The organism is Iamia sp. SCSIO 61187 (genome assembly GCF_019443745.1).
Classification (GTDB): Bacteria; Actinomycetota; Acidimicrobiia; order Acidimicrobiales; family Iamiaceae; genus Iamia.
In genome coordinates, this window is sequence record NZ_CP050948.1 from 681,663 (window position 1) to 736,530 (window position 54,868).

The following is a 54,868-nucleotide window of genomic DNA, read 5'->3' on the forward strand; positions in this document are numbered from 1 at the left end:
GCCCGGCACCGGCGACTTCCTGACCGACGCCCGGCGGTTCGAGGAGCTGCTCCGCCAACCCGACGTCGGCCTCGCCCTCGACCCCGAGTGGCGGATGGCGCCGGGCCAGGTCCCGGGCCAGGTGGTCGGCGGGGTCGACGCCGCCGAGGTCAACGAGGTCTCGGCCTGGCTGGCTGCCATCGTGGCCGAGGAGCGCCTGCCCCAGAAGCTGTTCGTGATCCACCGCTTCACCGACCAGATGGTGCGCGACGCCGACCAGGTCGAGGATCGACCCGGGCTGGCCACCGTGTTCCACGTCGACGGGTTCGGGGGACGGTCGGTGAAGCTCCGGAAGCTCGACCAGCTCCGCGGGCCGTACTGGACCGGGTTCAAGCTGTTCCTCGACGAGGACACCGACCTCTTCCAGCCGGCCGAGGTCCTGGCCCTCCCCGACCCGCCCGACCTCGTGACCTACCAGTAGCGAGCCCGGCCGCTCCGTTCGGACAGGACGGGCGGTGGCTGGCAGGATCGGCGGCGTGGACCTCTCCCTGCCGCCCGAGCTGGAGTCGCTGGCCGCCGAGGCCCGAGAGCTGGGGGAGGAGTGGGCGGCACGGAGCGAGATCGCCGAGGAGTCGTGGATCGTCGGCCACGACAGCGAGGTGGCCAAGGCCCTGGCCGAGCGGGGCTGGCTGGGCATGACCTGGCCCGTCGAGCACGGCGGGGGCGGTCGATCGGTGCTGGAGCGCTTCGTCGTCTACGAGGCCCTGATCAGCGCCGGCGCCCCCATCGCGGCGTCGTGGTTCGCCGACCGCCAGATCGGGCCGACGCTGCTGGAGTTCGGGACGCCGGACCAGCAGGCGCGGTTCCTGCCCGGGATGCTCTCGGGGGACGCCATGTGGGGCATCGGCATGAGCGAGCCCGACGCCGGGTCCGACGTGGCGTCGATCCGGACCCGGGCCGTCCGCGACGGCGACGAGTTCGTCGTCGACGGCCAGAAGGTGTGGACCAGCGGCGCCGCCCACGCCGACTTCGTGTACCTCGTCGCCCGCACCGACCCCGACGCCCCGCCCCACAAGGGCCTGTCGGAGCTGATCGTCGACCTGCGCTCGCCGGGCGTCACCGTCGAGCCGATCCTCGACATGACCGGCAGCCGCCACTTCTGCGAGGTGTACTTCGACGGCGTCCGGGTCCCGGCCGCCAACCTGGTGGGCCAGCTCAACGGCAGCTTCAAGCAGATCATGCGGCAGATGGAGCACGAGCGGGGCGGCATCGACCGGCTGGTGTCGAACCGCCGGCTGTACGAGGACGTGCTGCCCCTCGCCGACCTCACCGACCTGCGGGTGCGCGAGGAGGTGGCCCACCTCGAGACCGGGTACCGCCTCGGCCGGCTGCTCGTCCTGCGCGAGGTCCTGGGCCAGGCGCCCAAGGGCTTCTCGGCCGCCACCAAGACGTTCTGCACCGAGCACGAGGTGCGCGTCGCCGCCTTCGTCGCCAAGGTCCTCGGTCCCGCCGCCACCCTGGCCACGCCCGGGCTCCGCTTCCGGGCGTCGCGCAACATCGCCTACGGCCCGGCCTACACGATCATGGGCGGCACCGCCGAGATCCTCCGCAACATCCTGGCCGAGCGCGTCCTCGGCCTCCCCCGCTGACCCCACGCCCCACGAACCTTGTCCGGAAGTCCCCCTCCGTGGCCGGGTTCCGGACAACGTTCGATGATCGCCCCTCCTGAGGAGCCCGCTGTGCCCATCTCCCTCGACCGTGCCGACGGCGTGGCCACCATCACGGTGGCCAACCCCGGCCTCCGCAACGCCCTCGACGTCTCGCTCGCCGGTGACCTGATCGCCGCCTGCGAGGAGGTCGACGCCGACCCGTCGATCGGGGCCGCCGTGGTGCAGGGCGCCGACGGCACCTTCTGCTCGGGCGCCGACCGCAGCCTGCTCGACGCCAAGGTCGACCAGGCGGGCGAGCCCCAGTACCCGTCGATGGGCCTGATCTACGAGTCGTTCCACCGGGTCGGGAAGCTGGCCGTCCCCGTCGTCGGGGCCATCCGGGGCGCCGTGGTGGGGGCGGGCACCAACCTCATGCTGGCCACCGACCTGCGGGTCGTCGCCGACGACGCCAAGGTGCTGGCCGGGTTCCTCCGCATCGGCCTCCACCCCGGAGGCGGCTTCTTCACCCTGGCCGGCCGGGCCGGGGGGCGGGAGACCGCCGCCGCCCTCGGCCTGTTCGGCGAGATGCTGGTCGGCCAGGCCGTCGTCGACGCCGGGCTGGCGTGGGAGGCGGTGCCCGACGCCGACGTGGAGGACCGGGCCCACGCCCTGGCCGCCGTCGCCGCCGCCGACCCGGAGCTGGCCCGGGTGGCCGTCGAGACCTACCGGCGCGAGCTGGGCCCGCCGGCCATCCCCTGGGACGTCGCCATCGGCTACGAGCGCCCCAGCCAGATGTGGAGCCTGACCCGCCGGGCGGCCAAGGCTGACGGCTGATCCGCCCGACCTGCGACACCCCCCACCACGCCACGCCCGGCCAGGAAGACCCTGGCCTCCTGGCGCAGGGACGGGGTCGGCGCAGGAACGGGCGAGGTGACGGCGAAGGGCTCCGGGTGACCTCGGCCCCGGCGCGCTCCGACGACCTGCCCGACCTGCCCCTCGGGACGGACAGCGTCACCTGGCGGGTGTCGTGCGAGCCCGCCTTCCTCCTGCCGTCCGGTCCCCGGGCCCTGCTCCTCCAGGTCGCCCACCCCGCCGTGTCCGCCGGCGTGGCCGACCACTCCGACTACGAGAGCCGGCCCTGGAAGCGCCTCATCGGCACCATCGACGTGATGAACAAGCTCTCCTTCGGGACGCCCGAGGGCTCGGCCCGTCAGGCGCAGCAGCTGCGCGGGCGTCACGCCGAGATCACCGGCACCCGGCCCGACGGGCAGCCCTACCGGGCCCTCGACGCCGACAACATGCTGTGGGTCTGGGCGACCCTCCTCGACACGCTGGTCGTCAGCTACGAGCGCTACGTCCGCCGCCTGGCCGACGACGAGCGGGACCAGCTCTACCGCGAGTGGCAGGCCATCGGACGGGCCTGCGGGGTGCCGTTGGGCCGCATGCCGGCGACGTGGGACGCCTTCACCGCCTACGTCGCCGAGGTGGTCGCCACCGACCTGGGCCCCACCGAGACGGCCGTCGCCGTGGCCGACCAGATCGTCCGCCCGCCGATCCCCCGGCCGCTCGGGCCCACGGTCGGCCGCGGCCTGGCCGCCGTGACCAGCCCGGTGCTCCCACCTGGCCTCCGGGCCGGCCTCGGGCTGGGGGAGCCGTCGCCGGCCGCCGACCGCCTGGCCGCCCTCGCCCGCCGGGTCGCGTCGGCCACCCCGGGCCGGGTCCGTCGCGCCCCCCTCGCGGTCGCCCTCACCGTGTGGTCGCGGCCCTTGCGTCTGCCCTGGCCCGCCTTCGCTCACCGGTGAGGGGCGCCGTGACGGCGGGGGCGCCGAACCGCTGACGCCGCGCTCACGGCCGCCGATGGACCGGCCTCCACCGTCACCCGGCTGAGCACGCCGGCGGTGCGCCCGCACGGCGACGCCCGGCCCACGAACGCTGGGCCCGAACCCGGTGACGGCACGACACCCGCGCATCATCGCGACGAGCGTGTCCGATGCCGTCGGGCGGCTCGAGGCGTCGCCATGGCGGCGACTCCCGTGCCGCGGTCCGGTGCACTGCGGGCTCGTGGCGAGCGGTGACACTCGCCACGCTGCGTGGCGTCGGTTGCCAGGTTCGACACTTTGCGTGTTGACGAACCCTCACTCAACGTGCATACGATTCATCTCCACAACACGCTACGTGAGCGTGAGAGAGGGAGACGTGAGCACAGCAACGGTCGTGGATGCGGTCCCGACGAGCGAGGACGAGCCCGGCGGGCGACGGCCGACGTGCGTGGTCATCGCCACGCGGAACGGGGCCGCCCAGCTGCGGTCGGTCATCAGCCGGGCCCGGCGTCAGTGCCCGGTGTTCGTGGTGTCGGATGCGAGCACCGACGTGACCGCCGAGGTGGCCCGGTTGGCTGGCGCCGAGGTGCTCGAGCTCGAGGTGAACGTGGGCAAGCCCGCCGCGATCCGGGCTGCGCTGGCGCACTTCGAGATCTGCCGTCGCTTCGAGACCGTCATCGTGATCGACGACGACACCACCCTGGCGCCCGACTTCGCCGCCCGGTGCCTCGCTCGCATGCGCGGTGGCGTCGCCATCGTGGTGGGCAAGACGCTCTCGGACTGGCGCCGGACGGTCCGGTGGAACCCCTGGGTGGCGTCGCGGGCCTTCGGCTACTGGCGCTACCAGCTGTTCGTGCGACGCGGCCAGTCCGCCTTCAACGTCATGAACTGCATCTCGGGGTCGAACTCGATGTACCGCTCCGAGCTGCTGGACGAGCTGACCAGCCAGCCCACCCCCTACATCGTCGATGACACCTACTGGACCCTCGAGACCCACCGCCGGGGCCTCGGCCGCATTGTCTACGCCCCCGACGCCGTGGCTGCGGTGCAAGATCCCATGGACATGGGCGGCTGGTACCGCCAGAACCTCCGCTGGCTCTGGGGCACCATGCAGGGCATCCACGGCCACAAGGTCGGGCGCCGGCGGTCGTGGTTCGACCTGGCCTACGTCGGGCTCATCGTCGACTGGGTCCTCTACGTCGTGCTCTGGCCCGCCCTGCTCGTCGCCGGCGTCGCCCTGGGCGGAGCCAGCGCCGGGCAGTCAGCGGCGGTGTACGTCGCCGGCTACGCCGCCTGGTCGATCGTCGGCGCCATCGCCCTGCGCCGCTGGCGCCTCGTGGCCCTGTTCCCAGCTCTCATGGCCATCGACTGGATCTACCGGGTCCTGTTCGTCCACGCCTTCATCAAGACGATCCGCACCCCGCGGGTCGACAGCTGCGTCTGGGAATCCCCAGCCCGCTACCAAGCCGCCTGAGCGGCCGCCCACCAAGGAGAACATCATGTCAAGCGCGCAGTACATCGCTGTCGGCGACGCCGGCCTCGGCTCCTCGGCCCTCGGCGGCGCCGCCGCCGGTGGGGTCGGCGGTGACGTCGGCGTCGGCGGCGTCGGGCTCCTCGCCCTCACCGGCGCCGGTCCCGGTACGCTCGTCCTGGCCCTGACCGGCCTGGCGTCGCTCGTGATCGGAGCGGTGGCCGTCCTGACCGGTCGGAAGCTGCAGACCAGCAACGACCCGGACTCGCCGCTGGTCGACCTCTCGCACCGGACGGCCGACCTCGCCTGAGGGGTCTCTCAGCGGGTGGCGGTCGCCGCAGCCAGCAGGCTGTGGCGGTCGTCGTCTGCGCCCAGCTCCCAGATGGCGACGCCGCCCAGGCCACGGCTCGCGGCGTAGGCCGCCTTGGCCCGCACCGACGTGGGGTCGTCGTAGGTGATGAACACCCCCGTCCGGGCGTCGTAGAGGAAGGGGACCTGGGCGGCCGAGCTCCACGACCGGGTCATCACGGGGATGCGGGTGGAGACGAGGTCGGAGTAGTCCCACATGCCGGGCTCGGACGTCCCCATCACGGTCCCCTTGGCGGGCTGGAAGAGGCCACCGTTGGTCGGGCCGACGCCGCTCCAACCTCGACCGTAGAACGGGATGCCGAAGGTGAGGAGGCGGGCGGGGACCCCCCGCGACAGGTAGAGGTCGACGGCGGCCGCACCGGTGAAGGCCGGCGTGGGGTCGCCGGGCGCAGGTCGAAGGGCGGCGTTGAACCCGGTCCGCTGGTCCCAGTGCCCGTGGAAGTCGTAGGCCATGACGTTGAGGTGGTCGACCACCTTCGCCACCTCGGCGATCTGGTAGTGGTCCAGGCTCCAGGCCGCTGCGGGGGTGGCTGCGCTGAGCAGGTACCGGCGCCCGCTCGCCGCAGCCCGTGCGTCGAGCTCGCTCCGCAGCGCCCGCAGCAGGAGCGTGGCGTTCACCCTGTCCTCGGGTCGTCCGGGCGCGTTGCCGCCTCCCATCGGGTACTCCCAGTCGATGTCGATCCCGTCGAACCCGTACCGCTGGACGAAGTCGGCGCACGAGCGAGCGAACCGTTGGCGCGACGCCGCGGTGAGGGCCGCGTCGGAGAAGCCGCCGGAGAAGGTCGACCCTCCGACCGAGATCAGCGTGCGCAGGTGCGGGTGGGCGGTCTTCAGCAGCTGGAGCTGGCGGAAGTTCCCCTTGAAGGGGGCGTTCGCCGGATCACCCGGGAACGGCTTCTGCACGTCGGCCCACGGGTCCCCGAGGGCACACCCCCCCGACACCACGTTGGCGAACGCGTAGTTCAGGTGGGTGAGCTTGTCGGCCGGGATGTCGGCCACGGGGCGGTCGCGCTCGTAGATGCTCCACGAGGAGTAGTAGCCGACCACCCGCGACCTCGGTGCCGAGGTCTCGATCGGCGCGCTCGGGACGGGCAGCGGGTTGCACGCCACGAGCCACGACGCCGCGAGCACCACGATCAGAGCGTGGCTCCGTCGCGCTCTGCCTGCATGCCTCCACCATCGGATCGCACGTCGCATCCCATCCGATCGGCCGGCGGGCACGTCTCATGAGGAGGTGGGCGGTGCGTCGCGGGCCCGACGGCGCGAGCCGGTGTCGAGGAGGTCGGCCAGGTCGAGGCGCTCGCCGTGGTGAGGGCCATGGCGTCGGGCCGGGCGGCGGCGTCGCCCCTCACGTCACCGCGTCGGCCGTGGTGATGCCCTGGTAGCGGGCGAGGTAGAGCGGCCAGCCGGTGCCCTCGCCCAAGCTGGTGAGGCCCTCCCAGCCGTCGCCGTGGCGGTCGAGGTGGCGGTGCTCGAGGTCGACCCGGGTGCGCTCGCCGTCGAGGGCGGTGAAGGTGACCTCCACCTCGCTGCAGCGAGCCGCGTCGGTCTCCAGCTGCCAGGTGGGCCCGATGTCCCAGCTGAGCACGAGGCGGTGGGGTGGCTCGAAGGCCAGGACCCGCGACCACGTGCAGGTGCTGCCGTCGGTGCCGATGTCGTGGATCGTGCCGCCGACGCGGGGCTCGAGCACGGTGCGCTCGATCGGCACGGCCAGGAGGTTGTGCTCGCGGGGCTTGATGTCGTCGAACCGCTCGGTGAAGGTGGCGAAGGCGTGCTCGACGGGGACGTCGACGGTGATCTCCAGAGCGACGCGGGTGGGGTCGGTGGTCATCGGTGCTCCAAGGGGTGGTTCAGGGTCGGTAGGTCTGCTCGGCGATGCGCTTGAGGCCGGCCAAGGTGCCGCCCCAGAACGCCTCCAGCTCCCGGCGGACCGGCTCGAGCCCGTCGGGCCGGATGCGGTAGAGGCGCTGCCGGCCGTCCTGCTCGACGTCGACCAGGCCGGCGTCGAGCAGGACCTTGAGGTGCTGGGAGACGGCCGGGCGGCTCACCGGCAGGCCGTCGGCGATGCCGGTGACCGACCGCGGGCCGTCGACCACGGCGGCGAGCACCCGTCGGCGGGTGGCGTCGCCGAGCGCGTGCCACGGGTCGATCTCGGGGGCGGGGGCGAGGGCGGCGGCCACAGAAGCGTAAGTTACTACTTACGCATCTTGCGCGCAACCGAGCGGAGGCCGGGCCCGCCGTGAGCGCCCGTTGCGCGGGATCCACTCATGACCCCGACGCCGGGCCGGCGCACGATCGTCCCGTGGGCTTCTTCAACGACATGGTGCGGGCACGGCGGGCGGGCAACCAGGTCGCCGCCATGCAGGGACGGCCGACGACCGTGGTGGGCCGGATCGGCGCCATCCCCGGCGACATGCGGGCCGCGGCGGCGTCGGCCGAGTGGGCGGCCGACCAGCAGGCCAGGTCCACCGCGGTCGACGGTCCCGTCCCGGGCGGGATCCTCGGCGTGGGCACGCTCGTGTCGTACCGGGCGACGGGCCAGCTGGACGGGTTCCAGCCCATCAGCGAGCTCACGCTCGACGTCGAGGCCGAGGGCTGGGGGCCCGAGCGGGTCACGACGACCCTGCGCGTCCCCTACGAGGCGTTGGTGCTCATGACGCCGGGCCGGCGCCTGCGGGTCAGCCTGGACCGGCGCGACCCCACCCGGCTCGCCGTCGACTGGGCGACCCCGAACGCGTGACCTCAGGCGCGTCAGACTCGGATGTTAGGTAAGCCTTGCATCAGGAGTTCGCCGCGCTGTTGGATGACGGGCCATGGATCTCCGAGCCCGGCCCCGCCCGCCCCGTCCCCTCGTCCTCGCCCTGGTGGTGCTGGTCCTGGCCGCCCTCGGGCCAGCCTGCAGCAGCAGCAGCAGCGCCGACGACGGTTCTGGTCCCCCGGAGCAGGGTGACGGCGCCGCCGACGACGCCTTCGCTCCCGTCACCGTCGAGCACCGCTACGGATCAACCGAGATCACCGAGCGGCCCGAGCGGATCGTGTCGCTCGACCTCCAGTGGACCGATGTGCTCGTCGCCCTCGACGCCCCGCCGGTCGGCCACCTCGTCGACGTCACCACTGGCGAGGCCCTGCCCTGGCAGGAGGGGCTCGAGGGTTCCACCGAGCTGGTCGCAGCGTCCAGCGCCGACAGCGACCAGCTGCGGGAGCAGGTCCTCGAGCTCCGGCCCGACCTGATCGTGGTGACCTACCTGGTCGAGGACGAAGGCACCTACGACGACCTGGCCGCCATCGCCCCGACCATCGCCACCCTCAGCGACAGCCAGGTCGACACCTGGCAGGGCATCGCGGCCGTCGCCGGCGACGTGCTGGGGGAGCCCGAGGCGGCCGACGGTCTCGTCGCCCAGGTCGACGGAGCCATCGACCAGGTCACCGCCGACCACCCCGCGCTGGCGGGGAAGGACTTCACCTTCGCCAACTACGTCCCCGGCGACGCGCTGTACGTGCTGTCCGACCCCGACGACGGGGCCAACGTGCTGTTCGGCCAGCTCGGGCTGGTCATCGCCCCCGCCATCCTCGACGCCGAGGACGACTCTCCCGGGCGGGTGAAGCTCAGCCTGGAGAACGTCGACCTGCTCGACGCCGACCTGGTCATGGTGCTGACCAACGGGGCCGACACCGCGTCCATCCCCGGGTTCGCCGACCTCCCCGCCGTGGAGGACGGCGCCTCCCTGGTCATGGACTACGCCGCCGCCGTGGCCCTCAACACGCCCACGCCGCTGTCCATCCCCTACGCCCTCGACCTGCTGGCCCCGGCCCTGGCGGCGGCCGCGACCTGACCGTCGGTCGCACCGCGACCGACCCGCCCCCCTCGGTGGCGCGAACATGCGGCATCCACGGGAGGACGGCATGGACGAGCGCGAGCTCAAGGACGACCTGCACGGCTACCTGGAGGGCGCCCGCGCCGCCCTGCTGTGGAAGCTGGAGGGGCTGGGTGAGTACGACGTCCGCCGCCCGCTGACCCCGACGGGCACGAACCTGCTCGGCCTGGTCAAGCACAACGCCGGCACCCACCTCGGGTACTTCGGCGACGTGTTCGGCCGGCCCCACGACGTGCCGCTCCCGTGGCTCGCCGGCGACGCCGAGCCCGACGCGGACATGTGGGCGGCGGCGGACGAGTCCCGGGAGGACATCCTCGAGCTCCACCGGCGGGCCCGCGAGGTCGCCGACGCCACGATCGGCGAGCTCCCGCTCGACGCCGTCGGCCGGGTGCCGTGGTGGGGCGACGGGGCCGTCACGTTGCACCACATCCTCGTGCACGTCACCGCCGACACCCAGCGCCACGCCGGCCACGCCGACATCGTCCGCGAGCTCATCGACGGCTCGGCCGGTCTGCTCCCGGGCCACGGCAACCTCCCGGCCGGCGACGCGGCCTGGTGGGCCGAGCACCGCGCCCGGGTCGAGGCCGCGGCCCGCCTCGCCACCGGCGGGTGAGCCGCCGGGCCACCGGCGACCGGAGAAGGCCCTGACCGGAGCGTCTCCGCTGGTCAGGGCCTCGATCCGCCAGCGCCCTCGGGGCGACTCGAACGCCCGCACACGGCTCCGGAGGCCGATGCTCTATCCGCTGAGCTACGAGGGCTGGACCGCCAACCCTAGCGAGCGATCCCGGCGCGAGTCGCAGTCGGATCGGACCGTAGGATGCGCCGCCATGACGACGGTGCTGGTGGTCGAGGACGATCCGGTGATCATCGACCTGCTCACCCTCACCCTCGAGCTCGAGGGGTGGACCGTGCTGCGGGCCAAGGACGCGGTGAGCGCCATGGACGTCGCCCGCACCGAGGTCCCCGACCTCGTGGTCAGCGACGTGATGATGCCGGGCCGCAGCGGGCTCGACCTGATCGCCGACCTGGCCGCCGACGAGGCCACCGCCGCCGTCCCGGTCATCCTCCTGTCGGCCCGGGCCCTGGCCGCCGAGGTCGCCGAGGGGCTCAGCGCCGGCGCCGTCGACTACGTCACCAAGCCGTTCGACCCCGACGACCTCGTCGAGCGCATCCAGAAGGTGCTGGACTCGCCCGAGACCCGCGGGTGAGCGCCCTCCCGTGGGGGCTGCTGCCGGACAGCGCCGAGGTCGGACCCGACGGTGACCTCGTCGTCGGCGGATGCCGCGTCGCCGACCTCGCCGCCCGGTTCGGCACGCCGCTGTTCGTCTACGACGAGGAGCACCTCCGCGCCCGCTGCCGCGAGGCGCGGGCCGCCTTCGGCGAGGGTGTCGCCTACGCCACCAAGGCCTTCCTCTGCCGGGCCATGGCCCGCATCGCCCACGAGGAGGGCCTGCACCTCGACGTCGCCACCTCCGGCGAGCTCCACGTCGCCCTGGCGGCCGGCGTCCCCGCCGACCGCCTGGTGTTCCACGGCAACAACAAGTCGGCCCTCGAGCTGTCCGCCGCCCGCGCCGCAGGGGTGGGACGGATCGTCGTCGACTCCTTCGACGAGCTCGACCGGATCGAGGTCCTCCACGAGGCCGACGGCGTCGTGCCCCGGGTCCTGCTGCGGGTGACCCCCGGGGTCGAGGCCCACACCCACGAGTTCATCCGCACCGGCCAGGACGACTCGAAGTTCGGCTTCACCCTCTCGACCGGTGCGGCCCGCCAGGCCCTGGAGCGGGCCCGGGCCAGCGCCGCCGTCGACGTGCGGGGCATCCACTTCCACATCGGCAGCCAGGTGTTCGTGGCCGACTTCTTCCACGACGCCGTCGCGGCCGTCGCCGGGTGGTTCAACGGCCTGGACCTGCCCGAGCTGTCGGTCGGAGGGGGAGCGGGCGTGGCCTACGTCGAGGGCGAGTCGGCCCCGACGATCACCGAGTGGGGCGCGGCCGTGCGCCAGGCCTGCACCGAGGCGGGCATCACCGCCCGGGTCACCGCCGAGCCCGGCCGGGCGATCGTCGCCGCCGCCGCCATCACCGTCTACACCGTCGGCACGATCAAGGACCTGCCGGGCATCCGCACCTACGTGGCCGTCGACGGCGGGATGAGCGACAACCCCCGACCGGTCCTCTACGGCAGCGGCTACGAGACCTTCGCCGTGGGCCGCCCCGAGGCCGACCGCCCCCGGCGGGTCACCGTCGTGGGCAAGCACTGCGAGTCGGGCGACCTGCTGGTCCGCGACGCCCGGGTGCCGGCCGACCTGGGCGTGGGGGACCTCCTGGCCACGCCGGTCACCGGGGCCTACGGCCACTCGATGGGCTCGAACTACAACAAGGTGCTGCGCCCGGCCGTCGTCTTCGTGCGCGACGGCGAGGCCCGCCTGGTGGTCCGCCGGGAGACCCCCGACGACCTCCTCGCCACCGACGTGGGCTGACCAGCGCCGACACGGATGGTGCCTGGCACCATCCGTGTGGCCCGGGCCCCCGGCGGGGGCGGATCTCCTGCAGACTGCGCCTCGGAGCGGGCACGGGGCCCGGCGTCGATGCACGGAGGGTCCGATGGAGAAGGTCATCTGGGTGGCCCGGGGGGCGGCCGACGCCGATCGGGTCGACCTGCGCGACGCCCTGGTGGGCGGGCTGGCGCCCACGCTGCTGGCCGAACCGACCGTGAAGGGCCTGTCGATGGCGATCGACGACCCGGCGTCCGACGTCGCCGCCCCCGTGCCGTGGCCGGAGGGGGAGCCCGTGCTGCTGGCGACCATCTCGACGTGGCTGGCGGCCTACGACCACCGGGCCGCGGTGGAGGACCGGATCACGACGACGGCCGAGGCGCTGGACCTGGTGGTGCATGGCTACGTCGTCACCGAGTCGCTCTACACCGAGTACGGCGAGTCCGAGTGGTGCGGCCCGCGGGACTGGCCCGACGGGGTCCGGTCGCCCGGCGTGCTCACCGTCGGCCTGCTGCAGCGGCCTGCCGGCCACGACCGCCTGGCCTGGCTGCGCCACTGGCACGGGGTGCAGTCACCGGAGTCCGCCGAGCTCCAGCCCCGGTGCCGCTACGTCCGCAACCTGGTGGCGCTCCCCCTGGCCGACGACGCCCCGCCGCTCGACGGCATCGTCGACGAGGCCTGGCCGTCCAACGCCCACGTGGCCGACCCCGACCTCTTCTACAACGGCGGTGGCGACCCGGCCGTCGTCCAGGCGCACGTCGAGCGGATGCTCACCAACGTCACCGCCTTCCTCGACCTGGACACGTTCCGCAGCGCCACCATGGGCGAGTACCTCTTCCGCACCCCGTCCGCCTGAGGGCCGGCACCGTTCTGAGCCAGCCGTCGGCCACCGGTGGCCGCCTGCTGGCTCAGAAGCCCGGCCGGCCCGGCCGCACCGCGGTCGCCGGCCACCCTCACGTGCCGCGGGACCCCGTCGACGCCGGTCCGGGGGCGAGCGCCAGCCCGGCGTCCCAGCCCGGGGCCCGCCCGCGGGCCGGCGGCGCCAGGTCGGTGGTGTCGATCCCGGCGGTGACGAGCAGCCAGGCCACGACCGAGTTGGAGTTCCACATGTCGCCCGCCGCGCGCACGGTGCGGCCCCACGTGAGGACCGGCACCTCCCTGACGTGGTCCAGGACGGCCCGGGCCGTCGCCGGGCGATCGCTCAGCACCACCGCGGGACCCTCGGCCCAGCCGACGTCGGGGATCGTCCCGCCCCGCCAGCAGCGGACCTCGTAGCGGAAGAGCGGGGATCGCCCCAGGACCCGTGCGCCCACGGGGCCGGTGGCCACCACCCCCCGCTCGGCCGGGCGGTGACCACCCCACGCCGGCGCCATCTCGATGACGGACACGGCGCCGTCGACGGTGACCTCGAGGGCGGCGTGGAACAGCGGTCGCGGGGCCCGCCGGGCGAGCCGGGCGTCGACGAGCTCCCACCACCGGCTGGTGTGCCGCACCACGTGGCCCCCGGCGCCGACGGGGATCCACCACAGCACGACCGAGGCGTCGTGGGTGCGGGCCGCGGGCACCGCCCCACCCTGCGCTTCCCGGGGGGCCGCCGCCAGGGCCGTTCGTCCCGACGGCCGCAGGCGCCCCGCCGTCCGCCGTCCGGGCCCCGCACGCCCCCCGCCTGCGGTCAGCACCGTTCTGAGCCAGCCGTCGGCCACCGGTGGCCGACGGCTGGCTCAGAAGCCCCGCCCGGGGCGGAGGGCGGTGGGGAAGGCGCGGCCGATGGGGCACCATGAGCCGGTGATCCCGGTCGTGACCCCCACCGAGATGGGCGCCATCGACGCGGCCGCCCCCGAGCCGGTCGCGGTGCTGGTCGAGCGGGCGGGGGAGGCGACCTTCCGCGCCGCACTGGGCCTCCTCGGGGGCACCTACGGCCGGCGGGTCGTCGTCGTGGCCGGCAAGGGCAACAACGGCGCCGACGGCCGGTCGGCGGCACGCCGCCTCCGGCGGCGGGGGGTGCGGGTGGTCGAGCTCGACGCCACGGACCTGCCCGACGAGCTGCCGGAGGCGGACCTCCTCGTCGACGCCGGCTTCGGCACCGGCTTCCGCGGCGAGTGGACCCCGCCGCCGGTCCCGTCCGGCACCCCCGTCCTCGCCGTCGACATCCCCTCCGGCGTCGACGGGCTCACCGGCGAGGCCCACGGCCGCCCGTGGGCGGCCGCCCTCACCGTCACCTTCGCCGCCCTCAAGCCCGGCCTCCTCCTCGCCGACGGTCCCTCCCTCGCCGGCGAGGTCGTCGTGGCCGACATCGGCCTCGACACGAGCACCGCCCGGGCCCACGTGGTGGAGCCGGCCGACGTCGCCGGCTGGCTGCCGGAGCGGGCCCGCGCCGCCCACAAGTGGCAGGCCGCGGTCTGGATCGTGGCCGGTTCGCCGGGCATGACCGGCGCCGCCCACCTGAGCGCCGCCGGGGCCCAGCGGGCCGGCGCCGGCTACGTCCGGCTGTCGACCCCGGGCCTCGAGCGCGACCCCGGCGCCCCCACCGAGGTCGTCGGCATCGACCTGCCCGAAGCGGGCTGGGCCGACGCGGTCCTCGCCGACGTCGACCGGGTCGCCGCTCTCGGCGTCGGGCCCGGGCTGGGCCGGGGCGATGCCGCGGCGGCGGCCGTCCTGGCCCTCGTCGCCGCCGCCCCCGGCCGGCCGCCCCTCGTCGTCGACGGCGACGGCCTCGCAGCCCTCGCCGAGGCGCCCGGGGACAGGGCGGACGGGCCGCCGCTCGTGCTGACCCCCCACGACGGCGAGCTCTCCCGCCTGGGCGGCGACCCCGGCGCCCCCGACCGCATCGCCGAGGTCCGCGCCCTCGCCGCCCGACGCCGGGCGACGGTGCTGGCCAAGGGCCCGACCACCGTGGTCGCCGCCCCCGACGGACGGGTCCTCCTGGCCACCGCCGGCGACGCCCGCCTCGCCACCGCCGGGACGGGTGACGTCCTGACCGGCGTCCTCACCGCCCTGCTGGCCCAGGGGGTCGCGCCGCTGGAGGCGGCGGCCGCCGCCGCCCACCTCCACGGTCGGGCGGGGGCCCTAGCCTGGCGCCGCGGCCTGGTGGCCAGCGACGTCGCCGCCCACCTGCCCGCCGCCCTGGCGGAGCTCCCGCCCGGAGACGACCACCCCCCGAAGGACTGACGTGCCCCGAAGCATGCCCGTGCGCGACGCCATGACCACCGACGTGCTGACGTTCGCGCCCGACGACACCGTCGAGGCCGCCATGCGCGCCCTCGTCGACCGGGGCATCGACGCCGCCCCCGTGGTCGACGGCGGCCGGGTGGTGGGCCTGCTCAGCACCGGGGACCTCATCGTGGCCGAGGGCCAGGTCCACGTGCCGACGGTGTTCAGCCTGCTGGGCGCCAGCATCGAGCTCCCCGGCGAGCGCAAGCGCTTCGAGGAGGACCTGCGCCGGGCCCTCGGGGGCACCGTCGCCGACGTGATGACCCACGATCCCCACACGGTGGGCCCCGACGAGACCCTCGAGGACGCGGCGACGCTGCTGCACACCCACGACGTGTCCCGCCTGCCCGTGGTCGACGACGACGGACGCCTCCTCGGCATCCTCGCCCGGGGCGACATCATCCGGGCCATGATCGCCCAGGCCTGAGGGTTCCCCCGGTGGACGCCCGGATCCGGCCCAGCCGGGTCGAGGTCGACCTGGAGGCCGTCGCCGCCAACGTCCGTGCGCTGCGGGCCCTCGCCGCCCCCACCCCGCTGTGGGCGGTGGTGAAGGCCGACGGCTACGGCCACGGCGCCGTCCCGGTCGCCCGCGCCGCCCTCGGCGCCGGGGCCGCCGGGCTGGCCGTGGCCCTCGTCGAGGAGGGCCAGGCCCTCCGGGCCGCCGGGATCGACGCCCGGGTCCTGCTGCTGTCCGAGCCGCCCGTGGCCGGCGCCCGGGCCGTGGTCGAGGCCGCGATCGAGCCCACCGTCTACTCGGCCGAGGTGATCGCCGCCCTGGCCGCCGTGGCCGCCGACGCCGACCGGCCGCAGGCCGTGCACCTGAAGGTCGACACCGGCATGCACCGGGTCGGGGCCGCCCCCGAGGACGTCGTGGCCCTCGCCGCCGCCGTGGACCGGGCCCCGGCGCTCCGCCTGGCCTCGGTGTGGACCCACCTCGCCGTGGCCGACGAGCCCGAGCGCGAGCTCACCGCCGTCCAGCTCCGGCGCTTCGACGAGGCCGTCGCCGCGGTCGAGGTGGCGGGGATCGCCGTTCCCGAGCGCCACGCCGCCAACTCGGCCGGTCTCATCGCCCACCCGGCCGCTCGGCTGGACCTGGTCCGGGCGGGCATCGCCATCTACGGCATCGCCCCGTCGCCGGAGGTCGCCGGGATGGTCGAGCTGCGCCCGGCCCTCCGGCTGGTGTCGGCCGTCTCCCACGTCAAGACGGTCGCGGCGGGGGAGGGGGTCAGCTACGGCCTGCGCTGGGCGCCCGAGGAGGACACCGTGGTGGCCACCGTGCCCATCGGCTACGCCGACGGCGTGCGCCGCCGCCTCGGCGGCCTGGGGGCCGAGGTGCTCGTCGGCGGCCGCCGCCGCCGCATCGCCGGCACGGTGACGATGGACCAGATCCTGGTCGACTGCGGCCCGGGCTCCGCCGTCGCCCGCGGGGACGAGGTCGTCCTCATCGGCCGGCAGGGCGACGAGGAGATCACCGCCGAGGACTGGGCCGAGCGCCTGGGCACCATCGGCTACGAGATCACCTGCGGCCTCGGCCCCCGCCTCCCGAGGACCCACACCGGCAACGGCTAGGGCCGCCGGCACCACCGTCGGCGCCCGGTCACGCACCGTGGTCGAGGGGCACGGGATCCTTGACCTGTGGGGGTGGGGGGCTTACCCTCGCCGGAACTTCGGAGGACCTGCCCGCCGGCGGGTCCGGCCTCTTCACGCGCGGGTTGCTCCCGGTGCACGTCGACCCCTAGTGTGGTCCGTTGCCGTGACTGTCTGCTCCGTCCTCCCGCCCTTTCGGCACGGGAGCGTCTGGTGGCACAGCGCGGCCAGCGCCGCGTGATCACCTTCCTTCTCTGAGGAGAGGCCTTGTCTGCTCGTCCCACCATCCGGGATCGTTACTCCTTCGCGAACCTCGACGAGGTCCTCGAGCTCCCCGACCTGATCGCCATCCAGCGAACCTCCTTCGCGTGGTTCCTGGCCCAGGGTCTGGCCAACACCTTCCGGGACATCAGTCCCATCAAGGACTTCACCGAGACGCTCCAGCTCGAGCTGGAGTTCGATCCCGAGGACGAAGACCTGCGCCCCGAGCCGAAGTTCTCGGTCGAGGAGTGCAAGGAGAAGGACATGACCTACGCCGCGCCGATCTTCGTGCGCGCCCGGTTCATGAACCAGAACACCGGTGAGATCAAGGAGCAGACCGTGTTCATGGGGGACTTCCCCATGATGACGGAGAAGGGCACCTTCATCATCAACGGCACCGAGCGCGTCGTGGTGTCGCAGCTCGTCCGCTCGCCCGGCGTGATCTTCCAGCCCGGCGAGCGCTTCCGCCTCCGCAACCTGTCGAAGCACCAGCTCGTCACCGGCACCATCCACCCCTACCGCGGTGAGTGGATCGAGTTCGACGTCGAGCAGAAGCCGGGCAAGGACGTCACCGCCGGCACCCGGGTGGCCCGCAAGCGCCGCCTCAGCCTGTTCGTCCTGCTCCGCGCCCTCGGCTACGACGAGGAGCAGGCGCCCGGGTTCCTCGAGGCCTTCGTCCGGGAGTTCGACTTCCTCGAGGGCCAGTGGGAGAAGGACCGCGACCTCGCTCCGACCCAGGAGGAGGCGCTGATCGAGATCTACAAGCGCGCCCGCCCGGGCGAGCCGCCGTCGCCGGAGTCGGCCAAGGCCTACTTCCGCAACGCCTTCTTCGAGCCCCGCCGCTACGACCTCAGCCGGGTCGGGCGCTACAAGCTGAACCGCAAGCTCGGGGGCGAGCTCGACTGGCTCGAGCAGACCTTCCCCATGCTCGAGCTGGACCGGCCCACCCGCACCGCCGAGGTCACCGACGAGGGCGACGCCGCCCCCGACCAGCCGGTGCTGTCGCGCTGCGAGGTCCTGGCGGCCACCACCTACCTCCTCCACCTGGTCGACGCCGAGCCCGGCTACCGCCTCGACGACCAGGACCACTTCGCCAACCGCCGCATCCGGTCGGTCGGCGAGCTGATCCAGAACCAGGTCCGCATCGGCCTGTCCCGCATGGAGCGGGTCGTCCGGGAGCGCATGACCACCCAGGACGTCGAGGCCATCACGCCGCAGTCCCTGATCAACATCCGGCCCGTGGTGGCGGCGATCAAGGAGTTCTTCGGGACCTCCCAGCTGTCGCAGTTCATGGACCAGGTGAACCCGCTCTCGGGCCTGAACCACCGCCGTCGCCTCTCGGCCCTCGGCCCGGGTGGCCTGAGCCGTGAGCGCGCCGGCTTCGAGGTCCGCGACGTCCACTTCAGCCACTACGGCCGCATGTGCCCCATCGAGACCCCCGAGGGTCCGAACATCGGGCTCATCGGCTACCTCGCCACCTACGCCCGGGTGAACAGCTTCGGCTTCCTCGAGTCGCCGTACCGGAAGGTCATCGACGGCAAGGTCACCGACGAGATCGTCTTCCTCTCCGCCGACGAGGAGGAGGAGTACGTCGTCGCCCAGGCCAACGCCAAGCTCAACGACGACCGCACCTTCGCCGACGACCGGGTCCTGGTCCGCCGCTCCCCGCAGGCGGCGACCCTGGGCGAGCTGAAGCTCCAGCTCGAGCGCGACGTCTTCTTCGGCGCCACCACCGAGATCTCGGCCGTCCCCGGCACCGAGGTCCAGATGATGGACGTCTCGCCCAAGCAGATCGTCTCGGTCGCCACGTCGCTCATCCCGTTCCTCGAGCACGACGACGCCAACCGTGCGCTCATGGGCGCCAACATGCAGCGCCAGGCCGTCCCGCTCCTGCGGGCCGAGGCGCCGTTCATCGGCACCGGCATCGAGGGCAAGGCCGCCCGCGACGCCGCCGACATGCTGATCGCCATCGACGACGGCGTCGTCACCGAGGTCGACGGCACCCACATCACCGTCGAGTACAAGAGCAAGGGCCGCAAGGTCTACAAGCTCCTCAAGTTCGAGCGGTCGAACCAGGACACCTGCATCAACCAGCGGCCCGTCGTCTCCGAGGGCGACAAGGTCGTCCCCGGCGACATCCTGGCCAACGGCCCCAGCACCGACAACGGCGAGCTGGCCCTGGGCAAGAACCTGCTCGTGGCCTTCATGCCGTGGGAGGGCTACAACTTCGAGGACGCCATCATCCTCAGCGAGCGCCTGGTGAAGGACGACGTGCTCACGTCGATCCACATCCACGAGCACGAGATCGACGCCCGTGACACCAAGCTCGGCCCCGAGGAGATCACCCGGGACATCCCCAACCTCTCCGAGGACATCCTCGCCGACCTCGACGAGCGCGGGATCATCCGCGTCGGCGCCGAGGTCGACGGTGGCGACGTCCTGGTCGGCAAGGTCACGCCCAAGGGCGAGACCGAGCTCACCCCCGAGGAGCGCCTCCTGCGGGCGATCTTCGGCGAGAAGGCCCGCGAGGTGCGCGACACCTCGCTGAAGGTGCCCCACGGCGAGTCCGGCAAGGTCATCGACGTCCGGGTGTTCACCCGCGACGGCGGCCACGAGCTGCCCCCCGGCGTCAACGAGCTGGTCCGGGTCTACGTGGCCCAGAAGCGCAAGATCAGCGTGGGCGACAAGCTCGCCGGCCGCCACGGCAACAAGGGCGTCATCTCCCGGATCCTCCCGGTCGAGGACATGCCGTTCCTGGCCGACGGCACCCCCGTCGACATCATCCTCAACCCCCTCGGCGTCCCGTCCCGCATGAACGTGGGCCAGGTCCTCGAGGCCCACCTCGGCTACGCCGCCCGGTGGGGCTGGAACGAGGTCCAGGCCGTCCGGGGCCCCCGCCCCGGCGCCGGCGACGCCCCCATCCGGGGCACCGAGGCCAAGACCCGCCCGACCACCCGCCCGGCCACGCTGATCGCCACCCCGGTGTTCGACGGCGCCCACTGGGACGAGGAGAACCAGGCGGGCAAGCACGCCACGATCCAGCAGGCCCTCGAGAACCTCGTCCCCGAGTCGCCCTACGCCGAGTACGGCGACGGCGGCCGCATGATCGGCTCCGACGGCAAGACGACCCTCTACAACGGGCGCACCGGCGAGGCCTACGACAAGCCCATCACCGTGGGCTACATGTACATCCTGAAGCTGGCCCACCTCGTGGACGACAAGATCCACGCCCGGTCCACCGGCCCCTACTCGATGATCACCCAGCAGCCGCTGGGCGGGAAGGCGCAGTTCGGTGGCCAGCGCTTCGGCGAGATGGAGGTGTGGGCCCTCGAGGCCTACGGCGCCGCCTACTGCCTGCAGGAGCTGCTCACGATCAAGTCCGACGACGTCCTGGGCCGGGTCAAGGTCTACGAGGCGATCGTCAAGGGCGAGAACATCCCCGAGCCCGGCATCCCCGAGAGCTTCAAGGTGCTCATCAAGGAGATGCAGGCCCTGTGCCTCAACGTCGAGGTCCTGGCCAAGTCGGGTGAGGAGATCGAGATGCGCGAGCTCGACGAGGACGTGTTCCGCACGGCCGAGGAGCTCGGCATCGACCTCTCCCGTCCCGAGCGCGGCTCCGACGACGACGACGAGCGCCGCGCCGCCGAGCGGGCCTCCCGTTGAGCGCCCGCCTCCCCCTCATCTCCACCTCTCTCTCATCGCACAAGAACACACCTATGCCTGCCGGACGCGGCGGGGAAAGGACCTCTAGCTGATGCTGGATGTCAACGACTTCGACCAGCTGAAGATCGGTCTCGCCACCGCGGACTCCATCCGCACGTGGTCCAACGGCGAGGTCAAGAAGCCCGAGACCATCAACTACCGCACGCTCAAGCCGGAGAAGGACGGGCTCTTCTGCGAGAAGATCTTCGGTCCGACCAAGGACTGGGAGTGCTACTGCGGCAAGTACAAGCGGGTCCGGTTCAAGGGCATCATCTGCGAGCGCTGCGGCGTCGAGGTCACCCGCTCCAAGGTCCGGCGCGAGCGCATGGGCCACATCGAGCTGGCCGCCCCGACCGTCCACATCTGGTACCTCCGCGGCACCCGGTCGTGGCTGGCCTACCTGCTGATGGGCACCGAGGTCCGTGAGGAGCTCAAGGCCAAGCAGCTGGAGAAGGTCATCTACTTCGCCGCCAACCTCGTGACCTGGGTCGACGAGGAGCGCCGCCACGAGGACCTGCCGAACCTCGAGGCCGAGAAGAACATCGAGAAGGACGAGCTGGCCCAGAAGCGCGACCTCGAGCTGGCCCAGATGCTCGAGGACCACGAGAAGGCCATCGCCGAGCTGGAGAAGGAGGGGGCCAAGGACGCCGACCTCAAGACCCGGACCAAGGCCTTCGAGAAGGACCAGGCGATCGTCCGCGAGCAGTACGACGTGGAGCTCGAGACCCTCGACCGGGCCTTCGACGAGTTCTCCAAGATGTTCGCCCGCCAGATCATCGACGACGAGATGCTGTGGCGCGAGCTGGTCTACCGCTACGGGGACTACTTCGAGGGCGGCATGGGCGCCGATGCCATCAAGCAGCTCATCGACCGCATCGACTTCGACGTCGAGGAGGTCAAGCTCCGCGAGGCGCTCGACCCCGAGGAGGGCCGCAAGCCCCTGTCGGCCCAGCGCAAGCAGAAGGCCGTCAAGCGCCTGAAGATCGTCGCCGCCTTCAACCGCCGCGACGAGCACGGCCGCCGGATCAACAACCCCGGCGCCATGATCCTCGACGTCGTCCCGGTGATCCCGCCGGAGCTGCGGCCCATGGTCCAGCTCGACGGTGGCCGCTTCGCCACCTCGGACCTCAACGACCTGTACCGCCGGGTCATCAACCGGAACAACCGGCTCAAGCGCCTCCTCGACCTCGGTGCCCCCGAGATCATCGTGAACAACGAGAAGCGCATGCTGCAGGAGGCCGTCGACGCCCTGTTCGACAACGGCCGCCGCGGCCGGCCCGTCACCGGCCCGGGCAACCGCCCGCTGAAGTCGCTCTCCGACATGCTCAAGGGCAAGCAGGGCCGGTTCCGCCAGAACCTGCTCGGCAAGCGCGTCGACTACTCCGGCCGTTCGGTCATCGTGGTCGGCCCGACCCTGAAGCTGCACCAGTGCGGCCTGCCCAAGATCATGGCCCTCGAGCTGTTCAAGCCGTTCGTCATGAAGAAGCTGGTCGACGCCGAGCTGGCCCAGAACATCAAGTCGGCCAAGCGCATGGTCGAGCGGCGCCGCCCGCAGGTCTGGGACGTGCTCGAGGAGGCCATCAAGGAGCACCCGGTCATGCTGAACCGGGCCCCCACGCTGCACCGCCTCGGCATCCAGGCCTTCGAGCCCGTGCTGGTCGAGGGCAAGGCCATCCAGATCCACCCCCTGGTGTGCACCGCCTTCAACGCCGACTTCGACGGCGACCAGATGGCCGTCCACCTGCCCCTGTCGTCGGAGGCCCAGGCCGAGGCGCGGGTGCTCATGCTGTCGGCCAACAACGTGCTGTCGCCCGCCCACGGCCGGCCGCTCGTCACCCCGACCCAGGACCTCATCATCGGTGGCTACTACCTCACCGAGAAGGTCGAGGGGGCGCTCGGCGAGGGCCGCGTGTTCCGCCACCTGCACGAGGTCGAGCGGGCCTACGAGGACGGCCACGTCAGCCTCCACGCCCCGATCACCCTCCGGACCGTCACCGAGTCCGAGGACGGCGAGCGCGTCGTCGATGACCTGGAGACCACCCCCGGTCGCCTGATCTTCAACGACGCCCTGCCCCGCCCCGAGCAGGCCCTGCTCGACCCCGAGGGCAACCCGCTGGCCCAGATCGCCTACATCAACCAGCGCGTCGACAAGAAGGTCATGGGCCAGATCGTCGACGACCTCGCCCACGGGTACCCCAAGGCGGTCGTGGCCGAGAGCCTCGATGCCATCAAGAACCTCTGCTACCGGTTCGCCTCCAAGTCCGGGATCACCATCTCGGTCGACGACGTGAAGACCCCCGAGAGCAAGGCCGGCATCCTCGAGGCCCACGAGGTCCGGGCGCAGAAGGTCGAGGACCAGTTCCGCAAGGGCATCATCACCGACGGCGAGCGGCGGCAGAAGGAGGTCGAGATCTGGACCGCGGCCACCGACGAGGTGCGCCGTGACATGGAGGTCGGCCTCCGCGAGGAGCAGTTCAACCCCATCGAGATGATGGTCGGCTCCGGTGCTCGAGGGAACATGATGCAGGTCCGCCAGATCGCGGGCATGCGTGGCCTGGTGGCCAACCCCCGTGGCGACATGATCCCCCGCCCGATCAAGTCGAACTTCCGCGAGGGCCTGGCGATGCTCGAGTACTTCATCGCCACCCCCGGCGCCCGCAAGGGCCTCGTCGACACCGCCCTCCGCACCGCCGACTCGGGCTACCTCACCCGGCGCCTGGTCGACGTGGCCCAGGAGCTCATCATCAACGACGAGGACCCGTTCACCCGGGCCGAGGCCACCGGCACGCCGGTGATGGGCATCTGGCTGGAGGACGTCTACCCCGACACCCCGGCCAAGCGGACCCACCTCGAGACCCGCCTGTTCAGCCGGGTCCTGGCCGCCGACGTCACCCTCTCCGACGGGTCGGTCATCCCGGCCGGCACCACCGTCATGGAGCGGGAGATGGAGCGCATCCGCGACGACGAGGGCGTCACCCGCGTCCGCGTCCTCTCGCCCCTCACCGACGACTCCGTCACCGGCGTCTCGGCCCTCTCCTACGGGATGTCCCTCGCCACCGGCCGGGCCATCGAGGTGGGCGAGGCGGTCGGCGTCATCGCCGCCCAGTCCATCGGCGAGCCCGGCACCCAGCTGACCATGCGGACCTTCCACACCGGCGGCGTCGCCACCGGCGGCGGCGACATCGCCGGCGGTCTGCCCCGCGTCGTGGAGCTGTTCGAGGCCCGCAGCCCGAAGGGCAAGGCCACCCTGGCCCGCACCTCGGGTGTGGTCCGCGTCGGCGACGACGAGGGCAAGGGCCGGGTCATCACCATCGTCGGCGACGACGGCACCGAAGAGGTCCACACCGTCCCGATGCAGGCCCGTCTGGCCGTCGAGGAGGGCCAGGAGGTCAAGGCCGGCGACGACATCGTCCCCGGCCCCCGCGACCCCAAGGAGCTGCTGGAGATCAAGGGCCTGCGCGAGACGCAGCGCTACCTGGTCGAGCAGGTCCAGAAGGTCTACCGGGACCAGGGCGTGTCGATCCACGACAAGCACATCGAGCTGATCGTCCGGCAGATGACCCGCCGCGTCGCCATCTCGGACCCCGGTGACTCGGAGTTCCTGCCCGACGAGCGGGTCGACCGCAAGACCTTCCGGGACACCAACCGCGTCCTGGTCGAGGAGGGCAAGCAGCCGGCCGAGGCCCGTGACGAGATCATGGGCATCACCAAGGCCAGCCTGGCGACCGACTCGTGGCTGTCGGCCGCCTCCTTCCAGGAGACGACCCGGGTGCTCACCGAGGCCGCCATCGAGTCCCGCTCGGACTCGCTGCTCGGCCTGAAGGAGAACATCATCATCGGCAAGCTCATCCCCGCCGGGACGGGCATGCCGCAGTACCGGGACGTGAGCACCCACGCTCCCGAGTACGAGCCGATGGCGTTCTACTCCTCCGACGGTGGCGAGGGCTTCGGCGACGAGGACTTCGACGCCAGCTCGTACCTGGCGAGCATCTCGGGCTCGCTCCGGGGTGAGGCCACCGTGGCCGGCGACGGCCCCGAGCTGACCGCCGTCCCCGACGAGGGCGCCGCCAGCTAGCACTCCCGACGAACCCGGCACGGAAGCGCACCGCAGAGGTGCACCTCCGTGCCGGGTTCGTCGCGCGTGGGGTCCGGACGGGTGCCGGGTTCGTCGCGTCCGGGCTACCGGGCCCGGAGCACGCCCTCGTTGTAGTCGTGGTACTGGCCGAACACGGCCCGGTGCTGGTCGAGGATCCGGCGCTCGACGCCGAACAGGTGGGCCAGCAGGGCGGCCCGCACCCACATCCCGTTGCGGGCCTGCTCGAAGTAGGTGGCCCGGGGGTCGGCGTCGACCTCGAAGGGGATCTCGGTGTTCCGGGGGAACGGGTGGAGGATGGGGGCGTAGGCCCGCATCCGGCGGGCCCGCTCGGCGGTGAGCTGGAAGTCGGACCAGTCCACCTCGGGGCCGTCGGCGGCGTCGTGCTCGTGCTGCACCCGGGTCATGTAGACGAGGTCCGCGTCGGCGAGCACGTCGTCGATGCGGGTGTGCTCGAACACCTCGGCCCCGGCGCGGGTCAGGCGGTCCTTCAGCTCGGTCGACAGGCGGAGCCCGTCGACGTCGGGGGCGACGAAGTGGAGCTGCACGTCGGGGTGGTGGGCGAGGAGGATGGCGAGCGACCGGACCGTCCGGCCCCGGCCGATGTCGCCCACGAAGGCGAAGCGCTTGCCGGGGATGCCCCGGCGGAGCGTCGGGTGGTCCTGGCGCAGCTCCTCGTACCAGGTGCGCTTGGAGGAGTCGGTGGGGGACCGGAAGGTGAAGGCCCGCTCGATCGTGTACATGTCGAGCAGGGCCTGGGTGGGGTGCTCGTCGGCGCCGGACCCGCCGTTGACGATCGGGATGTCCCGGTCGTCGTTCATCATGTAGGCGCAGGCCTCGGCGAAGCGGGGCGTGCGGTCCCGCATCACGATCACGTCGAAGTACGAGCTGAACATGCGGACCGAGTCCAGGGGCGACTCGCCCTTGTACTCCGAGGAGATCTTGGGGTCCCGGATGTCGGCGTAGGAGATCCCCAGCGTCTGGCACGCGGCGACGAACGACAGGAACGTCCGGGTCGACGTCTGGGTGAAGTAGAGCATCGCCTTCTTGTGGCGCAGCAGGTCCTGCAGGAAGCGGGCGCCGTCCTCGTCCGAGGACAGGTCGTGCACGGCGTCGGCGGTGGCGAACAGCTCGCCCATCAGCTCCGCCGACAGCTGCTCGGAGAAGATCAGGTGCTTCAGTCGCCCGTTGGAGACCAGGTCGGGGATCTTCCTCCGGATCGGGCGCTCGATGCGGGATTCGTACGGCGACAGATCCATGCCGGCACTGTAGGAGACGCCGTCCCGCCGCCTGCCGGCCCGCCCCGGCGCCGGGGAGGGGGTTGCGCCCATGGCGTACTGTGGGCGGGGTGACGGCGGTGGGCACTGTCCCAGTCGTCGGGGGAGACCGACGCGAGGCGCGCCGCCTGGCGCGTCGAGCCGCGCTGCTGGGCGCGGCCATGGGCATCGTGGCACGCGAGGGCACCGCCGGGCTCACCATGCAGGCGGTGGCCGACCGGGTCGGCTGCTCGGTGGGCACCGTCTACACCCACTTCTCCTCCAAGGGCGTCCTGGTCGCGGACCTCCAGGACGTGGCCGTCCGCCGGATCGTCCGCTCGTTCGTCGCCGTCCGCAGCCGGAGCCACGACGAGCTGGCGGCCCGGGCCGCCACGTCCCGCGACGTGGCCGCCGCCGACCTGGTCCTCTTCGGGGAGTTCTTCGTCGCCGCCTGGGACGCCTTCCCCGAGGAGTCCCACCTCCTCCTCTCGGTGCTCTCCGAGCGGGAGGCCGTCGCCGTGCCCGAGGTCGAGCAGGCCACCAGCTCGGCCATGACCCTGCTGGGGATGGGCCACGAGGTCGTCGCCGCCGCCGCGGCCGCCGACGTCATCACCGACGGACCGGTCATGGACCGGGTCATCGTGGCCGCGTCGGCGCTGCTCGGCGTCCTGCTCACCGACCACCTCCGCCACCTCGACGGCGACGCCTTCGACCACCGGCGGCTCACCCGCACCGCCTGGAGCGACCTCGTCCGGGGGTGGGGGATGGGCCCGGCGGACCACACCTGGGCCACCGACCACGTCCGTCGCCTGGCCGCGACCGGGCCGATCGCCCCCGACCCGGACTGACGGAGCCCGCCCCGGATCGCCTCCGCCCCTGCTGACCGGAGTTGATGGTCGGAGGGGTGCGCCCGTAGCATGGTCAGCCGGCCCAGGGGCGGATCGTCCCGGGCTCCACTCGCCTGCGCATCCGAGGTCGACGCGTGCTCCCCACCCTGCCGCCGTGCGGCGCTGACAAGGAAGTCTGAACCATGCCCCGCAAGGGTCCCGCGCCCCGCCGTGAGCTCACGCCCGATCCCGTCCACCACTCCGTGCTGGTCACCCAGCTGGTGAACAAGATCATGCAGCGCGGCAAGCGCTCGCTGGCCGAGCGCATCGTGTACGACGCGCTGGGCATCGTCGAGAGCAAGTCCGGCACCGACGACGTGCTCGGTGTCGTCAAGAAGGCCATCGACAACATCCGACCGTCGCTCGAGGTCAAGAGCCGCCGCGTCGGTGGCGCCACCTACCAGGTGCCGATCGAGGTCCGGCCCCGCCGGGCCACCGCCCTCGCCATCCGCTGGCTCGTCGGCTACGCCCGCCAGCGCCGCGAGAAGACCATGTCCGAGCGCCTCGCCAACGAGATCCTCGATGCCTCCAACGGCATCGGCGCGGCCGTGAAGCGCCGCGAGGACATGCACAAGATGGCCGAGTCGAACAAGGCGTTCGCCCACTACCGCTGGTAGGCCCCTGACGACCGGGGGTCACCCCGGCCAGCGTGCGACCGGGCCCGGCTCAGCCGCCGCCCGGTCGTCGCATGTCCGGCCCCGGCCCGCGACAACCCACCGCTCCCTGAACCCGCTCACCCGAGCACCCAGCCCTACGAACTGAGAAGAAGATGGCGAAGACCGCCCCCCTCGATCGCTACCGCAACATCGGGATCATGGCCCACATCGACGCGGGCAAGACGACCACGACCGAGCGGATCCTCTACTACACCGGCAAGAGCTACAAGATCGGTGAGGTCCACGAGGGCGGCGCGGTCATGGACCACATGGCCCAGGAGCAAGAGCGCGGCATCACCATCACCTCGGCCGCCACCACCACCTTCTGGCGCGACCACCGCATCAACATCATCGACACGCCCGGCCACGTCGACTTCACCGTCGAGGTCGAGCGCTCCCTGCGCGTCCTCGACGGGGCCGTCGCCGTGTTCGACGGCGTCGCCGGCGTCGAGCCCCAGACCGAGACCGTCTGGAAGCAGGCCGACAAGTACCGCGTCCCGCGGATGTGCTTCGTCAACAAGCTCGACCGCCTGGGCGCCGACTTCTTCAAGGCGGCCGACTCCATCGTCGACCGCCTCGGCGCCACCACCGCCATCCTCCAGCTCCCGATCGGCAGCGAGGGCAACTTCTCCGGCATCGTCGACCTGGTCGAGATGAAGGCGATCCAGTGGAAGGGCGACGACAAGGACTCGCCCTACGAGGCCGTCGACATCCCGGCCGACCTCCAGGACCAGGCCGACCAGTACCGCGAAGAGCTGATGGACGTCCTGTCGAACTACGACGACGCCCTCATGGAGAAGATCCTCGACGAGGCCGAGATCCCGCCCTCGGAGATCCGCGCCGTCATCCGCAACGCCACGATCAACGACGGCCTCGTCCCCGTGCTGCTCGGCTCGGCGTTCAAGAACAAGGGCGTCCAGCAGCTGCTCGACGCCGTCGTCGACTACCTGCCGTCGCCGCTCGAGACCCCGCCGGTCGAGGGCATGTCGCCCAAGGGCAACGAGGAGGTCGTGCGCAAGCCGTCGGCCGACGAGCCCTTCGCCGCCCTGGCCTTCAAGATCGTGGCCGACCCCCACGGCAAGCTGACCTACTTCCGCGTCTACTCCGGCTCGCTGGAGAAGGGCGGCACCGTCCTCAACACCCGCACCTCCAAGAAGGAGCGGGTGGGCCGGCTGCTGCTCATGCACGCCAACAACCGCGAGGACCTCGACAGCGTCGGCGTGGGCGACATCGTCGCCGGCATCGGCTTCAAGGACACCCGCACCGGCGACACCCTGTGCGACGAGAAGGCCCCGGTCATCCTCGAGAGCCTCGAGTTCCCCGAGCCCGTGATCCACGTCGCCGTCGAGCCCAAGACCAAGGCCGACCAGGACAAGATGGGCAAGGCCCTCTACTCGCTCTCCGAGGAGGACCCGACCTTCCAGGTCCGCTCCGACGAGGAGACCGGCGAGACCGTCATCTCCGGCATGGGCGAGCTGCACCTCGAGGTGCTGGTCGACCGCATGCTGCGGGAGTTCAGCGTCGACGCCACCGTCGGCAAGCCGCAGGTCGCCTACCGCGAGACCATCACCGAGAACACCGGCAAGGTCGTCTACCGGCACGTCAAGCAGACCGGTGGCTCGGGCCAGTTCGCCCACATCGTCATCGAGCTCGAGCCCACCGGCCCCGGTGGCGGCTACCAGTTCGAGGACAAGATCACCGGCGGCCGCATCCCCAAGGAGTTCATCCCCTCGGTCGATGCCGGCATGCAGGCGGCCATGACCACCGGCGTGCTCGCCGGGTTCCCGACCGTCGACGTCCGGGCCCGCCTGGTCGACGGCTCGGCCCACGACGTCGACTCCTCGGAGATGGCGTTCAAGATCGCCGGCACCATGGGGTTCCGCGAGGCGGCCCGCAAGGCCAAGCCCGTCCTGCTCGAGCCGATCATGTCGGTCGAGGTCGTCACCCCCGAGGACTACATGGGCGACGTCATCGGCGACCTGTCCTCCCGTCGAGGGAAGATCGGCGGCATGGAGCAGCGCGGCAACAGCCAGGTGGTCAACGCCACCGTGCCCCTGTCGGAGATGTTCGGTTACGCTACCGACCTGCGTTCGCGGACCCAGGGTCGGGCCACGTACACGATGCAGTTCGACTCGTACCAGCAGACGCCGGCTTCCGTCCAGGAAGAGATCGTCAAGCGCATCCGGGGCGAGTAGCCCCCGCACGTCCCGTACCTGCAAGTCCACTGTCAAGACACCTGAGGAAAGAACGAGAATGGCCAAGGAGAAGTTCGACCGGTCCAAGCCGCACCTGAACATCGGGACGATGGGTCACATCGACCACGGCAAGACCACCCTCACTGCGGCGATCACCAAGACGTTGCACGAGGCCGACCCGACCACGGCCTTCACCCCGTTCGACATGATCGACAAGGCTCCTGAGGAGCGTCAGCGGGGGATCACGATCAACATCTCGCATGTGGAGTACGAGACGGCGAACCGTCACTACGCCCATGTCGACATGCCGGGTCACGCTGACTACATCAAGAACATGATCACCGGTGCGGCTCAGGTCGACGGGGCGATCTTGGTGGTGGCGGCGACCGATGGTCCGATGCCCCAGACCCGGGAGCACGTGCTGTTGGCCCGTCAGGTCGGGGTGCCCTCGATCGTGGTGGCGTTGAACAAGGTCGACATGGTCGATGACGAGGAGCTGTTGGAGCTCGTCGACATGGAGGTCCGTGAGCTGTTGACCGAGTACGAGTTCCCCGGTGATGACACTCCGGTGGTCCGGGTCTCGGCGCTCAAGGCCCTCGAGGGCGATGCTGATGCGGCTGCTCAGGTGATGGAGCTGATGGACGCGGTCGACAGCTTCGTGCCCGAGCCGACCCGTGACATCGACAAGCCGTTCTTGATGCCGATCGAGGATGTGTTCTCGATCACCGGGCGTGGGACGGTGGTGACCGGCAAGGTCGAGCAGGGGGCGATCCACACCGGTGACGAGATCGAGATCGTCGGGATCCGTGACACCCAGAAGACGACCTGCACCGGGGTGGAGATGTTCCGCAAGCTCCTCGACCAGGGCCAGGCCGGTGACAACATCGGCGCTCTGTTGCGGGGCACGAAGAAGGAAGACGTCGAGCGGGGTCAGGTCCTGGCCAAGCCGGGCAGCATCACGCCGCACTCGGACTTCGAGGGCGAGGTGTACGTGCTGACCAAGGACGAGGGCGGCCGGCACAAGCCGTTCTTCAACAACTACCGGCCCCAGTTCTTCTTCCGGACCACCGACATCACCGGCACCATCACCTTGCCGGAGGGGACCGAGATGGCCATGCCCGGCGACAACACCTCCATGAGCGTCGAGCTCATCCACCCCATCGCCATGGAAGAGGGCCTCCGCTTCGCCATCCGCGAGGGTGGACGCACCGTCGGCTCCGGCCGCGTCACCAAGATCACCAAGTAGAGCTGAGACCCCACACATGGCCGACTCCCAGAAGATCCGGATCCGCCTCAAGGCGTACGACCACGAGATCATCGACCAGTCCACCAAGAAGATCGTCGAGACGGTGCTCCGCACCCAGGCGACCGTCCGTGGACCGGTGCCCCTCCCGACCGAGAAGCACCGCTACACCGTGATCCGTTCGCCCCACAAGTACAAGGACTCCCGGGAGCACTTCGAGATGCGCATCCACAAGCGCCTCCTCGACATCCTCGAGCCCTCGCCGAAGACCGTCGACTCCCTCCAGCGGCTCGAGCTGCCGGCGGGCGTCGACATCGAGATCAAGATCCAGACGGCGTAGCCGGGATCGGAAGGCCAGCACCATGCCCACCACGAACCAGCTCATCCGCAAGCCGCGGAAGGCCCGTCGCAAGAAGAGCAAGACCCCGGCCCTGTCGGGGCACCCCCAGCTCCGCGGCGTGTGCACCCGCGTCACCACGGTGACGCCCCGCAAGCCCAACTCGGCCCTCCGCAAGGTGGCCCGGGTGCGGCTCAGCACCGGCCAGACGGTCACCGCCTACATCCCCGGCGAGGGCCACAACCTGCAGGAGCACTCCATGGTGCTCATCCAGGGCGCCCGCCGCTGGGACCTCTCGGGTGTGAACTACAAGATCATCCGGGGCGCCCTCGACGCCAACGCCGTGCCCAACCGGGCCAACGCCCGCAGCCGCTACGGCACCAAGAAGGGCTAGCCCCTCTCTCGTCGGAGATCTCGCTCCGCTCGATCTCCTCCTCGAGCAGCACGATGAAGGCCTGCCTCCGGGCGGGCCTTCGTCGCGTCCGGGCCACCCTGCCTCAGCCGGCGATCGGGGGCCCGGACGACCTGCCCGACGGTCGAGTGGTCGAGTGCGACGACGCCGACACCGTCGCGGGACCGGCGGCGGGGGCCGCCCCCCGACGCCCGGGAGCGCCGGATCCGACTCTGGTTCGGGAGCGGGCCGATCAGTCCCTGAGGCCGAGGGCCCGGACCGCCCGGAGCGTGTCGGCGTCGGCCGGGTCCTTGTCCGGGCGGTAGCGGACGAGGCGGGCGAACCGGAGGGCGACGCCACCGGCGTAGCGGGTCGACCGCTGGACCCCGTCGACCGCCACCTCGACCACCAGCTCGGGTCGCACGTGCACGATGTGCGCCTCGTCGGTGCGCTCGTCGCCGGTGGCGATCGCCTGGAGGGCCTGCGTCTGCCACGCCAGCACCTCGTCGGTCATGCCCTTGAACGTCTTGCCCACCATGACGAGGCCGGCGTCGCCCTCGCCGCGGGCGCCGAGGTGGAGGTTCGAGAGCCAGCCCCGGCGCCGGCCGTGGCCCCACTCGGCGGCCAGCACGACGAGGTCCAGGGTGTGGACCGGCTTCACCTTGCGCCACGCCTTGCCCCGGCGGCCGGCCTCGTACGGCGTCGACGCCCCCTTCACGACCACCCCCTCATGCCCGGCGGCCAGGGCGTCGTCGAGGACGGCAGCGGCGGCGGCCGGGTCCGACGTGCGGGTGCCCGGGATCTGCCACTCGCCGGCCACCTCGGCCAAGGCCGCCCGTCGCTCGTGGAGGGGGGCGTCGACCAGGTCGGTTCCGTCGCGGTGGACGAGGTCGAAGAACCAGGGCCGGACCGCGGTCGGAGCCGGCCCACCCTCGGCCCCGATCCGGCTGGCGGTGTCCTGGAACAGGACCGGGCGCAGGGCCTCGTCGACCACCAGGGCCTCGCCGTCGAGGACCAGGCGGTCCGCCGGGAGGGCGCGCACCAGGGCGATCACCTCGGGCAGGCGCCCCGTGATCTCGTTGAGGTTGCGGGTCCAGACCCGCACGTCGTCGCCGTCCCGGTGGACCTGGATGCGGATGCCGTCCAGCTTCCAGTCGACCACCGCGTCGCCCAGGTCCTCGACGGCACCGGCGACCGACTCGGCGGTGGAGGCGAGCATCGGCTGCACCGGGCGCCCCAGCTCCAGGCCCACGGCGGCGAGGCCGTCGGCCCCGGCGGTGAGGGCGACGTGGGCGATGGCGGGCAGGTCGCCGCCGAGCATGGCCGCCCGGCGCACCACCGGGGTCGGCACCTCGGCCGCCCGGGCCACGGCGTCGGCCATCACCCCGGCCAGGGCGCCCTGTCGCAGCTCGCCCCCGACCAGGCCGAAGAGGAACGCGGCCTCGTCGTCCGTGGCCCGCCCCAGCAGGTCCGCCAGGAGGCGCCGCCGCTCGGTTCCGGACCCGGTGCCCCCGAGCCCGGCCAGGGCGGTCAGGACGGCGTCGACCTCGAGCACCGTGAGCGTGGGCCCGTCGGCCGGCGGCTGGGCCGCCGCCTGGAGGGTCCGCCAGCCGACGCCGATCCGCCCCTGGAGCGGCGCCCCGGTGAGGAACCCGACGGCGACGGCGATCTCGTCGGGCCGGAGCTCGCGGAGCAGCGCGGCGATGGCGTCGCGCTTGGCCGTGCGGGACGACGTGGCGGCCACGGTGGCCGACGTGGCCACCACGGCGGCGAACGGGGTGGGGGTGGCGACGTCGAGCGACACCCCGTCAGTGTGGCCGGTCACCCCGCCCGGGACGCCCGCATCCCGAGGCGGCGTCGGCGGCGACCACGGTTCTCGGTACGGATCCCGGGCCCGTGGGGCCACGATCGGTACCAGGAACGGCGAGACGCTGGTGTGGGCTCGTCCTGGGTACGGATCCGGGCCTGTGGGGCCGCGATCGGTACCAGGAACGGGGCCTCGTCTCCGAGGGCCGATGAGCCTCGGGCGGCCCGCCGGTCGAAGAGGTGACCGCAGCCCCAGGAGAGACCATGCCCCGCCCGTTCGTCATCAGCCTGCCCATCGAGGACCGCCGCCGCGCGTTCGCCTTCTACACCGAGGGCCTGGGCCTCGAGGCCGTGGGCGCACCGGCCGACGACGGGGTGCCCGAGCCCCTCCGCCTGGTCCTGGGGGACGACGTGCACCTGGTGCTGATCCCCCGGGGCGGGTTCGGGTGGGTCACCGCGCCCCACGAGACGGCGGTGCCGGGCACCAGCGAGTGCCAGCTCAGCTGGGCCGTGGCCACCGAGGCCGAGGTCGACGCCGCCGTCGAGCGGGCCCGGGCCGCCGGCGGCCAGGTCCTGGTCGAGCCGGCGTCCACCGGGTGGGGCTACTCGGGTCTGCTCGCCGACCCCGACGGCCACCTCTGGATGGTGACGGTCCGAACGGAGTGAGGGCCTCCAGGGCGGTGGGTGGGGTCGGAGGACGTGATCACGGTCCGAACGGAGTGAGGACCGGGTCATAGCACCACCGCCCGACACGGTGGGGGACCTGGGCTTGGAGCCCCGGGCGGGGCTCGCTACAGTGGCTCCCTCGTGCACGGGACCCCAGAGGTTCGGTACCGAGCGCGCTGAATCGACGTCCACGGACGCCCTCTCGAGCGAGGGAACCCCGTGGCACAACCGAGACACGCTCCGCCGGGCCCGCCCGAGCGGAGCGTCCGCGTGAACGGACCTTCCGTTCCTCCGCGAGAGAAGAGAGACATGGCAACCAAAGCGATCGTCGGGTCCAAGCTCGGCATGACGCAGATCTGGGACGACGATCGCAACGTCGTCCCGGTCACCGTCCTGCAGGTCGAGCCGGTCCGCGTGGTCAAGATCAAGACCCAGGAGCGCGACGGCTACACCGCCCTCCAGGTCACGTTCGGCCAGAAGAAGGCCTCCAAGCTCACCAAGCCGGTGGCCGGCCAGTTCGCCACGGCCGACGTCGAGCCCGGGCCCCGCCTGGTCGAGCTCCGCCTCGACGACGTGTCGGAGTACACCGTCGGCCAGACGCTGGGCGTCGACATCCTCGCCGAGGGCGGGCTGATCGACGTCACCGCCGTCAGCAAGGGCAAGGGCTTCGCCGGCGTCATGAAGCGCCACGGCTTCGCCGGCCAGCGGGCCAGCCACGGCGCCCACCGGGTCCACCGTGCGCCCGGCGCCATCGGCGCCTGCGCCACGCCGTCCCGGGTGTTCAAGGGCCAGCGCATGGCCGGCCGCACCGGTGGCGAGAAGGTCACCACCATGAACCTCGAGGTCGTCCGGGCCGACACCGACCGCAACCTCCTCCTCATCAAGGGCGCCGTGCCCGGCCCCAAGGGCGGCCTGGTGCTCGTCCGCAACGCGGCCAAGGCCGCCGGGAAGGACGCCTGATGGCCAAGATCGACGTGCTCGACGCCTCGGGCAAGAAGACCGACACCACCGACCTCGACGACGCCGTGTTCGGCATCGAGCCCAACGGGCCCGTGCTGCACCAGGTCGTCACCGCCCAGCTGGCCGCCCGCCGGGCCGGCACCCAGTCGACCAAGACCCGGGCCGAGGTGGCCGGTGGCGGCGCCAAGCCCTGGAAGCAGAAGGGCACCGGCCGGGCCCGCCAGGGCTCGATCCGCAGCCCGCAGTGGTCCGGCGGCGGCGTGGCCCTCGGCCCGAAGCCCCGCAGCTACAGCCAGCGCACGCCGAAGAAGATGGTCCGCCTGGCCCTGCGCTCGGCGCTCTCCGACCGGGCCGCCGACGGCAAGGTCAAGGTCGTCGACTTCGGCTTCGACGCCCCCGGCACCAAGCAGGCCGCCCGGGCGCTCGCCGACATCGGCGTCGAGGGCAAGGTCCTCCTGGTCCTGGCGGCCGACGACGTCGCCACCTGGAAGAGCTTCCGGAACCTCACCGACGTCCACATCATCGTGCCCGGCGAGCTGAACGCCTACGACGTCCTGGTCAGCGACTGGGTCGTCTTCACCCCGGGCACCGTCCCGGCCGACACCAGCGTCTCCCGGGGCCCGGCCCCGACGCCGGCCGGCCACCGTGGCGGCGCCCCCGGCGAGCGGGCCTCGGTCCCGGTCACCGTGCCCGACACCGATGCCGTCGTCGAGGCGGCCAACGACGAGGACTCGGAGGACGAGTCGTGAAGGACCCCCGCCAGGTGATCCTCAAGCCGGTCGTGAGCGAGAAGTCCTACGCCCTGCTCGAGTCCAACCAGTACACGTTCATCGTCCACCCGACGGCCTCGAAGCCCGAGATCAGCGACGCCGTGGCGTCGATCTTCGGCGTCACCGTCACCCGGGTGAACACGCTCAACCGCCAGGGCAAGAAGACCCGGAACCGCCGCACCGGCAAGGTCGGGTCCAAGGCCTCCACCAAGCGGGCCATCGTCACCCTCGCCGACGGTGACTCGATCGACCTGTTCGAGAGCTGAGGAGGACCCTGATGGCACTTCGCAAGCGCAAGCCCACCAGCGCCGGCCGCCGGTTCCAGACCGTCTCGGACTTCTCCGAGATCACCAAGACGACGCCCGAGAAGTCGCTGGTCGGTCCGAAGCCCAAGACCGGTGGCCGCAACAACGGCGGCCACAAGACCGCTCGCCACAAGGGCGGTGGCCACAAGCGCCAGTACCGCCAGATCGACTTCAAGCGCACCAAGGACGGCGTGCCGGCCAAGGTCGCCGCGGTCGAGTACGACCCGAACCGCAACTGCCGCATCCTGCTGCTGCACTACGTCGACGGCGCCAAGGCCTACATCCTCGCCCCGCGCGACGTGAAGGTCGGCGACATGCTCCAGTCCGGCCAGGGCGCCGAGATCCGCTCCGGCAACGCCATGCCGATGCGCTACATCCCCGTGGGCACGACGATCCACAACGTCGAGCTCAAGCCCGGCGGCGGTGGCCGCATGGCCCGCAGCGCCGGCTCCAGCGTCCAGCTGGTGGCCAAGGAGGGCGAGTTCGCCACCCTGCGCCTCCCCAGCACCGAGATGCGCCGGGTGCCGATCGACTGCCGGGCGACCGTCGGCACGGTCGGCAACGCCGAGGCCGAGCTGGTCAAGGTCGGCAAGGCCGGCCGCAACCGCTGGAAGGGCGTCCGCCCCCAGACCCGTGGCGTCGCCATGAACCCCGTCGACCACCCCCACGGTGGCGGCGAGGGCAAGACCTCCGGTGGTCGCCACCCCGTGTCGCCCTGGGGCAAGCCCGAGGGCCGCACCCGCGACCAGAACAAGCCGTCCCAGAAGCTCATCGTCCGGCGCCGCCGCACCCGCGGCTCGCGGAGGTAACCCGAATGCCCCGTTCACTCAAGAAGGGCCCGTTCGTCGACGGGCACCTGCTCTCCAAGGTCGATGGCCTCAACGAGAAGGGCGAGAAGAAGGTCATCAAGACCTGGTCCCGCCGCTCCACGATCATCCCCGACATGGTGGGCCACACCATCGCCGTCCACGACGGGCGCAAGCACGTCCCGGTGTACATCACCGAGTCGATGGTCGGTCACAAGCTGGGCGAGTTCGCCCCCACCCGCACCTTCCGGTACCACGCCGGCCAGGAGAAGTCCGTGCGAGGTCGGCGCTGATGGCTGGTGGCAGTGGTGTGAAGACCAACGAGCGTCCCGGGACGCGCGCCCAGGCCCGCTACGTGCGGGTCTCGGCCTACAAGGCCCGTGAGGTCCTCGACCTGATCCGCGACCTCCACGTGAGCGACGCCGACCAGGTCCTGGCCTTCACCGACCGCGACGTGGCCAAGGTGGTCCGCAAGGTCCTGGCCTCGGCCGTGGCCAACGGCCAGAACAACGAGCAGCAGGACCCCGACACGTTGAAGGTCGTCGCCTGCTACGCCGACGAGGGCCCGACCCTCAAGCGGTGGCGGCCCCGTGCCCGCGGTCGGGCCACCCGCATCCGCAAGCGCACCTGCCACATCACCGTGATCGTCGGTCGCATGGGCGACGACGAGCTGCGGCGCTGGCGGGAGAAGAACCAGGCCGGCCTCACCACCGAGGGCGGGCGCGGCGGTCGCCGTCGCACCCCCGCCGCCGACCGGCGGGCCCGCGTGGCCCGCTCCCGCGGCGAGTCGACCGAGACCACCGAGACCAAGACGGTCGACGAGGGCTCCACGTCGGAGGTCACCGAGGCCGAGGCCGCGGTGGACGAGGCGGTGGGCTCCACCGACGAGCCCGGCACCGACGCGGACGAGGCCACCGAGGCGCCCTACGCCGGGTCGCACCTGCCCGTCGACGAGGACGGCCAGGAGGCCCCCGAGGGCTTCGAGATCAAGGGCAACGAGAGCTCGAAGAAGTTCCACGTGCCCGGCAGCCGCTGGTTCGACCAGACGAACGCCGAGGTGTGGTTCGCCACGCCGGAGGACGCCGAGGCGGCGGGCTTCGAGCCCGCCGGTGGCGAGGACGAGCAGGACGTGGCGTCCGACGATGCCGAGAAGGACGAGGACAAGTAAATGGGCCAGAAGGTCAACCCCTACGGGTTCCGCCTCGGCGTCACCACCGACTGGAAGTCGCGGTGGTTCGCCGGTCGGGCGGAGTACGCCGACCTGATCATCGAGGACTGGAAGGTCCGCGACATGATCATGTCGACGCTGCCCCACGCCGCCATCAGCCGCATCGAGGTCGAGCGCACCCGTGACCGGGTCCGGGTCGACGTCCACACGGCCCGCCCCGGCATCGTCATCGGCCGCCGTGGCGCCCAGGCCGACGAGCTCCGGGCCGGTCTCACCAAGATCACCGGCAACAACCGGGTCCAGCTCAACATCCAGGAGATCAAGCAGCCCGAGCTCGACGCCGCCCTCATCGCCCAGGGCGTCGCCGACCAGCTCGCCGGCCGCGTGGCCTTCCGCCGGGCCATGAAGCGCGCCGTGCAGAACGCTCAGAAGGCCGGCGCCCTCGGCATCCGGGTCCAGTGCTCGGGCCGCCTCGGTGGCTCGGAGATGAGCCGGACCGAGTGGTACCGCGAGGGTCGCGTCCCGCTGCACACCCTCCGCGCCGACATCGACTACGGCTTCCGCGAGGCCCGCACGACCTCGGGCCGCATCGGCGTCAAGGTCTGGATCTACAAGGGCGACATCCTGCCCTACAAGGCCTCGACCGAGGACAAGATCGCCAAGGAGGCCGCCATGGCCGTCGGCGAGACCTCGGGCCAGGCCCCAGCACCCCGCCCGGTGGTGTCCTCCAAGGGCCGTCGCCCGGCCCTGGCCGACGCCCCCGCCGCCCCCGCGGTCGAGGGTGCGCCCACCGAGGAGGAGGCCAAGCCGCTCGTCGGCGAGGCCGACCCGGAGTTCGAGAAGCTCCTCGAGGAAGAGGAAGCCATCGAGCGCTCGGTCCGCGAGCACCACGAGACCCCCCACTTCCGCCCCGGGGACGGTGACTGATCATGTTGATGCCCCGCAAGGTCAAGCACCGCAAGACGCACCGCGGCCGCACCACCGGCCCGGCCAAGGGTGGCACCGAGGTCACCTTCGGCGACTACGGCATCCAGGCCCTCGAGCCCGGGTGGATCACCGCCCGGCAGATCGAGGCCGCCCGAATCGCCATGACCCGTCACATCAAGCGTGGCGGCAAGGTCTGGATCAACCTGTTCCCGGACAAGCCCGTCACCGAGAAGCCGGCCGAGACCCGCATGGGCTCGGGCAAGGGCAACCCCGAGCGCTGGGTCGCCGTGGTCAAGCCGGGCCGGATCCTGTTCGAGCTCAGCTACTCCGACCCCGTCGTGGCCCGCGAGGCCATCGACCGGGCGATCCAGAAGCTCCCCATCAAGGCCAAGTTCGTCACGCGAGAGGTGGACTTCTGATGGCGAAGACAGACATCACCGACCTGGACGACCACGGCCTCGAGGTGCGTCTCGCCGAGACGCGCGAGGAGCTGTTCAACCTCCGCTTCCGCCGGGCCACCGGCCAGCTGGAGAACGGGGCCTCGATCCTCGAGGCCCGCCGCCAGGTCGCCCGCATCCTCACCGAGCAGCGCAGCCGTGAGATCGCTGCCGCCGAGAGCCAGGAGGCCTCCGCATGAGCGACACCAGCAACGAGACCACGGAGACCCCCGCCCGCGAGAACCGGCGCAAGGTCCGCGAGGGCATCGTCACGTCCAACGCCATGGACAAGACCGCCATCGTCACCGTCACCTCCCGCAAGCCCCACCGGCTCTACGGCAAGACGGTCCAGCAGTCGACCAAGCTCTACACCCACGACGAGGACAACGACCTGAAGGTCGGCGACCGCGTCCGGGTGCAGGAGACCCGACCCCTGTCGAAGCTCAAGCGCTGGCGGGTCGTCGAGGTCGTGGAGCGGGCCCGATGATCCAGCAGGAATCGCGACTCCGGGTCGCGGACAACTCCGGCGCCAAGGAGGTGCTCTGCATCAAGGTGCTGGGCGGCTCCAAGCGGCGCTACGCCTCCATCGGCGACATCTTCGTCGCCACCGTGAAGGACGCCATCCCCGGCGCCGCCGTCCGCAAGGGCGACGTCGTCAAGTGCGTCGTGGTCCGGGTGAAGAAGGAGAAGCGTCGTCCCGACGGCTCCTACATCCGCTTCGACGAGAACGCGGCCGTCCTCATCAACGACCAGCAGCAGCCCCGCGGCACCCGCATCTTCGGACCGGTCGGCCGCGAGCTGCGCGACAAGCGCTTCATGCGCATCGTCTCCCTCGCCCCCGAGGTCCTCTGATGTCGAACACGATCAAGCTGAAGAAGGGCGACCGCGTGCGCGTCCTCACCGGCAAGGACCGGGGCAAGGAGGGCGTGATCATGCGGGTCCTGCCCCAGGCCAACAAGGTCATCGTCGACGGCGTCAACGTGGCCAAGAAGCACCAGAAGGCCCGCTCCGCCACCAGCCAGGGCGGGATCATCGACAAGGACATGCCCATCCCGGTGCCCAACGTCGCCCTGCTCAGCCCGAGCGACGGCAAGCCCACCCGGGTCGGCTACAAGGTCCTCGAGGACGGCACCAAGATCCGCGTGTGCCGTCGGACGGGGGCGGAGATCTGATGAGTGACACTGCGACCCAGACCAAGACGCCCCCGCGTCTCAAGACCAGGTACGACGAGACCCTCCGGGCCCAGCTGAAGGACAGCCTGTCCCTCGGCAACGTCATGGAGGTGCCCCGCCTCGAGAAGATCGTGGTGAACATGGGCGTCGGCGATGCCGTCGGCCAGCCCTCGCTGCTCGACGGGGCCATCGCCGACCTCCAGGTGATCACCGGCCAGAAGCCGGCCGTCACCCGGGCCAAGAAGTCGATCGCCACGTTCAAGCTCCGCGAGGGCAACGCCATCGGCGCCAAGGTCACCCTCCGGGGCGACCGCATGTGGGAGTTCTTCGACCGGCTCGTGAGCCTGGCGATCCCCCGCATCCGCGACTTCCGGGGCCTCAACCCCCGGAGCTTCGACGGCAACGGCAACTACACATTCGGTGTCACCGAGCAGCTGATCTTCCCGGAGATCGACTACGACAAGGTCGACACCACCCGTGGGATGGACATCACCATCGTGACCACGGCCCGGACCGACGACGAAGGACGGGCCCTGCTCGCCGCCTTCGGATTCCCGTTCAAGCGTGAGGGACAGCAGTAATGGCCAAGAAGGCGCTGATCAACAAGGCGAACAAGACGCCCAAGTTCAAGGTCCGGGGCTACACCCGGTGCCAGAGGTGCGGTCGCCCGCACTCGGTGTACCGCAAGTTCAAGCTCTGCCGGATCTGCCTGCGTGACATGGCGCACGCCGGCGAGATCCCCGGTGTGACCAAGGCCAGCTGGTGATGGAGGTGCAGAGCAAGTGACCATGACCGATCCCATCGCCGACATGCTGACCCGCATCCGCAACGCCAACGTGGCGATGCACGACGAGGTCCGCATGCCCAGCTCGAAGCAGAAGGAGGCCCTCGCGGCCATCCTGAAGTCCGAGGGCTACATCGACGCCTGGCGCGTCGAGGACAACACCGACAGGCCGGGCTCGACCCTGCACGTCACCATGCGCTACTCCCCGGAGCGGGCGCGCACGATCTCCGGCATCCAGAGGGTGTCGAAGCCGGGCCTGCGGGTGTACCGCAAGTCCAAGGAGATCCCGCGCGTGCTCGGCGGGCTCGGAGTGGCCGTCGTCTCGACCAGCCAGGGGCTGCTCACCGACCGCGAGGCGCGCCAGCGCAACGTGGGCGGCGAGGTCCTCTGCTTCGTGTGGTGAGGAACTGATGTCCCGAGTCGGAAAGTCCCCCATCCCCGTGCCCAGCGGCGTCGACGTCACCGTCGACGGCGCCGACGTCACCGTCAAGGGCCCCAAGGGCACGCTCAGCCGCACCGTCCCCGGTGCGATCGCCATCCGCCAGGACGGCGACACCCTCGTGGTCGAGCGGCCCGACGACGAGCGCCAGACCCGGGCCCTCCACGGCCTGGTGCGGTCGCTCGTCAACAACATGGTCGTCGGTGTCAGCCAGGAGTTCTCCAAGGAGCTCGAGATCATCGGCACCGGCTACCGCGCCGCCCTCCAGGGCTCGACCCTCGACCTGTCGCTGGGCTTCAGCCACCCGGTCAAGGTCGAGGCGCCCGACGGCATCACCTTCGAGGTCCCCGTCCCGACGCGCATCGTCGTGCGGGGGATCGACAAGGAGCAGGTCGGCCAGGTCGCCGCCGACATCCGGGCCATCCGCAAGCCCGAGCCCTACAAGGGCAAGGGCGTGCGGTACCTCGGAGAGCACGTGGCCCGCAAGGCCGGCAAGACCGCGAAGTAGGACATCTCATGAGCGATCCCGCACAGAAGAAGCGCAACGCACGGGTCCGGCGCCACCGCCGGGTCCGCAAGAAGGTCCAGGGCACGGCCGACCGGCCGCGCCTGGCCGTCTTCCGCTCCAACAAGCACATCTCGGCCCAGGTCATCGACGACCAGACCGGGCGCACGCTGGCCTCGGCCTCGTCGCTCGAGGCCGACCTGCGCTCCAGCGGCGGCAACGTCGAAGGGGCCAAGAAGGTCGGCGAGCTCGTCGCCGCCCGGGCCAAGGAAGCGGGTGTCTCCCGGGTCGTGTTCGACCGGGGCGGCTTCCACTACCACGGTCGCGTCGCCTCCCTGGCCGACGCCGCCCGCACCTCCGGACTGGAGTTCTGATGCCTCCCACCACCTCTGACGCCCAGCTGCGCGAGTCGCGCGTCATCGACATCAACCGCGTCGCCAAGGTCGTCAAGGGCGGTCGTCGGTTCTCCTTCACCGCCCTCGTCGTCATCGGCGACGGCGCCGGCCGGGTCGGCCTCGGCTACGGCAAGGCCAAGGAGGTGCCCCTCGCCATCCAGAAGGGCACCGAGGAGGCCAAGAAGAACATGTTCGCCGTCCCCCTCGCCGGCAGCACCGTCACCCACCCCATCATCGGCAAGCAGGGCGCGGCCCGCGTCATGCTCAAGCCCGCCGCCCCCGGCACCGGTGTGATCGCCGGTGGCGCCGCCCGCGCCATCCTCGAGGAGGCCGGCATCCACGACGTGCTGTGCAAGTCGCTCGGGTCGGCCAACCACATCAACGTGGCCCGGGCCACCATCAACGGGCTCAAGAGCCTCAAGCGCCCCGACGACATCGCCCGCCTGCGGGGGCTGTCGGCCGAGGAGTTCGTGCCCAAGGGCCTGCTCGAGGCGTACAAGGAGTCCGAGCGCGGTCCGCACCAGCCGGACGAGGTGCGCTGATGGCCGCCCTGAAGGTCACCCAGACCCGCTCCGCCATCGGCACCAAGCCCAAGCAGCGCGGCACCCTCCGCGCCCTGGGCCTGGGTCGCATCGGGCGCAGCAACGTCCTCCCGGACCGCCCCGAGATCCGCGGGATGCTCAACAAGGTCCCCCACCTGGTCACCGTCGAGGAGACCGACTGATGAAGATCCACGACCTCACCCCCCCGCCCGGGTCGAACCGGCGCAAGAAGCGCGTCGCCCGCGGCATCGGCGGCAAGGGCGGCAAGACCGCCGGCCGCGGCACCAAGGGCCAGAAGGCCCGCGGCTCCATCCCCGCCGGCTTCGAGGGCGGGCAGATGCCCCTCCACATCCGGGTGCCGAAGCTCCGCGGCTTCACCAACCCGTTCCGCGTGGAGTACCAGGCCATCAACCTCGACACCCTCGAGGAGACCGGCGACGACGAGATCACCCCCGAGTCCCTGCACGCACGGGGCCTCGTCGGCAAGGGCGCCCTCGTCAAGGTGCTCGGCCGGGGCGAGATCACCCGGGCCGTCGCCGTCTCGGCCCACGCCTTCTCGGCCTCGGCCGAAGCCGCCATCACCGCGGCAGGGGGTAGCGTCACCGTCGTTCCCGCCCCCTGGGGCGATCGTCGCCCGCCGGCCAAGGGCAACCACCTCACCAACCGCTGACCCGGCGGGCCCCCGGCCCCCGAGACCGGCTGCGCTGACCCGAGAGGACACACGCCCGTGCTGTCGAGCATGAAGAACATGTTCAAGGTGGACGATCTCCGCAACAAGATCGCCTTCACCGTCTTCATGATCCTGCTCTACCGGCTGGGGTCGCACGTCCCCGTGCCCGGCATCGACGTCTCGACGCTGCAGACGCTCAAGGACAACGCCAGCCAGAGCGGCGCCCTCGAGTTCCTGCGCCTGTTCTCGGGCGGGGCCATCACCCAGTTCGCGGTGTTCGCCCTGGGCGTCATGCCCTACATCACCTCGTCGATCATCATGCAGATCCTCGCCGTGGTGATCCCCAAGCTCGAGCAGTGGCAGCAGCAGGGGGCCGTCGGCCAGCGCAAGATCACGCAGTGGACCCGGTACCTCACCGTGGCCATCGCCATCATGCAGTCGACCGGCCTGACGTTCCTGTTCAAGAACGGTGGCCAGGGCTTCGCCGGCGGCAACCCGCTCGGCGACGTCGACCTCTTCGGCGGCAACTACAACTGGAGCCGGGTGCTGATCGTGGTGATCAGCCTCACCGCCGGCACCGCCCTGATCATGTGGATGGGCGAGCTCGTCACCCAGCGGGGCATCGGCAACGGCATGTCGCTCCTGATCTTCGCCTCGGTCGTGAGCCAGCTGCCCGCCAACTTCGGCGCCGTCCGGGCCGAGTCGGGGCTCATCGCCATGATCCTGGTCGGGCTGATGTTCACCGGGGTGCTGGTGGCCATCGTCTTCGTCGAGCAGGGCCAGCGCCGCATCCCGGTGCAGTTCGCCAAGCGCCAGGTGGGCCGACGCCAGTACGGCGGTCAGAACACCTACATCCCGCTGAAGGTGAACGCCTCGGGCGTGATCCCCATCATCTTCGCCAACTCGATGCTGTACCTGCCGGTGATGATCTCCACGGTCCTGCCCGGCAACCAGCTCAACGCCGACGGCTCGGGCGGCAACTGGGCCAACGACGTGCAGGACTTCATCGACGACAACTTCCGGGGCGGATCCGGCGCCCTGTACCTCACCGTCTACGGCCTGTTCATCATCGGCTTCGCCTACTTCTACGCCGCCATCCAGTTCGACCCGCACAAGCAGGCCGACCAGATCCGCAAGCAGGGCGGCTTCATCCCCGGCATCCGCCCCGGTCCCCAGACCGAGCGCTACCTGAGCCGCATCCTCAACCGCATCACCCTGCCCGGCGCCCTGTTCATCAGCTTCGTGGCCCTGGTGCCCGCCTTCGTCCTGGGGCGCACGCTGGACTCCGACGCCGGCGTCCAGCTCGGCTTCTTCGGCACCTCGATCCTGATCGCCGTGGGTGTCGCCCTCGAGACGATGAAGCAGATCGACAGCCAGCTGATGATGCGCAACTACGAGGGCTTCCTGAAGTCGTGACCGACTCCGATCCCACGATGGACCGACCCGGTGTCCGCATGATCATCATGGGTCGTCAGGGTGCGGGCAAGGGCACCCAGGCGACCCGGTTGGCCGCCGCCTGCTCCGTGCCGCACATCTCGACCGGCGACATGCTCCGCGCCGCCGTGCGCGAGGGCACCGACCTGGGCCTCCGGGCCAAGGCGATCATGGACGCCGGGGACCTGGTCCCCGACGAGGTGATGATCGGCATCGTGGGCGAACGCCTCGACCGCGACGACGCCAACCGCGGCTGGATCCTCGACGGCTTCCCCCGCACGGTCGGGCAGGCCGAGGCGCTGGCGGACATCACGGCCCAGGCGCCGGTCGACGTCGTCGTCGAGCTGGTGGTGCCGAACGAGATCGTCGTCGAGCGTCTCTCGGCCCGGCGCACGTGCGACTCGTGCGGGACGATCTACTCGGTGGGCGACGCGGCCATCGCCGACGGCGTGTGCCCCAAGTGCGGCGGGACGCCCGTGCAGCGCGACGACGACAAGCCGGAGGCCATCCTCCACCGCCTCGAGGTCTACGAGCGCGACACCTCCCCGCTCCTCGGGCACTACCGGTCGCTGGACCTCCTCGAGAGCGTCGACGGGCTCGGCAGCGAGGACGAGGTGCACGCCCGCATCCTCGCCGTGGTCGACGCCCGCGTCGCGTCCGACCCCAGCTAGCAGGGCCCAGCCGTGCTGCTCGGAGGCATCGCCCGCCGCTCCGCCGCCGACCTGGCCGCCATGCGCCGGGCCGGCCGGGTCGTGGCCGAGATGCACGAGCGCACCCGTGCGGCCCTCCGGCCCGGGATCACCACCGGCGACCTCGACCGCATCGGGCGCGAGGTGCTGGCCGACCGGGGGGCGACGTCCAACTTCCTCGGCGTCGCCGGCACCTACCCGGCGGTCATCTGCGCCTCGCCCAACGAGGTCGTCGTCCACGGCATCCCCGGCGACCGGGTGCTGGAGGAGGGCGACATCATCTCGGTCGACTGCGGCGCCATCGTCGACGGCTGGCACGGCGACGCCGCCTACACCGCCGGCATCGGCGAGATCTCGCCCGAGGCCCGGCGGCTCATCGAGGTCACCGAGGCGTCGCTGGCGGCCGCCATCGCCCAGATGGTCGCCGGCCGCCACCTCGGCGACGTCGGCCACGCCGTCCAGCAGGTGGTCGAGGGCGCCGGCCTCCACGTCGTCGACGGCTACACCGGCCACGGCATCGGCCGATCCATGCACGAGGACCCGTCGGTCCCCAACGTCGGGTGGCCGGGCCGGGGCCCGCGGCTCAAGGTCGGCAACGTCCTGGCCATCGAACCCATGGTCGCCATCGGCACCCCTGAGACCGACGTCCTCGACGACGACTGGACGGTCGTGACCCTCGACGGCACGTGGGCCGCCCACGCCGAGCACACCGTCGCCGTCACCGACGACGGCCCGGAGATCTTGACCCTCCCCTGACCGCCGGAGCGTCGTCCGGGCCGTCGCGGCAGTTCGTCCGGGCGGTGGTCGTCCGGCCACCCGGAAGACAGGTCGGCGTGGTCGGCTGGCGTAGGGTCTGAGGCCTATGGCGAACGTGACGTTCGACGCGGTGACGAAGCGCTACGGAGACGTCACCGCCGTGGAGGATCTGACCCTGGACGTCGCCGACGGCGAGTTCATGGTGCTCCTCGGACCCTCCGGCTGCGGCAAGAGCACGGCCCTGCGGATGATCGCCGGCCTGGAGGAGATCAGCGGCGGCGAGCTGTCGATCGGCGACCGGGTCGTCAACCAGGTCGTGCCGTCCAAGCGCGACGTGGCCATGGTCTTCCAGAGCTACGCCCTGTACCCGCACATGACGGTGCGGAAGAACATCGAGTCGCCCCTCGTCACCAAGCCCACCTGGGTGCCGAGCCCCGGCGGCGGGGAGGACACCCTCCGCAAGCTGAGCTCGGCCGAGCGGACCGAGCGGGTCGCCGAGGCGGCCCGCATGCTCGACCTCGAGCCCTACCTCGACCGCAAGCCCGGGGCCCTCTCGGGCGGGCAGCGCCAGCGCGTCGCCCTGGCCCGGGCCGTGGTGGCCCGGCCCGCGGTGTTCCTCATGGACGAGCCCCTCTCGAACCTCGACGCCAAGCTCCGGACCCAGACCCGCGCCGAGCTCGTCGACCTGCACCGCCGCCTGGGCACGACCTTCATCTACGTCACCCACGACCAGGTCGAGGCCATGACCATGGCCGACCGCGTCGCCATCATGAGCGACGGCCGCCTCCAGCAGGTCGGCACCCCCCGCGAGGTCTACGACGCCCCCGCCAACCTGTTCGTGGCCGGCTTCGTCGGCACCCCGGCCCTGAACGTGGCGACGGTGCCCGTCGAGCGCGGGGCGGTCGTGGTCGGGTCGACCCACGTCCCGGTCGACGCGGTCGGCTCCCGGTCCACCGTCACCGTCGGCCTCCGCCCCGAGCACCTGCGGGTGGCGCCCGACGGCATCGTGCCCGCCACCGTCCACCAGGTGGAGTGGCTGGGCCACGAGGCCCTGCTGCGGCTGCGCATCGAGGGTCTCGACGTCTCCACCGGCTGGATCGCCCGGGTCGAGAGCGAGGGCCTGCCCCAGCCCGGCGACGCCGTGCGGCTCGGCGTCGACGCCGCCCACGTCCACCTCTTCGACCCCGACACCGGCGAGCGGATCGCGACCGGGGTCGAGCCGTCGGTGCCCGGGCTCGAGGGCGACGGGTCCCGCTCCCTCCTCGACAAGCGCCCGAGCTGATGGGACGGGTCCAGCAGCTCCTCGGCCAGACCGACGACGCCGGCCGGGTCACCGACACCGGTCGGGCCAAGGAGAGCCTCATCGCCCTGGGGTTCCTCGCCCCGTCGATCGTCGTGTTCTCGGTGTTCTTCTTCTACCCCTTCGAGCAGCTGGTGCTCCGGGGCCTCTACCGCAACAACAACGCCGGGACGAACCTCCGCTACGAGGGACCGCAGCAGTACGTCGACGTGCTCACCGGCGACGAGTTCCTCCAGGGCCTGTGGCACAGCGTCCAGTACGTGATCTTCACCGTGCCCGCCGGGCTCATCCTCGGCACGCTGCTGGCGGTGGCGGCCCACCGGCGGCTCAAGGGCATCAAGGCCTTCCAGTTCATCTTCAGCTCCACCATCGCCAGCTCGGCGGCGGTGTCCGCCATCGTCTTCCTGGTGCTGATCAACCAGGAGATCGGCATCTACCAGGGGGGCGTGCCCGGCTTCGGCGACCAGGCGATCCTCCAGAACTCCAGCACCGCCCTGTTCGGCGTGTCGCTGTCGTCGATCTGGCAGAACCTGGGCCTGTCGTTCGTGATCGTCCTGGCCGGCCTCCAGGCCATCCCCGAGGACGTCGACGAGGCGGCCACCCTCGACGGCTACGGGCCCGTCCGCCGCTTCTTCCGGATCACCCTCCCGCTGCTCTCGCCGGTGCTGATGTTCCTGGTGGTGGTCCTGGTGATCTTCGCCCTCCAGGCCTTCGCCCCCATCGAGTTCCTCACCCAGGGCGGGCCCAACGGGTCGACCGAGACCCTGGTGTTCAAGATCTTCGAGCGCCAGGCGCCCAACCAGGTGGGGGAGGGGGCGGTCATGTCCGTCGGCCTCTTCCTCGTGACCTTCGTGGTGACCCTGGGCCAGTTCCTCCTCCTCGATCGGCGGGTGCACTATGGCAGCTGAGGGAACCGCGACCCGCTCGTCACCGGCTCGCCAGGCCGTCTGGTACGTCGTCCTGGTCGTCTTGTCGCTGCTGGTGCTGGCGCCGATCTACTTCCTGTTCGTCCGGGCCATCTCCGACCCGGCCGAGTCCTTCACCAGCTCGGTCACCCGGCCCGTCGGGGTGCGCTGGGACGGCTTCAGCGCGGCGTGGGACCGGGGGAACATGGGCCCGGCCCTGTTCCGCACCCTCATCGTGACGGTCGCCATCACCGCCCTCCAGGTGCTCACCTCGGTCATGGCGGCCTACGCCTTCGCCTTCCTCCGGTTCCCGCTCAAGCGCGTGTGGTTCGCCGTGTTCATGGCCACCCTCCTGCTGCCGCTCGAGGTGACGCTCCTGCCCAACGTGCAGACCATGCGCGACCTGGGCTGGTTCGACAGCTACCAGGGGCTGATCGTGCCGTTCGCGGCGTCGGCGTTCGGGACGTTCCTCATCCGGCAGGGGTTCCTCGGCATCCCCAGCGAGATCCGGGACTCGGCCCGGCTCGAGGGCTGGACCCACATGCAGTTCCTCTTCCGGTTCGCCGTCCCGCTGACCCGCCCGGTGATCGCCTCGTTCACCGTCATCTCGTTCCTCGGTGCCTTCAACCAGTACCTGTGGCCCCGGGCGGTCATCTACGACACGCAGGACTGGGCCACGGTCCAGATCGCCCTGCGCGAGCTCACCACCCGCATCGAGCAGGCCAACATCCCCGTGGCCGGCACGATCATCGCCGCCGTCCCCATCGTCATCCTGCTCGCCATCTTCCAGCGCCAGATCGTGCGCGGCCTCACGGCCGGCGCGGTCAAGGGCTGAGCCGCACCAGAGGAGACCCCGTGTCCCGCCCCGCCCCCCGTCCGCTCGTCCACCTGCTCGTGGTGGCCGTGCTCGCCATCACCGCCGCCGCCTGCGTGCGGGACGAGTCCCAGGGCACCAGCGCCGGCCCCGGCGGCGGCGGGGGTGACGGCGAGGGCGAGGAGATCGCCCTGCCGGACTGCCCCGTCGACGCCCTCGACGAGGCCGACGGCCCGGTCGAGATCGACCTGTGGCACGGCTTCACCGGCGAGCCCGCCAACTACATGGTCGAGCTGGGCCGGCGGTACAACGAGAGCCAGGACGCGGTCCGCCTGAACGTGCAGACCCAGGGCAACTCCTACGAGGAGGTGCTGCGCAAGTTCGTGGCCGGCATCCCCAGCCGGCAGATCCCGCCCATCGTCATGCTGGAGGACACGACCCTGCGCGAGGTCGTCGAGAGCGGCGTCATCCTCCCGGCCGAGGCGTGCGAGCAGGCCGACGACTTCGAGACCGGCCAGCTGCCGGTGGTGCGCAACTACTACACCTCCGAGGGCGTCTACTGGCCCGGCTACACCAACGTGTCCGAGCCGGTCCTGTACTACAACGCCAACCAGTTCGAGGCGGCCGGCCTCGACCCGACGGACCCGCCCGAGACCCTGGACGAGCTGCGGACCGACGCCGAGGCCCTCAAGGAGTCCGGGGTCGAGAGCCCGCTGTCGCTGATCCTCAACTCGTGGTTCGTCGAGTCGTGGATCACCGGCGCCGGCGAGACCGTGGTCAACAAGGAGAACGGGCGCGAGGGCCTCGCCGACGAGTCGACCTTCGACAACCCGGCCACCCACGAGGTCTACGAGTGGATCGACGGCATGGCCGACGACGGCCTGCTCGAGGCCCACTCGGCCACCGACGGCCAGATCAACCACTACCTGGCCGTGGCCCAGAAGAACTCGGCCATGGTCATCGAGACCTCGACCGCCGCCGTCACCATCAAGGCCGTCCTGGGCGGCGAGTCCTACGACGCCGAGGCCGGCCTGAACGTGGGCAGTCTCGACCCCGAGGGCATCACCCCCCAGGCCGGGCCGTTCCCCGGGCTCGAGGAGCCCGGCCAGGTGCGGGTGTCGGGCGGCGCCTTCTTCATGACCAACACGGTCCCGGCCGAGCAGCAGGCCGCCGCCTGGGACTTCATGAAGTTCATGTGGAGCGCCGAGAGCCAGACGGACTGGCACCTCATCGGCGGCTACCTGCCCACGACCCAGGCCGCCGCCGGCGACCCCGACGTGGCCGACTACTGGGCGAGCGACCTGGCCGGCCAGATGCTGCGGGTGGGCTACGAGCAGCTGCTCACCGTCGATCCCGAGCGCCCCGGGCCGCAGGTCGGGCCGTACACGGACTACACCGACGCCATCAAGGCCAGCCTGGAGGCCATGGTCCTGGAGGGGGCCTCGCCCGCCGACGCCATCGCCCAGGCCGACGCCGACATCCAGGCCGCCCTCGACACCTTCATCGAGGACAACGAGTAGCAGGCCGCCGCCGGGGCATCGCCCCGGAGCCCCGTCGGGCGTGGCAGGATGGGCGGTCCTCCACCGGGGTTGGAACGGGCTGAGGTGCGCGTCTAGCATCGTCAGTCGGCCCAGGGGGCCCTCGCGCGGTGCCTGACGGTGCGGCACGGAGCCCCGGACCGACGCCCGCACAGGCCAGGAGTGGAACGCTGCCGAAGCCCAAAGATGACGCCATCGTGCTCGAGGGGACCGTCCTCGAGTCCCTGCCGAACGCCATGTTCAAGGTGGAGTTCGAGAACGGCCACACCGTCCTCGCCCACATCTCGGGGAAGATGCGCATGCACTACATCCGGATCCTCCCGGGTGACCGCGTGCAGGTCGAGCTCACGCCCTACGACCTCTCCCGCGGCCGCATCACCTACCGCTTCAAGTAGCCCTCCCACCCTGTCCTCCGCCCGCCACCCCCACCCGTCCTCCCTGGCCGAGCCCGCTCGGCGCCACCCGAAAGCCGCCTCATGAAGGTCCGCCCCAGCGTCAAGCCGATGTGCGAGAAGTGCAAGATCATCCGCCGGCACGGCCGCGTCCAGGTGATCTGCACCAACCCCCGCCACAAGCAGCGGCAGGGCTGATCCCATGACCCCCTCCAACTCCTCGATCCACCTCGGAGCTCTCTGAATGGCCCGCATCGCTGGCGTCGACATCCCTCGGGAGAAGCGCCTCGTCATCTCCCTCACCTACGTCTTCGGCGTCGGCGCCACCACCGCCGCGCTGATCTGCACCGAGACCGGCGTCGACGCCGACACCCGGGTGCGCGACCTCACCGACACCGAGGTCAACAAGATCCGAGCCTGGATCGACCAGAACCTCAAGGTCGAGGGTGACCTCAAGCGCGAGGTCCAGCAGGACATCAAGCGCAAGATGGAGATCGGCTGCTACCAGGGCCTCCGTCACCGCAAGGGGCTCCCCGTCCACGGACAGCGGACCCAGACCAACGCTCGTACTCGCAAGGGCCCGAAGAAGACCGTGGCCGGCAAGAAGAAGGTGCGCAAGTAATGGCCAAGCCGAAGCCGGGAGGCCGCCGCCCCCGCAAGCGCGAGCGGAAGAACGTCACCCACGCGGTGGCGCACATCAAGTGCTCGTTCAACAACACGATCATCTCCTTCGCCGACCAGGAGGGCAACGTCCTCGCCTGGGCGTCGTCGGGGAACGTGGGCTTCAAGGGCTCGCGGAAGTCGACGCCGTACGCGGCGCAGATGGCGGCCGAGCAGGCCGCCCGCCGGGCCATGGAGCACGGCGTCCGGAAGGTCGACGTCCAGACCAAGGGCCCCGGCTCCGGTCGGGAGACGGCCATCCGGTCGATCCAGAACACCGGCATCGAGGTCACCGGCGTCAAGGACGTCACCCCCGTGCCCCACAACGGTTGCCGCCCGCCCAAGCGGCGCCGGGTCTGAGGAGGCCTCGCACATGGCTCGCTACACCGGACCCAAGGTCAAGATCAGCCGTCGGCTGAACGTCAACATCTTCGAGAACGACAAGGGGCAGCGGCTCCTCGATCGCAAGCCCTACCCCCCGGGCGAGCACGGTCGGGCCCGCCGGCGCCAGCCGTCGGAGTACCTGATCCAGCTGCAGGAGAAGCAGAAGGCCAAGTACATCTACGGCGTCCTCGAGAAGCAGTTCTCCAACCTCTACAAGGAGGCGACGCGCCAGCAGGGCGTCACCGGCGAGAACCTGCTCCGCATGCTCGAGCAGCGGCTGGACAACGTCGCCTTCCGCGCCGGCTGGGCCTCGACCCGCCCCCAGGCCCGCCAGTTCGTGGGCCACGGGCTGGTCAAGGTCAACGGCAAGCGGGTCGACATCCCCAGCTACCGGGTCCGCAAGGGTGACGTCGTCACCCTGAACGACAAGGCCCGCGGGATGATCGTCATCCGCCACAACCTCGACACGATCGACCGGCGCACGCCGGACTGGCTGGAGGTCGGCGACGACGGCTTCCAGGCCACGGTCCGTGAGCTGCCCACCCGCAGCCAGATCGACGTCCCGGTGCGCGAGCAGCTCATCGTCGAGCTCTACTCCAAGTAGTCCTCGCACCCACCCCAACTCCCCTGTACGTAGAAGACTGAGGAAGTCACGATGCTGGTCATCCAACGCCCGACCGTCGAGGCGCTCGACGAGGAGCAGGCGAACCGCCAGCGGTTCTCCATCAGCCCCCTCGAGCCCGGCTTCGGCCACACCCTGGGCAACTCGCTCCGCCGGACGCTGCTGTCGTCGATCCCCGGCGCGGCCGTCACCGAGGTGCGCTTCGACGACGCCATCCAGGAGTTCGACACCATCCCCGGGTGCACCGAGGACATCACCGACATCATCTTGAACCTCAAGGACCTGGTGCTGACCTCCCAGTCCGACGCGCCGGTGACCCTGCGCCTCGACGTGCGGGGCCCGGCCGAGGTGACCGCCGCCGACCTCCAGCTCACCGCGGACGTCGAGGTGCTCAACCCCGAGCTGCACCTGGCCAGCCTGAACAGCAAGGGCCGCCTCTCGATCGACGTCACCGTCGAGCGGGGCCGGGGCTACGTCTCGGCCGAGCGCAACAAGCAGGGCGCCACCATCGGGATCATCCCGGTGGACTCGATCTTCTCGCCGGTCCGCCGGGTCGCCTTCGACATCCAGCCGACCCGCGTCGAGATGGACACCGACTACGACCAGCTGGTCCTCGACATCGAGACCGACGGCTCGATCACCCCGCGGGACGCCCTGGCCTCGGCCGGCGCCACGCTGAAGTCGCTGGTCGAGCTGATCGAGGGCATGAGCGACGACCCGCAGGGCCTGGTCCTCACCGAGGCCGACAGCGCCGCCACCGGGTCGCCCGACCTCGAGCTGCCCATCGAGGACCTCGACCTGTCCGAGCGTCCCCGCAACTGCCTCAAGCGGGCCCAGGTCAACACCGTCGGCGAGCTGCTGCTCAAGACCGAGGACGACCTGCTGGCCATCACCAACTTCGGCCAGAAGTCGCTCGACGAGGTCCTGGTGAAGCTGGACGAGCGGGGCCTCTCGCTCAAGGGTCGGGGGGACTGAGATGCCTGCCACCCCGAAGAGGGGCCGTCGCTTCGGCGGCAGCTCCGCCCACCAGAAGGCGATGATGGCCAACCTGGTCGCCTCGCTCGTGGCCGCCGAGGCCATCACCACCACCGAGGCCAAGGCCAAGGCCCTGCGCCCGGTGGCCGAGAAGCTCATCACCAAGGCCCGCAAGGGCGGTCTCCACAACCACCGCCAGGTGGTGTCGGCCCTCGCCGGCGACAAGGAGGCCGCGGCCAAGCTGATGGAGGAGATCGGACCCCGCTACGCCGATCGCAACGGCGGGTACCTCCGCATCCTCAAGCTGGGCCCGCGCCAGGGCGACAACGCCCCCATGGCCCGCGTCGAGCTGGTCTGACCGACCACACCTGATCTGCACGAGGGCGCCCCGAGGGGCGCCCTCGTCGCGTCAGGCCTCGGGCGCCGGCACCGACGGGACCGCCGTCCTCGGGTCGGCCCCGGCCCCGACCACACCCACGATGAACCCGGCCGCCTCCTCGATCTGGCGGGCCCGGTCGAGCCCGCCGATGGTGACCGGTCGCCCGCCGAGGTCGCGGACCAGGCCGGCGACCACG

The 54,868-nt window shown here is 71.5% G+C and carries 65 protein-coding genes and 1 tRNA gene (2 of these 66 only partly in view); 58 read left to right on the forward strand and 8 right to left on the reverse strand.

Features of this window, described 5'->3' with window-relative positions; genetic code table 11:
- The 6 genes from HC251_RS03220 to HC251_RS03245 all read left to right on the forward strand — a co-directional run.
- Window positions 1-460, forward strand: the final stretch of a protein-coding gene (locus tag HC251_RS03220; RefSeq protein WP_219943884.1) for a hypothetical protein. The gene continues 509 nt to the left of window position 1, outside the view; only the last 460 of its 969 coding nucleotides appear in the window; the start codon falls outside the window, past its left edge; it ends in the stop codon at window positions 458-460.
- A 55-nt stretch (window positions 461-515) separates the two neighbouring features.
- Window positions 516-1,628 carry an acyl-CoA dehydrogenase family protein gene (locus HC251_RS03225; RefSeq protein WP_219943885.1) on the forward strand — a complete coding sequence of 371 codons (1,113 nt, stop codon included), beginning with the start codon at window positions 516-518 and terminating at the stop codon, window positions 1,626-1,628.
- Between the two features lie 90 nt (window positions 1,629-1,718).
- The gene (locus tag HC251_RS03230; RefSeq protein WP_219943886.1) at window positions 1,719-2,462 is read left to right on the forward strand and encodes an enoyl-CoA hydratase/isomerase family protein; all 744 of its coding nucleotides are present in this window, start codon (window positions 1,719-1,721) and stop codon (window positions 2,460-2,462) included.
- Window positions 2,463-2,578: 116 nt separating this feature from the next.
- Window positions 2,579-3,430 (forward strand): oxygenase MpaB family protein, encoded by an 852-nt coding sequence (locus HC251_RS03235; RefSeq protein ID WP_219943887.1) that lies wholly within the window; start codon window positions 2,579-2,581, stop codon window positions 3,428-3,430.
- 394 nt (window positions 3,431-3,824) lie between these two features.
- Window positions 3,825-4,922, forward strand: a complete 1,098-nt coding sequence (locus HC251_RS03240; protein ID WP_219943888.1) for a glycosyltransferase family 2 protein — start codon at window positions 3,825-3,827, stop codon at window positions 4,920-4,922.
- Window positions 4,923-4,947: 25 nt separating this feature from the next.
- Entirely contained in the window at window positions 4,948-5,229 is a 282-nt protein-coding gene (locus HC251_RS03245; protein WP_219943889.1) for a hypothetical protein, read from the forward strand.
- 8 nt (window positions 5,230-5,237) lie between these two features.
- Here HC251_RS03245 and HC251_RS03250 read toward each other — a convergent pair whose 3' ends face one another.
- The 3 genes from HC251_RS03250 to HC251_RS03260 all read right to left on the reverse strand — a co-directional run bounded on the left by HC251_RS03250 (window position 5,238) and on the right by HC251_RS03260 (window position 7,468).
- Window positions 5,238-6,422: a glycoside hydrolase family 18 protein gene (locus HC251_RS03250; RefSeq protein WP_219943890.1), complete on the reverse strand. Its 1,185-nt coding sequence runs from the start codon at window positions 6,420-6,422 to the stop codon at window positions 5,238-5,240.
- 214 nt (window positions 6,423-6,636) lie between these two features.
- On the reverse strand, window positions 6,637-7,119 hold the full coding sequence (locus tag HC251_RS03255) for an SRPBCC family protein (RefSeq protein WP_219943891.1): 483 nt from the start codon (window positions 7,117-7,119) through the stop codon (window positions 6,637-6,639).
- 19 nt (window positions 7,120-7,138) lie between these two features.
- The gene (locus HC251_RS03260; RefSeq protein WP_219943892.1) at window positions 7,139-7,468 is read right to left on the reverse strand and encodes a helix-turn-helix transcriptional regulator; all 330 of its coding nucleotides are present in this window, start codon (window positions 7,466-7,468) and stop codon (window positions 7,139-7,141) included.
- A 122-nt stretch (window positions 7,469-7,590) separates the two neighbouring features.
- Here HC251_RS03260 and HC251_RS03265 point away from each other — a divergent pair, with 122 nt between their 5' ends.
- The 3 genes from HC251_RS03265 to HC251_RS03275 all read left to right on the forward strand — a co-directional run bounded on the left by HC251_RS03265 (window position 7,591) and on the right by HC251_RS03275 (window position 9,776).
- Window positions 7,591-8,028, forward strand: a complete 438-nt coding sequence (locus tag HC251_RS03265; RefSeq protein WP_219943893.1) for a hypothetical protein — start codon at window positions 7,591-7,593, stop codon at window positions 8,026-8,028.
- Between the two features lie 73 nt (window positions 8,029-8,101).
- A complete protein-coding gene (locus HC251_RS03270; protein ID WP_219943894.1) occupies window positions 8,102-9,121 on the forward strand; it encodes an ABC transporter substrate-binding protein in 1,020 nt (339 codons plus the stop codon).
- A 70-nt stretch (window positions 9,122-9,191) separates the two neighbouring features.
- The gene (locus HC251_RS03275; protein ID WP_219943895.1) at window positions 9,192-9,776 is read left to right on the forward strand and encodes a DinB family protein; all 585 of its coding nucleotides are present in this window, start codon (window positions 9,192-9,194) and stop codon (window positions 9,774-9,776) included.
- Between the two features lie 73 nt (window positions 9,777-9,849).
- On the opposite strand, the gene HC251_RS03280 is transcribed toward HC251_RS03275, so the two are convergent.
- Window positions 9,850-9,921: transfer RNA gene (locus tag HC251_RS03280), tRNA-Arg, on the reverse strand.
- Window positions 9,922-9,990: 69 nt separating this feature from the next.
- Here HC251_RS03280 and HC251_RS03285 point away from each other — a divergent pair.
- The 3 genes from HC251_RS03285 to HC251_RS03295 all read left to right on the forward strand — a co-directional run bounded on the left by HC251_RS03285 (window position 9,991) and on the right by HC251_RS03295 (window position 12,510).
- Window positions 9,991-10,371, forward strand: coding sequence for a response regulator transcription factor (locus tag HC251_RS03285; protein WP_219943896.1), 381 nt, complete (start codon window positions 9,991-9,993; stop codon window positions 10,369-10,371).
- Window positions 10,368-11,639, forward strand: coding sequence for a diaminopimelate decarboxylase (lysA, locus tag HC251_RS03290; protein ID WP_219943897.1), 1,272 nt, complete (start codon window positions 10,368-10,370; stop codon window positions 11,637-11,639). The genes HC251_RS03285 and lysA overlap by 4 nt, the downstream gene beginning before the upstream one ends.
- 124 nt (window positions 11,640-11,763) lie before the next feature.
- On the forward strand, window positions 11,764-12,510 hold the full coding sequence (locus tag HC251_RS03295) for a hypothetical protein (protein ID WP_219943898.1): 747 nt from the start codon (window positions 11,764-11,766) through the stop codon (window positions 12,508-12,510).
- Window positions 12,511-12,607: 97 nt separating this feature from the next.
- Here HC251_RS03295 and HC251_RS03300 read toward each other — a convergent pair whose 3' ends face one another.
- The gene (locus tag HC251_RS03300; RefSeq protein WP_219943899.1) at window positions 12,608-13,219 is read right to left on the reverse strand and encodes a hypothetical protein; all 612 of its coding nucleotides are present in this window, start codon (window positions 13,217-13,219) and stop codon (window positions 12,608-12,610) included.
- A gap of 220 nt (window positions 13,220-13,439) precedes the next feature.
- Here HC251_RS03300 and HC251_RS03305 point away from each other — a divergent pair, with 220 nt between their 5' ends.
- From HC251_RS03305 to HC251_RS03325, 5 genes are all read left to right on the forward strand, one after another.
- A complete protein-coding gene (locus tag HC251_RS03305) occupies window positions 13,440-14,822 on the forward strand; it encodes an NAD(P)H-hydrate dehydratase (RefSeq protein WP_219943900.1) in 1,383 nt (460 codons plus the stop codon).
- Window positions 14,823-14,835: 13 nt separating this feature from the next.
- Window positions 14,836-15,291, forward strand: coding sequence for a CBS domain-containing protein (locus HC251_RS03310; protein ID WP_219943901.1), 456 nt, complete (start codon window positions 14,836-14,838; stop codon window positions 15,289-15,291).
- 11 nt (window positions 15,292-15,302) lie between these two features.
- On the forward strand, window positions 15,303-16,433 hold the full coding sequence (gene alr / locus HC251_RS03315) for an alanine racemase (protein WP_219943902.1): 1,131 nt from the start codon (window positions 15,303-15,305) through the stop codon (window positions 16,431-16,433).
- A gap of 285 nt (window positions 16,434-16,718) precedes the next feature.
- Window positions 16,719-20,375: a DNA-directed RNA polymerase subunit beta gene (locus tag HC251_RS03320; protein WP_219943903.1), complete on the forward strand. Its 3,657-nt coding sequence runs from the start codon at window positions 16,719-16,721 to the stop codon at window positions 20,373-20,375.
- 91 nt (window positions 20,376-20,466) lie between these two features.
- A complete protein-coding gene (locus HC251_RS03325) occupies window positions 20,467-24,489 on the forward strand; it encodes a DNA-directed RNA polymerase subunit beta' (protein ID WP_219943904.1) in 4,023 nt (1,340 codons plus the stop codon).
- A gap of 104 nt (window positions 24,490-24,593) precedes the next feature.
- On the opposite strand, the gene HC251_RS03330 is transcribed toward HC251_RS03325, so the two are convergent.
- Window positions 24,594-25,766, reverse strand: coding sequence for an aspartate carbamoyltransferase (locus HC251_RS03330; protein ID WP_219943905.1), 1,173 nt, complete (start codon window positions 25,764-25,766; stop codon window positions 24,594-24,596).
- 98 nt (window positions 25,767-25,864) lie between these two features.
- Between HC251_RS03330 and HC251_RS03335 the strand changes: the two genes are divergently transcribed.
- The 6 genes from HC251_RS03335 (at window position 25,865) to rpsL (ending at window position 31,475) form a co-directional block, all read left to right on the forward strand.
- Window positions 25,865-26,611 carry a TetR/AcrR family transcriptional regulator gene (locus HC251_RS03335; RefSeq protein ID WP_255566588.1) on the forward strand — a complete coding sequence of 249 codons (747 nt, stop codon included), beginning with the start codon at window positions 25,865-25,867 and terminating at the stop codon, window positions 26,609-26,611.
- 182 nt (window positions 26,612-26,793) lie between these two features.
- The gene (gene rpsG / locus HC251_RS03340) at window positions 26,794-27,267 is read left to right on the forward strand and encodes a 30S ribosomal protein S7 (RefSeq protein ID WP_219943907.1); all 474 of its coding nucleotides are present in this window, start codon (window positions 26,794-26,796) and stop codon (window positions 27,265-27,267) included.
- Window positions 27,268-27,419: 152 nt separating this feature from the next.
- Window positions 27,420-29,501 carry an elongation factor G gene (gene fusA / locus HC251_RS03345; protein WP_219943908.1) on the forward strand — a complete coding sequence of 694 codons (2,082 nt, stop codon included), beginning with the start codon at window positions 27,420-27,422 and terminating at the stop codon, window positions 29,499-29,501.
- 58 nt (window positions 29,502-29,559) lie between these two features.
- Window positions 29,560-30,747, forward strand: coding sequence for an elongation factor Tu (tuf, locus tag HC251_RS03350; protein WP_219942698.1), 1,188 nt, complete (start codon window positions 29,560-29,562; stop codon window positions 30,745-30,747).
- A gap of 16 nt (window positions 30,748-30,763) precedes the next feature.
- Window positions 30,764-31,084, forward strand: a complete 321-nt coding sequence (rpsJ, locus tag HC251_RS03355; RefSeq protein ID WP_219943909.1) for a 30S ribosomal protein S10 — start codon at window positions 30,764-30,766, stop codon at window positions 31,082-31,084.
- 22 nt (window positions 31,085-31,106) lie between these two features.
- A complete protein-coding gene (gene rpsL / locus HC251_RS03360; RefSeq protein ID WP_219943910.1) occupies window positions 31,107-31,475 on the forward strand; it encodes a 30S ribosomal protein S12 in 369 nt (122 codons plus the stop codon).
- Between the two features lie 250 nt (window positions 31,476-31,725).
- Here rpsL and HC251_RS03365 read toward each other — a convergent pair whose 3' ends face one another.
- Entirely contained in the window at window positions 31,726-33,276 is a 1,551-nt protein-coding gene (locus tag HC251_RS03365; RefSeq protein WP_219943911.1) for an ATP-dependent DNA ligase, read from the reverse strand.
- Window positions 33,277-33,542: 266 nt separating this feature from the next.
- Between HC251_RS03365 and HC251_RS03370 the strand changes: the two genes are divergently transcribed.
- The 35 genes from HC251_RS03370 (at window position 33,543) to rplQ (ending at window position 54,651) form a co-directional block, all read left to right on the forward strand.
- Window positions 33,543-33,944, forward strand: coding sequence for a VOC family protein (locus HC251_RS03370; RefSeq protein WP_219943912.1), 402 nt, complete (start codon window positions 33,543-33,545; stop codon window positions 33,942-33,944).
- A 309-nt stretch (window positions 33,945-34,253) separates the two neighbouring features.
- Window positions 34,254-34,904, forward strand: coding sequence for a 50S ribosomal protein L3 (rplC, locus tag HC251_RS03375; RefSeq protein ID WP_219943913.1), 651 nt, complete (start codon window positions 34,254-34,256; stop codon window positions 34,902-34,904).
- Window positions 34,904-35,653, forward strand: coding sequence for a 50S ribosomal protein L4 (gene rplD / locus HC251_RS03380; protein WP_219943914.1), 750 nt, complete (start codon window positions 34,904-34,906; stop codon window positions 35,651-35,653). The genes rplC and rplD overlap by 1 nt, the downstream gene beginning before the upstream one ends.
- Window positions 35,650-35,940 carry a 50S ribosomal protein L23 gene (gene rplW / locus HC251_RS03385; RefSeq protein ID WP_219943915.1) on the forward strand — a complete coding sequence of 97 codons (291 nt, stop codon included), beginning with the start codon at window positions 35,650-35,652 and terminating at the stop codon, window positions 35,938-35,940. Before rplD ends, rplW begins: the two co-directional genes overlap by 4 nt.
- Window positions 35,941-35,951: 11 nt before the next feature.
- Window positions 35,952-36,788 (forward strand): 50S ribosomal protein L2, encoded by an 837-nt coding sequence (gene rplB, locus HC251_RS03390; protein ID WP_219943916.1) that lies wholly within the window; start codon window positions 35,952-35,954, stop codon window positions 36,786-36,788.
- A 5-nt stretch (window positions 36,789-36,793) separates the two neighbouring features.
- Entirely contained in the window at window positions 36,794-37,078 is a 285-nt protein-coding gene (gene rpsS, locus HC251_RS03395; RefSeq protein ID WP_219943917.1) for a 30S ribosomal protein S19, read from the forward strand.
- Window positions 37,078-37,953, forward strand: a complete 876-nt coding sequence (gene rplV / locus HC251_RS26165; RefSeq protein ID WP_219943918.1) for a 50S ribosomal protein L22 — start codon at window positions 37,078-37,080, stop codon at window positions 37,951-37,953. The genes rpsS and rplV overlap by 1 nt, the downstream gene beginning before the upstream one ends.
- Window positions 37,954-38,880: a 30S ribosomal protein S3 gene (rpsC, locus tag HC251_RS03405; protein WP_219943919.1), complete on the forward strand. Its 927-nt coding sequence runs from the start codon at window positions 37,954-37,956 to the stop codon at window positions 38,878-38,880. It abuts the gene before it with no gap.
- A gap of 2 nt (window positions 38,881-38,882) precedes the next feature.
- Window positions 38,883-39,299, forward strand: a complete 417-nt coding sequence (gene rplP / locus HC251_RS03410) for a 50S ribosomal protein L16 (protein WP_219943920.1) — start codon at window positions 38,883-38,885, stop codon at window positions 39,297-39,299.
- A complete protein-coding gene (gene rpmC / locus HC251_RS03415) occupies window positions 39,299-39,517 on the forward strand; it encodes a 50S ribosomal protein L29 (protein ID WP_219943921.1) in 219 nt (72 codons plus the stop codon). Before rplP ends, rpmC begins: the two co-directional genes overlap by 1 nt.
- Window positions 39,514-39,804, forward strand: coding sequence for a 30S ribosomal protein S17 (rpsQ, locus tag HC251_RS03420; RefSeq protein ID WP_219943922.1), 291 nt, complete (start codon window positions 39,514-39,516; stop codon window positions 39,802-39,804). Before rpmC ends, rpsQ begins: the two co-directional genes overlap by 4 nt.
- On the forward strand, window positions 39,801-40,169 hold the full coding sequence (gene rplN, locus HC251_RS03425; RefSeq protein WP_219943923.1) for a 50S ribosomal protein L14: 369 nt from the start codon (window positions 39,801-39,803) through the stop codon (window positions 40,167-40,169). Before rpsQ ends, rplN begins: the two co-directional genes overlap by 4 nt.
- A complete protein-coding gene (gene rplX, locus HC251_RS03430; protein WP_219943924.1) occupies window positions 40,169-40,489 on the forward strand; it encodes a 50S ribosomal protein L24 in 321 nt (106 codons plus the stop codon). The genes rplN and rplX overlap by 1 nt, the downstream gene beginning before the upstream one ends.
- Window positions 40,489-41,070 (forward strand): 50S ribosomal protein L5, encoded by a 582-nt coding sequence (gene rplE / locus HC251_RS03435; protein ID WP_219943925.1) that lies wholly within the window; start codon window positions 40,489-40,491, stop codon window positions 41,068-41,070. The genes rplX and rplE overlap by 1 nt, the downstream gene beginning before the upstream one ends.
- Entirely contained in the window at window positions 41,070-41,255 is a 186-nt protein-coding gene (locus tag HC251_RS03440) for a type Z 30S ribosomal protein S14 (RefSeq protein ID WP_219943926.1), read from the forward strand. The genes rplE and HC251_RS03440 overlap by 1 nt, the downstream gene beginning before the upstream one ends.
- A 16-nt stretch (window positions 41,256-41,271) precedes the next feature.
- Window positions 41,272-41,676 carry a 30S ribosomal protein S8 gene (rpsH, locus tag HC251_RS03445; RefSeq protein WP_219943927.1) on the forward strand — a complete coding sequence of 135 codons (405 nt, stop codon included), beginning with the start codon at window positions 41,272-41,274 and terminating at the stop codon, window positions 41,674-41,676.
- Between the two features lie 7 nt (window positions 41,677-41,683).
- Complete coding sequence (gene rplF / locus HC251_RS03450) at window positions 41,684-42,220, forward strand: 50S ribosomal protein L6 (protein WP_219943928.1); 537 nt, start codon at window positions 41,684-41,686, stop codon at window positions 42,218-42,220.
- Window positions 42,221-42,228: 8 nt separating this feature from the next.
- Window positions 42,229-42,591, forward strand: coding sequence for a 50S ribosomal protein L18 (gene rplR / locus HC251_RS03455; protein ID WP_219943929.1), 363 nt, complete (start codon window positions 42,229-42,231; stop codon window positions 42,589-42,591).
- On the forward strand, window positions 42,591-43,154 hold the full coding sequence (gene rpsE / locus HC251_RS03460; RefSeq protein WP_219943930.1) for a 30S ribosomal protein S5: 564 nt from the start codon (window positions 42,591-42,593) through the stop codon (window positions 43,152-43,154). The genes rplR and rpsE overlap by 1 nt, the downstream gene beginning before the upstream one ends.
- On the forward strand, window positions 43,154-43,336 hold the full coding sequence (gene rpmD / locus HC251_RS03465) for a 50S ribosomal protein L30 (protein WP_219943931.1): 183 nt from the start codon (window positions 43,154-43,156) through the stop codon (window positions 43,334-43,336). Before rpsE ends, rpmD begins: the two co-directional genes overlap by 1 nt.
- On the forward strand, window positions 43,336-43,824 hold the full coding sequence (gene rplO / locus HC251_RS03470) for a 50S ribosomal protein L15 (RefSeq protein ID WP_219943932.1): 489 nt from the start codon (window positions 43,336-43,338) through the stop codon (window positions 43,822-43,824). Before rpmD ends, rplO begins: the two co-directional genes overlap by 1 nt.
- Before the next feature lie 57 nt (window positions 43,825-43,881).
- A complete protein-coding gene (secY, locus tag HC251_RS03475; RefSeq protein ID WP_219943933.1) occupies window positions 43,882-45,240 on the forward strand; it encodes a preprotein translocase subunit SecY in 1,359 nt (452 codons plus the stop codon).
- A gap of 17 nt (window positions 45,241-45,257) precedes the next feature.
- Complete coding sequence (locus HC251_RS03480) at window positions 45,258-45,929, forward strand: adenylate kinase (protein ID WP_219943934.1); 672 nt, start codon at window positions 45,258-45,260, stop codon at window positions 45,927-45,929.
- A 12-nt stretch (window positions 45,930-45,941) separates the two neighbouring features.
- Entirely contained in the window at window positions 45,942-46,703 is a 762-nt protein-coding gene (gene map, locus HC251_RS03485; RefSeq protein WP_255566589.1) for a type I methionyl aminopeptidase, read from the forward strand.
- Window positions 46,704-46,809: 106 nt separating this feature from the next.
- A complete protein-coding gene (locus HC251_RS03490; RefSeq protein WP_219943935.1) occupies window positions 46,810-47,985 on the forward strand; it encodes an ABC transporter ATP-binding protein in 1,176 nt (391 codons plus the stop codon).
- On the forward strand, window positions 47,985-48,911 hold the full coding sequence (locus HC251_RS03495) for a carbohydrate ABC transporter permease (protein ID WP_219943936.1): 927 nt from the start codon (window positions 47,985-47,987) through the stop codon (window positions 48,909-48,911). The genes HC251_RS03490 and HC251_RS03495 overlap by 1 nt, the downstream gene beginning before the upstream one ends.
- Window positions 48,901-49,743 (forward strand): carbohydrate ABC transporter permease, encoded by an 843-nt coding sequence (locus tag HC251_RS03500; RefSeq protein ID WP_219943937.1) that lies wholly within the window; start codon window positions 48,901-48,903, stop codon window positions 49,741-49,743. Before HC251_RS03495 ends, HC251_RS03500 begins: the two co-directional genes overlap by 11 nt.
- A gap of 20 nt (window positions 49,744-49,763) precedes the next feature.
- Complete coding sequence (locus tag HC251_RS03505; RefSeq protein ID WP_219943938.1) at window positions 49,764-51,242, forward strand: extracellular solute-binding protein; 1,479 nt, start codon at window positions 49,764-49,766, stop codon at window positions 51,240-51,242.
- Between the two features lie 188 nt (window positions 51,243-51,430).
- On the forward strand, window positions 51,431-51,655 hold the full coding sequence (gene infA, locus HC251_RS03510) for a translation initiation factor IF-1 (RefSeq protein ID WP_219945608.1): 225 nt from the start codon (window positions 51,431-51,433) through the stop codon (window positions 51,653-51,655).
- Window positions 51,656-51,736: 81 nt separating this feature from the next.
- The gene (gene rpmJ, locus HC251_RS03515) at window positions 51,737-51,850 is read left to right on the forward strand and encodes a 50S ribosomal protein L36 (protein WP_219943939.1); all 114 of its coding nucleotides are present in this window, start codon (window positions 51,737-51,739) and stop codon (window positions 51,848-51,850) included.
- 46 nt (window positions 51,851-51,896) lie between these two features.
- On the forward strand, window positions 51,897-52,274 hold the full coding sequence (rpsM, locus tag HC251_RS03520; RefSeq protein WP_219943940.1) for a 30S ribosomal protein S13: 378 nt from the start codon (window positions 51,897-51,899) through the stop codon (window positions 52,272-52,274).
- A complete protein-coding gene (rpsK, locus tag HC251_RS03525) occupies window positions 52,274-52,672 on the forward strand; it encodes a 30S ribosomal protein S11 (protein ID WP_219943941.1) in 399 nt (132 codons plus the stop codon). The genes rpsM and rpsK overlap by 1 nt, the downstream gene beginning before the upstream one ends.
- Window positions 52,673-52,685: 13 nt before the next feature.
- Window positions 52,686-53,300, forward strand: a complete 615-nt coding sequence (gene rpsD, locus HC251_RS03530) for a 30S ribosomal protein S4 (RefSeq protein WP_219943942.1) — start codon at window positions 52,686-52,688, stop codon at window positions 53,298-53,300.
- 51 nt (window positions 53,301-53,351) lie between these two features.
- Entirely contained in the window at window positions 53,352-54,293 is a 942-nt protein-coding gene (locus HC251_RS03535) for a DNA-directed RNA polymerase subunit alpha (RefSeq protein WP_219943943.1), read from the forward strand.
- A gap of 1 nt (window position 54,294) precedes the next feature.
- Window positions 54,295-54,651 carry a 50S ribosomal protein L17 gene (rplQ, locus tag HC251_RS03540; protein WP_219943944.1) on the forward strand — a complete coding sequence of 119 codons (357 nt, stop codon included), beginning with the start codon at window positions 54,295-54,297 and terminating at the stop codon, window positions 54,649-54,651.
- Between the two features lie 51 nt (window positions 54,652-54,702).
- On the opposite strand, the gene HC251_RS03545 is transcribed toward rplQ, so the two are convergent.
- A protein-coding gene (locus HC251_RS03545; RefSeq protein WP_219943945.1) for an NADPH-dependent F420 reductase crosses the window boundary here: on the reverse strand, window positions 54,703-54,868 show its end. 476 nt of this gene lie beyond the right edge of the window; the window shows 166 of its 642 coding nt (coding positions 477-642); its start codon lies beyond the right edge, outside the window; the stop codon is at window positions 54,703-54,705.

Bases quoted from the DNA above. Each gene is read 5' to 3' on its own strand.
- HC251_RS03325 (WP_219943904.1), top strand. From the start codon at position 20,467: ATGCTGGATGTCAACGACTTCGACCAGCTGAAGATCGGTCTCGCCACC.
- rpsE (WP_219943930.1), top strand. From the start codon at position 42,591: ATGCCTCCCACCACCTCTGACGCCCAGCTGCGCGAGTCGCGCGTCATC.
- HC251_RS03295 (WP_219943898.1), top strand. From the start codon at position 11,764: ATGGAGAAGGTCATCTGGGTGGCCCGGGGGGCGGCCGACGCCGATCGG.
- HC251_RS03535 (WP_219943943.1), top strand. From the start codon at position 53,352: ATGCTGGTCATCCAACGCCCGACCGTCGAGGCGCTCGACGAGGAGCAG.
- rpsS (WP_219943917.1), top strand. From the start codon at position 36,794: ATGCCCCGTTCACTCAAGAAGGGCCCGTTCGTCGACGGGCACCTGCTC.
- HC251_RS03500 (WP_219943937.1), top strand. From the start codon at position 48,901: ATGGCAGCTGAGGGAACCGCGACCCGCTCGTCACCGGCTCGCCAGGCC.
- rpsG (WP_219943907.1), top strand. From the start codon at position 26,794: ATGCCCCGCAAGGGTCCCGCGCCCCGCCGTGAGCTCACGCCCGATCCC.
- rpsK (WP_219943941.1), top strand. From the start codon at position 52,274: ATGGCCAAGCCGAAGCCGGGAGGCCGCCGCCCCCGCAAGCGCGAGCGG.
- HC251_RS03270 (WP_219943894.1), top strand. From the start codon at position 8,102: ATGGATCTCCGAGCCCGGCCCCGCCCGCCCCGTCCCCTCGTCCTCGCC.
- fusA (WP_219943908.1), top strand. From the start codon at position 27,420: ATGGCGAAGACCGCCCCCCTCGATCGCTACCGCAACATCGGGATCATG.
- HC251_RS03245 (WP_219943889.1), top strand. From the start codon at position 4,948: ATGTCAAGCGCGCAGTACATCGCTGTCGGCGACGCCGGCCTCGGCTCC.
- rplF (WP_219943928.1), top strand. From the start codon at position 41,684: ATGTCCCGAGTCGGAAAGTCCCCCATCCCCGTGCCCAGCGGCGTCGAC.
- rpmJ (WP_219943939.1), top strand. From the start codon at position 51,737: ATGAAGGTCCGCCCCAGCGTCAAGCCGATGTGCGAGAAGTGCAAGATC.
- rplV (WP_219943918.1), top strand. From the start codon at position 37,078: ATGGCTGGTGGCAGTGGTGTGAAGACCAACGAGCGTCCCGGGACGCGC.
- rplC (WP_219943913.1), top strand. From the start codon at position 34,254: ATGGCAACCAAAGCGATCGTCGGGTCCAAGCTCGGCATGACGCAGATC.
- HC251_RS03310 (WP_219943901.1), top strand. From the start codon at position 14,836: ATGCCCGTGCGCGACGCCATGACCACCGACGTGCTGACGTTCGCGCCC.
- rpsC (WP_219943919.1), top strand. From the start codon at position 37,954: ATGGGCCAGAAGGTCAACCCCTACGGGTTCCGCCTCGGCGTCACCACC.
- rplR (WP_219943929.1), top strand. From the start codon at position 42,229: ATGAGCGATCCCGCACAGAAGAAGCGCAACGCACGGGTCCGGCGCCAC.
- HC251_RS03330 (WP_219943905.1), bottom strand. From the start codon at position 25,766: ATGGATCTGTCGCCGTACGAATCCCGCATCGAGCGCCCGATCCGGAGG.
- rplD (WP_219943914.1), top strand. From the start codon at position 34,904: ATGGCCAAGATCGACGTGCTCGACGCCTCGGGCAAGAAGACCGACACC.
- rpmC (WP_219943921.1), top strand. From the start codon at position 39,299: ATGGCGAAGACAGACATCACCGACCTGGACGACCACGGCCTCGAGGTG.
- rplN (WP_219943923.1), top strand. From the start codon at position 39,801: ATGATCCAGCAGGAATCGCGACTCCGGGTCGCGGACAACTCCGGCGCC.
- rpsJ (WP_219943909.1), top strand. From the start codon at position 30,764: ATGGCCGACTCCCAGAAGATCCGGATCCGCCTCAAGGCGTACGACCAC.
- HC251_RS03275 (WP_219943895.1), top strand. From the start codon at position 9,192: ATGGACGAGCGCGAGCTCAAGGACGACCTGCACGGCTACCTGGAGGGC.
- rpsD (WP_219943942.1), top strand. From the start codon at position 52,686: ATGGCTCGCTACACCGGACCCAAGGTCAAGATCAGCCGTCGGCTGAAC.
- HC251_RS03370 (WP_219943912.1), top strand. From the start codon at position 33,543: ATGCCCCGCCCGTTCGTCATCAGCCTGCCCATCGAGGACCGCCGCCGC.
- HC251_RS03285 (WP_219943896.1), top strand. From the start codon at position 9,991: ATGACGACGGTGCTGGTGGTCGAGGACGATCCGGTGATCATCGACCTG.
- rplQ (WP_219943944.1), top strand. From the start codon at position 54,295: ATGCCTGCCACCCCGAAGAGGGGCCGTCGCTTCGGCGGCAGCTCCGCC.
- rpsQ (WP_219943922.1), top strand. From the start codon at position 39,514: ATGAGCGACACCAGCAACGAGACCACGGAGACCCCCGCCCGCGAGAAC.
- rpsM (WP_219943940.1), top strand. From the start codon at position 51,897: ATGGCCCGCATCGCTGGCGTCGACATCCCTCGGGAGAAGCGCCTCGTC.
- rplE (WP_219943925.1), top strand. From the start codon at position 40,489: ATGAGTGACACTGCGACCCAGACCAAGACGCCCCCGCGTCTCAAGACC.
- rpsL (WP_219943910.1), top strand. From the start codon at position 31,107: ATGCCCACCACGAACCAGCTCATCCGCAAGCCGCGGAAGGCCCGTCGC.
- HC251_RS03440 (WP_219943926.1), top strand. From the start codon at position 41,070: ATGGCCAAGAAGGCGCTGATCAACAAGGCGAACAAGACGCCCAAGTTC.
- rplP (WP_219943920.1), top strand. From the start codon at position 38,883: ATGTTGATGCCCCGCAAGGTCAAGCACCGCAAGACGCACCGCGGCCGC.
- HC251_RS03490 (WP_219943935.1), top strand. From the start codon at position 46,810: ATGGCGAACGTGACGTTCGACGCGGTGACGAAGCGCTACGGAGACGTC.
- HC251_RS03495 (WP_219943936.1), top strand. From the start codon at position 47,985: ATGGGACGGGTCCAGCAGCTCCTCGGCCAGACCGACGACGCCGGCCGG.
- HC251_RS03255 (WP_219943891.1), bottom strand. From the start codon at position 7,119: ATGACCACCGACCCCACCCGCGTCGCTCTGGAGATCACCGTCGACGTC.
- rpmD (WP_219943931.1), top strand. From the start codon at position 43,154: ATGGCCGCCCTGAAGGTCACCCAGACCCGCTCCGCCATCGGCACCAAG.
- rplO (WP_219943932.1), top strand. From the start codon at position 43,336: ATGAAGATCCACGACCTCACCCCCCCGCCCGGGTCGAACCGGCGCAAG.
- tuf (WP_219942698.1), top strand. From the start codon at position 29,560: ATGGCCAAGGAGAAGTTCGACCGGTCCAAGCCGCACCTGAACATCGGG.
- rplX (WP_219943924.1), top strand. From the start codon at position 40,169: ATGTCGAACACGATCAAGCTGAAGAAGGGCGACCGCGTGCGCGTCCTC.
- rplB (WP_219943916.1), top strand. From the start codon at position 35,952: ATGGCACTTCGCAAGCGCAAGCCCACCAGCGCCGGCCGCCGGTTCCAG.
- HC251_RS03480 (WP_219943934.1), top strand. From the start codon at position 45,258: ATGGACCGACCCGGTGTCCGCATGATCATCATGGGTCGTCAGGGTGCG.